Origin of the sequence: Aquabacterium humicola (genome assembly GCF_030167915.1) — a bacterium.
GTDB lineage: Bacteria > Pseudomonadota > Gammaproteobacteria > Burkholderiales > Burkholderiaceae_C > Pseudaquabacterium > Pseudaquabacterium humicola.
Genome location: NZ_JARGNB010000008.1, coordinates 277,504 through 326,433, shown reverse-complemented (window position 1 = coordinate 326,433; position 48,930 = coordinate 277,504). Strand labels below are relative to the sequence as shown.

47 protein-coding genes and 1 riboswitch (1 of these 48 only partly in view) are annotated in these 48,930 nt (G+C 70.9%); of the genes, 22 read left to right on the top strand and 25 right to left on the bottom strand.

Going from position 1 to position 48,930, the window contains the following annotated elements; all coding sequences use genetic code 11:
• Positions 1–287: 287 nt before the first annotated feature.
• On the bottom strand, positions 288–1,070 hold the full coding sequence (locus P1K89_RS28430; RefSeq protein WP_284619908.1) for a response regulator: 783 nt from the start codon (positions 1,068–1,070) through the stop codon (positions 288–290).
• 71 nt (positions 1,071–1,141) lie between these two features.
• Positions 1,142–2,185 carry a LysR family transcriptional regulator gene (locus tag P1K89_RS28425; RefSeq protein ID WP_284619907.1) on the bottom strand — a complete coding sequence of 348 codons (1,044 nt, stop codon included), beginning with the start codon at positions 2,183–2,185 and terminating at the stop codon, positions 1,142–1,144.
• Between the two features lie 64 nt (positions 2,186–2,249).
• On the opposite strand from P1K89_RS28425, the gene P1K89_RS28420 reads away from it, so the two are divergent.
• Positions 2,250–3,317, top strand: a complete 1,068-nt coding sequence (locus P1K89_RS28420; protein WP_284619906.1) for an alpha/beta hydrolase family protein — start codon at positions 2,250–2,252, stop codon at positions 3,315–3,317.
• A gap of 4 nt (positions 3,318–3,321) precedes the next feature.
• On the opposite strand, the gene P1K89_RS28415 is transcribed toward P1K89_RS28420, so the two are convergent.
• The gene (locus P1K89_RS28415; RefSeq protein WP_284619905.1) at positions 3,322–4,275 is read right to left on the bottom strand and encodes a LysR family transcriptional regulator; all 954 of its coding nucleotides are present in this window, start codon (positions 4,273–4,275) and stop codon (positions 3,322–3,324) included.
• A gap of 103 nt (positions 4,276–4,378) precedes the next feature.
• Here P1K89_RS28415 and P1K89_RS28410 point away from each other — a divergent pair, with 103 nt between their 5' ends.
• The gene (locus P1K89_RS28410; RefSeq protein WP_284619904.1) at positions 4,379–5,143 is read left to right on the top strand and encodes an SDR family NAD(P)-dependent oxidoreductase; all 765 of its coding nucleotides are present in this window, start codon (positions 4,379–4,381) and stop codon (positions 5,141–5,143) included.
• Positions 5,144–5,170: 27 nt separating this feature from the next.
• Here P1K89_RS28410 and gshA read toward each other — a convergent pair whose 3' ends face one another.
• From gshA to P1K89_RS28385, 5 genes are all read right to left on the bottom strand, one after another.
• Complete coding sequence (gene gshA, locus P1K89_RS28405) at positions 5,171–6,715, bottom strand: glutamate--cysteine ligase (RefSeq protein WP_284619903.1); 1,545 nt, start codon at positions 6,713–6,715, stop codon at positions 5,171–5,173.
• Between the two features lie 137 nt (positions 6,716–6,852).
• Complete coding sequence (locus tag P1K89_RS28400; protein ID WP_284619902.1) at positions 6,853–8,187, bottom strand: HD-GYP domain-containing protein; 1,335 nt, start codon at positions 8,185–8,187, stop codon at positions 6,853–6,855.
• Positions 8,188–8,305: 118 nt separating this feature from the next.
• The gene (locus P1K89_RS28395) at positions 8,306–8,512 is read right to left on the bottom strand and encodes an oxidoreductase-like domain-containing protein (RefSeq protein WP_284619901.1); all 207 of its coding nucleotides are present in this window, start codon (positions 8,510–8,512) and stop codon (positions 8,306–8,308) included.
• A gap of 29 nt (positions 8,513–8,541) precedes the next feature.
• The gene (locus P1K89_RS28390; protein ID WP_284619900.1) at positions 8,542–10,800 is read right to left on the bottom strand and encodes a xanthine dehydrogenase family protein molybdopterin-binding subunit; all 2,259 of its coding nucleotides are present in this window, start codon (positions 10,798–10,800) and stop codon (positions 8,542–8,544) included.
• Positions 10,797–11,261, bottom strand: coding sequence for a (2Fe-2S)-binding protein (locus P1K89_RS28385; RefSeq protein WP_284619921.1), 465 nt, complete (start codon positions 11,259–11,261; stop codon positions 10,797–10,799). The genes P1K89_RS28390 and P1K89_RS28385 overlap by 4 nt, the downstream gene beginning before the upstream one ends.
• Before the next feature lie 162 nt (positions 11,262–11,423).
• Here P1K89_RS28385 and P1K89_RS28380 point away from each other — a divergent pair, with 162 nt between their 5' ends.
• From P1K89_RS28380 to P1K89_RS28360, 5 genes are all read left to right on the top strand, one after another.
• Entirely contained in the window at positions 11,424–11,834 is a 411-nt protein-coding gene (locus P1K89_RS28380) for a hypothetical protein (protein ID WP_284619899.1), read from the top strand.
• Between the two features lie 6 nt (positions 11,835–11,840).
• The gene (locus tag P1K89_RS28375) at positions 11,841–12,842 is read left to right on the top strand and encodes a helix-turn-helix transcriptional regulator (protein WP_284619898.1); all 1,002 of its coding nucleotides are present in this window, start codon (positions 11,841–11,843) and stop codon (positions 12,840–12,842) included.
• Positions 12,843–12,876: 34 nt separating this feature from the next.
• Positions 12,877–13,281: a GFA family protein gene (locus tag P1K89_RS28370; protein ID WP_284619897.1), complete on the top strand. Its 405-nt coding sequence runs from the start codon at positions 12,877–12,879 to the stop codon at positions 13,279–13,281.
• A 178-nt stretch (positions 13,282–13,459) separates the two neighbouring features.
• Complete coding sequence (locus P1K89_RS28365) at positions 13,460–14,674, top strand: efflux RND transporter periplasmic adaptor subunit (RefSeq protein WP_284619896.1); 1,215 nt, start codon at positions 13,460–13,462, stop codon at positions 14,672–14,674.
• 3 nt (positions 14,675–14,677) lie between these two features.
• The gene (locus tag P1K89_RS28360; protein ID WP_284619895.1) at positions 14,678–17,896 is read left to right on the top strand and encodes an efflux RND transporter permease subunit; all 3,219 of its coding nucleotides are present in this window, start codon (positions 14,678–14,680) and stop codon (positions 17,894–17,896) included.
• Positions 17,897–17,940: 44 nt separating this feature from the next.
• On the opposite strand, the gene P1K89_RS28355 is transcribed toward P1K89_RS28360, so the two are convergent.
• The 3 genes from P1K89_RS28355 to P1K89_RS28345 all read right to left on the bottom strand — a co-directional run bounded on the left by P1K89_RS28355 (position 17,941) and on the right by P1K89_RS28345 (position 20,887).
• Entirely contained in the window at positions 17,941–18,363 is a 423-nt protein-coding gene (locus tag P1K89_RS28355; protein WP_284619894.1) for a type II toxin-antitoxin system VapC family toxin, read from the bottom strand.
• Positions 18,360–18,659, bottom strand: coding sequence for a FitA-like ribbon-helix-helix domain-containing protein (locus P1K89_RS28350; RefSeq protein ID WP_284619893.1), 300 nt, complete (start codon positions 18,657–18,659; stop codon positions 18,360–18,362). Before P1K89_RS28350 ends, P1K89_RS28355 begins: the two co-directional genes overlap by 4 nt.
• 80 nt (positions 18,660–18,739) lie before the next feature.
• A complete protein-coding gene (locus P1K89_RS28345; protein ID WP_284619892.1) occupies positions 18,740–20,887 on the bottom strand; it encodes an alpha-amylase family glycosyl hydrolase in 2,148 nt (715 codons plus the stop codon).
• 279 nt (positions 20,888–21,166) lie between these two features.
• On the opposite strand from P1K89_RS28345, the gene P1K89_RS28340 reads away from it, so the two are divergent.
• Both P1K89_RS28340 and P1K89_RS28335 read left to right on the top strand, forming a co-directional pair.
• The gene (locus tag P1K89_RS28340) at positions 21,167–22,048 is read left to right on the top strand and encodes a peptidylprolyl isomerase (RefSeq protein WP_284619891.1); all 882 of its coding nucleotides are present in this window, start codon (positions 21,167–21,169) and stop codon (positions 22,046–22,048) included.
• A gap of 119 nt (positions 22,049–22,167) precedes the next feature.
• On the top strand, positions 22,168–23,046 hold the full coding sequence (locus P1K89_RS28335; RefSeq protein WP_284619890.1) for a hypothetical protein: 879 nt from the start codon (positions 22,168–22,170) through the stop codon (positions 23,044–23,046).
• Positions 23,047–23,095: 49 nt separating this feature from the next.
• Here P1K89_RS28335 and P1K89_RS28330 read toward each other — a convergent pair whose 3' ends face one another.
• On the bottom strand, positions 23,096–23,692 hold the full coding sequence (locus tag P1K89_RS28330) for an ATP-dependent Clp protease proteolytic subunit (protein WP_284619889.1): 597 nt from the start codon (positions 23,690–23,692) through the stop codon (positions 23,096–23,098).
• 103 nt (positions 23,693–23,795) lie between these two features.
• Here P1K89_RS28330 and P1K89_RS28325 point away from each other — a divergent pair, with 103 nt between their 5' ends.
• Entirely contained in the window at positions 23,796–24,953 is a 1,158-nt protein-coding gene (locus P1K89_RS28325; RefSeq protein WP_284619888.1) for an aminotransferase class V-fold PLP-dependent enzyme, read from the top strand.
• Positions 24,954–25,037: 84 nt separating this feature from the next.
• Here P1K89_RS28325 and P1K89_RS28320 read toward each other — a convergent pair whose 3' ends face one another.
• Positions 25,038–26,258 carry an RtcB family protein gene (locus tag P1K89_RS28320; RefSeq protein WP_284619887.1) on the bottom strand — a complete coding sequence of 407 codons (1,221 nt, stop codon included), beginning with the start codon at positions 26,256–26,258 and terminating at the stop codon, positions 25,038–25,040.
• A 667-nt stretch (positions 26,259–26,925) separates the two neighbouring features.
• Between P1K89_RS28320 and P1K89_RS28315 the strand changes: the two genes are divergently transcribed.
• Complete coding sequence (locus P1K89_RS28315; RefSeq protein WP_284619886.1) at positions 26,926–27,294, top strand: hypothetical protein; 369 nt, start codon at positions 26,926–26,928, stop codon at positions 27,292–27,294.
• A 148-nt stretch (positions 27,295–27,442) separates the two neighbouring features.
• On the top strand, positions 27,443–27,829 hold the full coding sequence (locus P1K89_RS28310; protein ID WP_284619885.1) for a DUF427 domain-containing protein: 387 nt from the start codon (positions 27,443–27,445) through the stop codon (positions 27,827–27,829).
• A gap of 28 nt (positions 27,830–27,857) precedes the next feature.
• Here P1K89_RS28310 and infA read toward each other — a convergent pair whose 3' ends face one another.
• The 3 genes from infA to P1K89_RS28295 all read right to left on the bottom strand — a co-directional run bounded on the left by infA (position 27,858) and on the right by P1K89_RS28295 (position 29,856).
• Positions 27,858–28,115, bottom strand: coding sequence for a translation initiation factor IF-1 (gene infA / locus P1K89_RS28305; protein ID WP_284619884.1), 258 nt, complete (start codon positions 28,113–28,115; stop codon positions 27,858–27,860).
• Positions 28,116–28,450: 335 nt separating this feature from the next.
• Positions 28,451–28,633, bottom strand: coding sequence for a CsbD family protein (locus P1K89_RS28300; protein ID WP_284619883.1), 183 nt, complete (start codon positions 28,631–28,633; stop codon positions 28,451–28,453).
• Positions 28,634–28,794: 161 nt separating this feature from the next.
• A complete protein-coding gene (locus P1K89_RS28295) occupies positions 28,795–29,856 on the bottom strand; it encodes a YihY/virulence factor BrkB family protein (RefSeq protein ID WP_284619882.1) in 1,062 nt (353 codons plus the stop codon).
• 99 nt (positions 29,857–29,955) lie between these two features.
• Here P1K89_RS28295 and P1K89_RS28290 point away from each other — a divergent pair, with 99 nt between their 5' ends.
• The 3 genes from P1K89_RS28290 to P1K89_RS28280 are packed head-to-tail and all read left to right on the top strand — an operon-like array spanning position 29,956 to position 32,470.
• Complete coding sequence (locus tag P1K89_RS28290) at positions 29,956–30,603, top strand: FMN-binding negative transcriptional regulator (protein WP_284619881.1); 648 nt, start codon at positions 29,956–29,958, stop codon at positions 30,601–30,603.
• A 7-nt stretch (positions 30,604–30,610) separates the two neighbouring features.
• Positions 30,611–31,264, top strand: coding sequence for an AraC family transcriptional regulator (locus P1K89_RS28285; RefSeq protein ID WP_284619880.1), 654 nt, complete (start codon positions 30,611–30,613; stop codon positions 31,262–31,264).
• Positions 31,265–31,306: 42 nt separating this feature from the next.
• Positions 31,307–32,470 (top strand): hypothetical protein, encoded by a 1,164-nt coding sequence (locus P1K89_RS28280; RefSeq protein ID WP_284619879.1) that lies wholly within the window; start codon positions 31,307–31,309, stop codon positions 32,468–32,470.
• A 55-nt stretch (positions 32,471–32,525) separates the two neighbouring features.
• Here P1K89_RS28280 and glmS read toward each other — a convergent pair whose 3' ends face one another.
• Positions 32,526–34,370: a glutamine--fructose-6-phosphate transaminase (isomerizing) gene (gene glmS, locus P1K89_RS28275; RefSeq protein WP_284619878.1), complete on the bottom strand. Its 1,845-nt coding sequence runs from the start codon at positions 34,368–34,370 to the stop codon at positions 32,526–32,528.
• A gap of 160 nt (positions 34,371–34,530) precedes the next feature.
• On the opposite strand from glmS, the gene P1K89_RS28270 reads away from it, so the two are divergent.
• Positions 34,531–35,001 carry an Lrp/AsnC family transcriptional regulator gene (locus P1K89_RS28270; protein ID WP_284619877.1) on the top strand — a complete coding sequence of 157 codons (471 nt, stop codon included), beginning with the start codon at positions 34,531–34,533 and terminating at the stop codon, positions 34,999–35,001.
• Between the two features lie 88 nt (positions 35,002–35,089).
• On the opposite strand, the gene P1K89_RS28265 is transcribed toward P1K89_RS28270, so the two are convergent.
• The 6 genes from P1K89_RS28265 to P1K89_RS28240 all read right to left on the bottom strand — a co-directional run bounded on the left by P1K89_RS28265 (position 35,090) and on the right by P1K89_RS28240 (position 40,801).
• The gene (locus P1K89_RS28265; RefSeq protein ID WP_284619876.1) at positions 35,090–36,277 is read right to left on the bottom strand and encodes a class I SAM-dependent rRNA methyltransferase; all 1,188 of its coding nucleotides are present in this window, start codon (positions 36,275–36,277) and stop codon (positions 35,090–35,092) included.
• A gap of 118 nt (positions 36,278–36,395) precedes the next feature.
• The gene (locus tag P1K89_RS28260; protein WP_284619875.1) at positions 36,396–37,337 is read right to left on the bottom strand and encodes a tyrosine recombinase XerC; all 942 of its coding nucleotides are present in this window, start codon (positions 37,335–37,337) and stop codon (positions 36,396–36,398) included.
• Positions 37,338–37,351: 14 nt separating this feature from the next.
• A complete protein-coding gene (locus P1K89_RS28255; protein ID WP_284619874.1) occupies positions 37,352–38,026 on the bottom strand; it encodes a DUF484 family protein in 675 nt (224 codons plus the stop codon).
• A gap of 106 nt (positions 38,027–38,132) precedes the next feature.
• Positions 38,133–38,987: a diaminopimelate epimerase gene (gene dapF / locus P1K89_RS28250; RefSeq protein ID WP_284619873.1), complete on the bottom strand. Its 855-nt coding sequence runs from the start codon at positions 38,985–38,987 to the stop codon at positions 38,133–38,135.
• Positions 38,988–39,014: 27 nt separating this feature from the next.
• Complete coding sequence (locus tag P1K89_RS28245) at positions 39,015–39,914, bottom strand: lysophospholipid acyltransferase family protein (protein ID WP_284619872.1); 900 nt, start codon at positions 39,912–39,914, stop codon at positions 39,015–39,017.
• The gene (locus P1K89_RS28240; protein ID WP_284619871.1) at positions 39,911–40,801 is read right to left on the bottom strand and encodes a lysophospholipid acyltransferase family protein; all 891 of its coding nucleotides are present in this window, start codon (positions 40,799–40,801) and stop codon (positions 39,911–39,913) included. Before P1K89_RS28240 ends, P1K89_RS28245 begins: the two co-directional genes overlap by 4 nt.
• Positions 40,802–40,984: 183 nt before the next feature.
• Between P1K89_RS28240 and metK the strand changes: the two genes are divergently transcribed.
• From metK to P1K89_RS28225, 3 genes are all read left to right on the top strand, one after another.
• Positions 40,985–42,172 carry a methionine adenosyltransferase gene (gene metK / locus P1K89_RS28235; protein WP_284619870.1) on the top strand — a complete coding sequence of 396 codons (1,188 nt, stop codon included), beginning with the start codon at positions 40,985–40,987 and terminating at the stop codon, positions 42,170–42,172.
• A 160-nt stretch (positions 42,173–42,332) separates the two neighbouring features.
• Positions 42,333–43,232, top strand: coding sequence for a DUF2167 domain-containing protein (locus P1K89_RS28230; RefSeq protein ID WP_284619869.1), 900 nt, complete (start codon positions 42,333–42,335; stop codon positions 43,230–43,232).
• A 10-nt stretch (positions 43,233–43,242) separates the two neighbouring features.
• A complete protein-coding gene (locus P1K89_RS28225; RefSeq protein WP_284619868.1) occupies positions 43,243–43,974 on the top strand; it encodes a site-2 protease family protein in 732 nt (243 codons plus the stop codon).
• Between the two features lie 164 nt (positions 43,975–44,138).
• Here P1K89_RS28225 and P1K89_RS28220 read toward each other — a convergent pair whose 3' ends face one another.
• Complete coding sequence (locus tag P1K89_RS28220) at positions 44,139–45,689, bottom strand: methyl-accepting chemotaxis protein (protein ID WP_284619867.1); 1,551 nt, start codon at positions 45,687–45,689, stop codon at positions 44,139–44,141.
• 113 nt (positions 45,690–45,802) lie between these two features.
• Between P1K89_RS28220 and P1K89_RS28215 the strand changes: the two genes are divergently transcribed.
• Entirely contained in the window at positions 45,803–46,897 is a 1,095-nt protein-coding gene (locus P1K89_RS28215; protein WP_284619866.1) for a DNA glycosylase AlkZ-like family protein, read from the top strand.
• Between the two features lies 1 nt (position 46,898).
• Here the strand turns inward: P1K89_RS28215 and P1K89_RS28210 are convergent, their stop codons facing one another.
• On the bottom strand, positions 46,899–47,687 hold the full coding sequence (locus P1K89_RS28210) for an HAD-IIB family hydrolase (RefSeq protein ID WP_284619865.1): 789 nt from the start codon (positions 47,685–47,687) through the stop codon (positions 46,899–46,901).
• Between the two features lie 159 nt (positions 47,688–47,846).
• Between P1K89_RS28210 and P1K89_RS28205 the strand changes: the two genes are divergently transcribed.
• A complete protein-coding gene (locus P1K89_RS28205) occupies positions 47,847–48,062 on the top strand; it encodes a hypothetical protein (protein WP_284619864.1) in 216 nt (71 codons plus the stop codon).
• Positions 48,063–48,078: 16 nt separating this feature from the next.
• A riboswitch (S-adenosyl-L-homocysteine riboswitch) is annotated at positions 48,079–48,164 on the top strand.
• Between the two features lie 77 nt (positions 48,165–48,241).
• On the top strand, positions 48,242–48,930 hold the beginning of the coding sequence (gene ahcY / locus P1K89_RS28200) for an adenosylhomocysteinase (RefSeq protein ID WP_284619863.1). The gene runs 763 nt beyond the window's last position; the window shows 689 of its 1,452 coding nt (coding positions 1–689); the start codon lies at positions 48,242–48,244; its stop codon lies beyond the right edge, outside the window.

The window sequence follows — 48,930 nt, the reverse complement described above, 5'->3', positions numbered from 1 at the left end:
CGCCGGCGCTGTGCGAAACGAGCGCAGCGAGTGAAGCTAAATGGACGGCGCGCCCCCGAGCCGCTCGAGCCCGGGAAGTCGGCCCCCCCGGGGCCGACCGCCGGAGTCGCGCGGTGCGGGCTGCCCGACCGCGCCTTTGTCGCTCCACAAATCGCCAGTCCTTCGATTACGCACGCGAACGACCGCAACGGGCCGCAAGCGGCTGGTGAGCCGCCGACAGCCTTCGGCGTGGGAGCAACCTGGCTAGCCACCCTGCATGACGCGAGTCGGGGCGCCGTGTCCATGCCCTAGGCCGGATGGCGGGTCACGTCCGCCGCGAACACATAGCCCAGCCCACGCTCGGTGCAGATGAACTGCGGATGTTTCGGGTTCGGCTCGATCTTGCGGCGCAGGCGCAGGATCAGCACGTCGATCGTGCGGTCGAAGACTTCGGTCTCCAGGCTGCGGGTGCGTTCGAGCAGCTGGTCGCGGGTCCAGATGCGCCGCGGCTGCTCGACGAAGGCCTCGAGCAGCCGGTACTCGGCCTGCGTCAGCGCGCACAGCGTGCCGGCGGTGGTGCGCAGCTCGCGCTCGTCGGTGTCGAGCACCCAGTCGCCGAAGCGCAGGCCCTGGCCGGCCCAGGGGCTCGCCGGCGACGGCGCGCCGGGCGAGGCCGCGGTTGCGGACGGCAGCGCCGGCGCCGGCGTTGTCGTCGCGTAGCGGCGCAGCACGGCGCGCACGCGCGCGACCAGCTCGCGCGGGCTGAAGGGTTTCACGAGGAAGTCGTCGGCCGCCAGCTCCAGCAGCAGCACGCGGTCGGTCTCGTCGCTGGAGCCGCTGATCATGATGATCGGGATCGGCGAGCCCTGGCGCAGCTGGCGCGCCAGGGTCAGCCCGTCCTCGCTCTTGAGCCGCAGGTCCAGCAGCAGCAGCTCGTAGGCGCGCGCGGCCAGGGCGCGCCGGGCTTCGTCGCCGTTCGACGCGCCATCGGCCTCGAAGCCGGCGCGGCGCAGCAGGTCCTGCAGCAGCGCCACCATGTCCGACTCGTCGTCGACGACGAGGATGTGCGGCTTCGGGGTGTCGGTGTCCATCATCAGCATCGTGGACGGAGAAATAGCAGACGCATCGCAGCGCCGGATTTCAAATCTTTCGGAGTGACAGGCTACGCGGCGGCGGCCCCGCGCGAATCGGGGATCGCCCCGCAGGCCGCGCGCACGAACTTCACCAGTTCACGCGCGGTCTCGCCGGCACTGGCCGGCGGCAGCGTCAGCGCCTGGATGCTGGCGCCGTCGCCGCCGACCGGGAACTGCCAGCCGGGCAGCACGTCGAGCAGCCGCCCCGCCTGCAGGTCGTGCTGCACACAGTAGTCGGGCGCCAGCACGACGCCGGCGCCGCAGCGGGCCATCGCGATCAGGCTGTCGATGTCGTCGCCGCAGCAGGCGGGCACCACCGCCACCTCGACCGGCGCGCCGCCCTCGTCGTGGCGCCAGCGCAGCATCACTTCGTCGCTGCCGGTCATCGGCACGAGGCAGCGCTGCCGCGCCAGCGCGGCCGGATCGTCCAGGCCGCCGGGCAACAGGCCGGGCGCCGCATACGCGCCGATGCGCAGGGGCATCACCGGCTGGGCGACCCAGTCCGGCGGCGGCTTGCGGGTGACGCGGAACGCGACGTCGATGCCTTCGCGCAGCAGGTCGATGCGGCGGTCGGTGATCAGCAGCTCGTAGCGCACATCGGGGTGCAGCTGCTGGAAGCGTGCGAGCAGCGGCATCAGCACGATGCGGCCGAAGGTGGCCACCGCGGTGATGCGCAGCACGCCTTCGAGCGCCGAACGGCCCGAGCGCACGCTGCGCCGCGCCGCGTCGGCCGCCTCGAGCACACCACGCGCCGAGGCCGACAGCCGCCGCCCGGCTTCGGTGAGCCCGAGCGAGCGCGTGGTGCGCGCGATCAGCGGCACGCCGGCCTCGGCCTCGATCGAGGCGATGCGCCGGCTGACCGCCGCGCGGGTGAGCCCGAGCTGGCGCGCGGCTTCGGCGAAGCTGCCGGCGGCGACGACGCGCGCGAAGAGCTCCAGCGCGTTCGCGTCGAGCGCCGGCAGCGGGGCGCGGCGGCGCGGCACGGCTTCGCGGGAGAGGTCTCGCGGGGCCGGTCGCAGGCGGGGCGCTTCGTCGGCCTGGCCGGTCGGCAGGGGTCGCTTTGTCAAGCTCATGGAAGCAATGTGTCAACTCGGCGTCGTCTAGTCAACGATGGATTGACGACCTAGAGTTTTCCCCATGCTGCCTCCCAACGCCTCCCCCGACCTCGCCGCGCTCGAAGCGGCCTTTGAAGATCCGGCTGAACGCCGGGCCGAGCTCGCCGCGCAGGCAGGCACCGCGGACGCGGGCCTCGACGCGCTGCAAGCCGCCAACGACAACGGCTTCGCGGCGCACCGTGGCCCGGAGCCGGCGCCGCACTGCCTGCACGCGGCCGACGGTGTCGCGCTGGCCGCGCGCTGGTACGAGCCGAGCGGGCCGGCGCGCGCGGTCGCGCTGATCAGCCCGGCCACCGGCGTGCCGCAGCGCTACTACCGGCACTTCGCCGCGTGGCTGACCGCACGCGGCTACGCGGTGCTGAGCTACGACTACCGCGGCATCGGCGAATCGCGGCGCGGCGCGCTGCGCGCGGACCGCAGCCGCATGCGCGACTGGGCGCTGAAGGACATGCCGGCGGCATTGGCTGCCGCCAACGCGCGCTGCGAACGCGACGGCCTGCCGCTGCTGCTGGTCGGCCATTCGTTCGGCGGCAACGCGATCGGGCTGGCGCCGGGCGTCGAACGCGCCGATGCGCTGCTGGGCATCGCCGCGCAGTCGGGCGACTGGCGGCGCTGGCCGCTGTCGCACCGCTGGCAGACGCACCTGTTCTTCCACCTGATGCTGCCGGCCGCGGCGCACCTGTTCGGCAAGGTGCCGGGCTGGGTGATGGGCGGCAGCGGCGCCGGGCTGCCCAAGGGCGTCGCGCTCGACTGGGCGCGCTGGGGCCGCCGCCGCGGCTACCTGTTCGACGACCCGGCGCTGGCCGCCCATGTCGAAGGTTATCGCGCCTTCGCCGGCACCGCACACCTGTGGAGCATCAGCGACGACCTGACCTACGGCCCGGCGACTGCGGTCGATGCGCTGGCCGAGCGCTTCACGCGCGCCCGCGTTCTGCGGCCGACGCTGGACGCGACGACGGTCGGCGCCGGCCGCATCGGCCACTTCGGCGCCTTCCGCCCGGCGCTGGGCGCGCGCATCTGGCCGCAGTGGCTGGAGCGCATCGAGGCGGCGACGCCGTCGCTGCGGCGCGCCGGGCTCGTCGCCGCCTGACAGCTCACTCGACCAGCAGGTCGAGCCGCGGCGCCAGCAACTCGGCGATCCAGTCCATCACCGCGCGCACGCGCTGCGGCAGCTGGCGGCGCTGCAGGTAGACGAAGTTCACCGGCAGCGGCGGCGCGGTGTGTTCGGGCAGCAGTTCGATCAGCCGGCCGGCGTCGACATGCGGCTGCAGGCCGAGCGCCGGCGCCTGCACGATGCCGAGCCCGGCGAGCGCGGCCGCTTCGTAGGCCGGGCTGTTGTTGACGGTGAGGCTGCCGCCCAAAGTGAGCGTCTGCAGATCGCTGCCACGACCGTGCTCGAAGCCGGTGGGCCGTGCGCCGAGCGCCGGCACGTAGTGCACCAGCCGGTGGCCCTGCGCGACCAAGTCGTCCAGTGACTGCGGCATGCCGTGCCGCGCGACATACGCCGGGCTCGCCGCGTTGATCTGCCGCACCGCGCCCAGCGGCCGCGCGACCAACCCCGAATCACCGAGCGCGCCGATGCGCAGCACGCAGTCGAAGCCTTCGCGCACGAGGTCGACGCGGCGGTCGGTGCTGCTCAGCTCGATCTCCAGCTGCGGATGGCGCGCGAGGAAGTCCGGCAGCGCCGGGATCACCTGGTGGCGCGCGATGCCCAGCGGCAGGTCGATGCGCAGCCGGCCGCGCAGCGCCTGCGGCGCGCGCTGGAACAGCGCCTGCAACTCGTCGGCATCGGCCAGCAGGTCGCGGCAACGCTCGTAGACCAGCTGGCCGTCCTGCGACAGCTGCACGCGCCGCGTCGTGCGGTGCAGCAGCTGCGTGCCCAGCCGCGCCTCGAGCCGTCGCACGGCGCCGGAGATGCTGGCTTTCGGCAGCCCCAGGTCCTCGGCGGCGCGGGTGAAGCTGGCGAGCTCGGCGACACGCACGAAGACCTGCAGGGTGTCGAGCGACGGCAGCGGGCTGGCGTGCTTGTCGGGTCCAGGAGTGGCCATTGTTCTTTCAAGCCGAACAAACAAATCGGATTTAGCCAATTTATCGCCGATCGAGTGATCAATAAAGTCCTTTCCATCGCCCAACCCACCGATGGAGCCCTCGATGAGTACTCAATCCCGCATCGTCCTGATCACCGGCGCCAACCGCGGCCTCGGCCGCAACGCGGCGCTGAAGCTCGCCGCCAGCGGCCACGACCTCGTGCTGACCTACCGCAACCATGCCGACGAGGCCGCCGAGGTCGTCGCGCAGATCGAATCGCTCGGCCGCCGCGCCGTCGCGATGCCGCTGGACGTCGCCGACAGCGCGTCCTTCCCCGCGTTCGCCGCCCGGCTGCGCGACGTGCTGGCCGCGCGCTGGCAGCGCGACCGCTTCGACGCGCTGGTCAACAACGCCGGCCACGGCGTGCATGCGCCGCTGGCCGATACGACGGCCGCGCAGCTCGACGCGCTGTACGCGGTGCACTTCAAGGGCGTGTTCCTGCTGACGCAGGCGCTGCTGCCGCTGCTGGCCGACGGCGGCCGCATCCTCAACGTGTCGTCGGGCCTCGCGCGCTTCGCGATCCCCGGCTACGCCGCCTATGCGGCGATGAAGGGTGCGGTCGAGGTGCTGACGCGCTACCTCGCGAAGGAGCTGGGCGCGCGCGGCATCGCGGTGAACACCATCGCCCCGGGCGCGATCGAGACCGACTTCGGCGGCGGCGTGGTGCGCGACAACGCCGAGGTCAACCGCTTCATCGCCTCGAACACCGCGCTCGGCCGCGTCGGCCGGCCGGACGACATCGGCGACGCGATCGCCGGGCTGCTGACAGAAGGTCAGCGCTGGGTCAACGCCCAGCGCATCGAGGTATCGGGTGGCATGTTCGTCTGATGACGAACCACGCGCACGGCTGCCCGCTCAGGCCGCCAGCGGCGTGACGCCCAGCTGTTCCGGCGACAGATAGCGCTGCCGGAATTCCTCGAACGGCAGCGTATCGGCGGCTTCCATCGCCTTCTGCGCATCGATCGATTCGGCGGCCAGGCGCTCGAAGCGCTGCTCGACCACGCTGCTGTAGGGCAGCGCGAGGATGTGCTCGCGGATCGCGCGCGAACGGGCGATGACGAAGCCGTTGTGCGAACAACCGCCGGTGGCCGAGCGCATCGCCGCCAGCACGCGCGCCGACGGCGTGCTGTCAGGCGCGTCCAGGCGGGCGCGGGCGGCGGCCAGGGCCTCGGCATGCGCGCGGCCGCCGATCGCCGCATCGATCGCCGCGGCGATCGGTGCGCACTCGTCGAGCAGCTGCCGGCCCCAGTCCATCAGCGAGACATCCCGGCCCTGGCGCTCGAGCATCAGCCCGGGCTGGCGACCGTTCTCGGCCGCGCGGTGCTGGTTGCGCGCCAGCGCGGCGATCTCGTCGGGGCTGTCGGGCGGGCTGTCCGACAGCAGGCAGTGCAGCAGGAAGACGTCGAGGAAATGGCCGGTCGTCGCGGCGATGCCCACCGGCTCGAACGGGTCGAGGTCCATGCAGCGCACCTCGACGTACTCGACACCGCGCTCGCGCAGCGCATGCAGCGGGCGCTCGCCGGTCTCTATCACCCGCTTCGGGCGGATCGTGCCGTAGAACTCGTTCTCGATCTGCAGCAGGCTGGTGGCCAGCTGGTTGTATTCGCCGCCGGGGTTGCGCACGCCCAGCGCCTCGTAGGCCGGGTAGGGCCGCGTCATCGCGTCGTGCAGCGACGCGGCGTAGCTCTCGAGGCTGTTGTAGCTGACCGAGAGCGAGGCCTGCGCGTCGCTCTGGTAGCCCAGCCGCCCCATGCGCAGCGACGTGGCGAACGGTCGGTGCAGCGTGTGGGCCTGGTCGGCGCTCAGCGGCTGCAGCGTGTGCGGGCGGCCGTCGACGAAGCTCGAACACACCGCCGGGGACGCGCCGAACAGGTACAGCAGCAGGAACGAGTGGCGGCGGAAGTTGCGGATCAGCGCGAAGTACTGTTCGCTGGACACGCCGGGCAGCGACCAGTTGTAGTGGATGCCGGAGATGGTCTGCATGCGCCGGCCGTAGCGGTGGCCAAGGCCCATGCGGTAGACGCTCTTCGCACGGCCGACATTGGAGGTGCCGTAGCGCCCGATCGGGATCGTCTCGTCGGTCGGCAGGCCGCAGGGCATGCTGGCCACCCACAGCAGCTCGTCGCCGATCGCGCGGTAGGTGAACTGGTGGATCTGCGTCAGCTCGGCGATGCAGGCTTCGATGTCCGCATGCACGCCGGTGATGAATTCGAGCTGCGACTCGCTGAAATCGGTGGTGATGTGCGGATGGGTCAGCGCCGAGCCCAGCGGCAGCGGGTGCGGCGTGGCCGCCAGCTCACCCTGCGCATCGGCGCGCAGGCTTTCCTTCTCGACGCCGCGGCGCATGCCGCGCAGCCGCTCCCCGGTCAAGCCGCGCAGGCGTTCCTGCAGTCTGCTCATGGCTTGATCTCCTTGATTGTTCGGCTCGCAAGGGGGCGAACGGTAGCACGCCCATCGTGACCATCCGGTGCCCGGGCGCAAGCCCCCAATGCCGCGGGGTGCTCGGCACCCGGCCTGACGGGGATCGTCGTTTTCGGCTACGCCGGCCGGGACGTCGGTGCCGCGGCCGGCGGCCGCAGCCGGTTCACCAGCTCGACCATCACCGCATCGTCGGACGGGTCGCCGAGGCTGCCGCGCAGCAGCGATTCACGCTCCAGCTCGCGCAGCCGCCATTCGAGCTCGCCGATCACCGTCATGACCTCGACGTGCACCTGCGGGTCGCCCATCGCCGACAGCTCGCGCAGCAGCAGTTCGGGGTCGCCGCTGTCCAGGCCGGTGCTGGAGAACGCGGTCTGGATGCGCAGCATGCGCTGCAGGCCGGACTGAAGCACCTGCCGCAGCGGACCCCGGGCAGCGGCGATGCGCGCGTCGATCCAGGCGCGCTGCTGCACGAAGCGCTTGATCGTGCTGGCGATGCGCATCACGCGCGGCACGGCGGCTTCCAGCGGCGTCGGCGCATCGACGCCCGGCGCCCCGGCATCGAGCGCCCGGGCGGCCTCATCGATGGTCTCGACGATAGCGCCGGCGAAGTCGCCCGGAATCAGCCGGCAGGCGACGCTCGCGCGCGCCAGCGGCGTCAGGCCGGACTCGATCAGCGCCATCAGCCACTCGGCCACGCCGAGCACCTGTCCGTCGAGCTGCACCGCGGCGCCGCCGATGCCGCGCGGGTAGCCGAAGCCGTTGAGCCGCTCGTGGTGCAGCAGCACCGCCTGCGCGACCTGCGGCCCGGCGCCTTCCATGTCCTTCAGCACGCGGTGGCCGATCACCGGATGGCTGACGATGTGCCGCCACTGTTCCGGCTGCAGCCGGGTGCCGCGCTGCAGGTGCGCCGGGTCGATGTAGAGCTCGCCGACATCGTGCACCAGGCCGGCCAGCGCGAGGCGGCGGTGGCGATCGATGTCGCCGGGAAAGAGCCGCCGGCCCAGCGCGAGCGCGAGCATCGCGACGCCCACCGTGTGGCGCAGGCGGTCGCCCTGGTAGTCGCAGTAGACGGTCAGCAGCGACTGCACCGGCAGCGCCAGCGGCAGCTGGGTCAGGGACGCCGGCACGGCGAGCGCGCGCCCGCTGTCGCACAGGGACGCCAGCAGGGCGTGCTGCGCCAGCAGCTCGTCGGCGATCGGCCCGAAGCAGGCCGGCACGACCCCGCCCACCACCTGCACGCAGTCTTCCAGCGGTTTCTGCAGCTTGTGCTGCAGCAGGCGGTCGCGCATCGAGTGGTCGATGCGTGCGCCCTTGGCGAGCAGCTTCACGCCGCTGCCGGACACGATGTCCTCGGTGGTGCGCACCTCGTGCGCCGCCGAGGTGGCGACGACGTGGTTCAGGTAGTGCGGATTGACGCCGCCGGCATCCGCCGTGTCCGCTGCAACGTCCATGAAGAACCCTTGCCTTGAGCCGGTTCACTTTTATCGGATCAATGGCGTTGCAGATTGAGGGCCGGCCGCGGAATTTGTTGCCGCCTTGCGCCGGATCAAGCCGGGCTCAGTCACGGGCTCAGGCCGACGCCGACGCCGACGCCGGCGGCACGGCGGGCGCGGCCTGCCGCTGCTGCCAGGCCTTCATGTCCTCGCGCCAGCGGCGGCGGGCTTCCGCGTACAGGTCGAAGACGCAGGGCTCGCAGCCGTTGCCGCAGCAGGCCTGCTCGTCCGGGCGCTCGGGCTCGGGCGGCGGCAGGTCGGGCGGCGGGCCGGCGGCAGTCATCGGCCGAGCATAGCCCGGCCCCGGGGTCCTCAGGCGGCGCGGGATCGCGCGGCCAGGGCCTGCGCCAGCTGCTCGCCGATCGGCAGCCGGCGCAGGCGCACGCCGCAGGCATCGTCGATCGCATTGGCCAGCGCCGGCGCCAGCGTCGGGATGCCCATCTCGCCGCAGCCCTTGGGGTCGGCGTCGGAGTCGATGAGGTGCACGTCCAGCCGGCGCGGCGCCTGCTTCAGCGCCAGCAGCGGGTAGTCATGGAAGTTGCTCTGCTGCACCCGGCCGCCCTGCACGGTGATCTGCTGCTGCAGCGCCGCGGCCAGGCCGTCGAGCGTGCCGCCTTCCATCTGCGCGCGCACGCCCAGCGGGTTGATGACGCGGCCGACGTCGACCGCACAGACGATGCGCTCGATGCCGAGCGCGCCCTGCGCACCCACCGTCACCTCGACCGCATGCGCCGCGTAGCCGCCGAAGGTGAAGTGGCAGGCCAGGCCGATGCCGCGGCCGGTCGGCGTGGTGCGGCCGGCGCGCGGCTGCCAGCCGATCTCGGCCGCCACCTTGTCGAGCACGCGGCGCAGGCGCCCGGTGTCGAAGCCCGGACCGCCGTGCTGCCGGTATTCCAGCGTCTGCGGGCCACCGATCAACTGGTGCCGCAGGGCCAGCGGATCCTGGCCGCCGGCGTGCGCGATCTCGTCGATGAAGCTCTGCACGGCGAACGCGTTCGCGTAGTGCGCGGGCGCGCGCCACGAGCCGCGCGGCAGCGGGGACGGCGCGTCGAACCATTCGAGTCGCAGGTTGGCGATCAGCCGCGCCGGGAAGTCGTCGGGGTAGAGCTCCGAGGTCCAGCGCTCCTCGGGCTTGACGCCGGGCCGGCGCCCGACCTTGCTGGCGCTGGCCAGGCGCTGCGACCAGCCGGTCACGCGGCCGCGCGCATCGAGCGCGGCGGTCAGCCGGTGATGGCCGCCGGGCCGGAAGAAGTCCAGCGCCATGTCGTCCTCGCGCGTCCACACCACCTGCACCGCCCGGCCGCTGGCCTTGGCGACGAGCACGGCTTCGGCGACGTAGTCGTTCGTCAGCCGGCGGCCGAAGCCGCCGCCGATGCGCGGCACCTCGACGCGCACCTTGTCGCGCGCCAGCCCGGTCAGGTTCATCACCAGCCGCGGGATGCCGCCAGGCTGCTGCGTCGGCGCGATGACCAGCGCGCGGTCCGGCTCGAGCTGCACGTAGGCGTTCTGCGGCTCCATCGGCGCGTGCGCGGCGAAAGGCAGCTGGTAGGTCGCCTCGACCACGCGCGCCGCGCTGCGGCGCGCGGCGGAGAAGTCGCCGTGGTCGAGCACGACCTGGCCCGCGCCCTCGAGCAGCGCAGCGCAGCGGCGGTCGAAGGCCTCGCTGCTGTCGTCCGCCAGCACCGGGCCCGGTGCCCACTGCACGCGCAGCGCCGCGCGGCCCTGCAGCGCCGACCAGGTGTCGCGCGCGATCACCGCGACCGCCGGCGCCAGGTTCATCGGAATCGGCTCGTCGCCCTTCGGGCCGGGGATCGCGACCACGTCCAGCACACCCGGCACGCGGCGCGCGGCGCTGTCGTCGAACGACAGCAGCGTGCCGCCGAGCAGCGGGCAGCGCTGCAGCACCGCCACCGCCGCGCCGGCCGGCCGCGCATCGAGGCCGAAGCGGGCGCGGCCGGTGGCGATGTCGCGCGCGGCCACGTTGCCGCGCGGCGTGCCGACGATGCGGTAGTCGCGCGGCGACTTCAAGGGCGGCGGCTCGGCGGACGGGCTGATGGCGGCGGCGGCCGCGGCGACGTCGGCATAACGCATCAAACGACCGTCCGGATGCAGCACCTGGCCGGCGCGCGTGCGCAGCGTCGACGCCTCGGCCTGCCAGCGCTGCGCGGCCGCCAGCACCAGCAGCCGGCGCACCTCGGCGCCGAAGCGCCGGTGGTCAGCCCAGGCTTCGGGCACGGTGTCGCTGCCGCCGGCGCCCTGCGGTCCGAACTTCCAGTCGATGCCGCCGGTGGCCGTCACCACCAGCCCGAGCGGCATCGCCTCGACCGACACGTCGTCCCAGCGCAGGTCCAGCTCCTCGGCGATCAACATCGGCAGCGCGGTCATCACGCCCTGGCCGATCTCGGGGCTGCGGCAGCCGATGGTCACGCGGTTGTCGGCTGCGATGCGCACGAACTGCCCGAGTGCGACAGCGGTGCCGGCCGCCGCGGCCTGCGCCTGCGCCGGCAGCCCGAACACGACCCCCGCCGTGCCGCCGGCGCTGGCGACCAGCCACGTGCGCCGCGTGATCATGCGCGGCCTCCCGCGGCCAGCGCCGCCGCGCGGTGGATCGCGCGCCGCACCCGCATCTGCGTGCCGCAGCGGCAGAGGTTGCCGATCGCCGCGTCGATCTGCGCATCGCTGGGCCGCGGCTCGCGCGCCAGCAAGTCGGCGGCGGCCATGATCATGCCGGCCTGGCAGTAGCCGCACTGCGCGACGTCCTCGTCGATCCAGGCCTGCTGCACCACATGCAGCTTCTCGCCGGTCGCCAGGCCTTCGATCGTCGTGACGTTCATGCCGGCGAGCGAGCCCACCGGCAGCGCGCAGGCGCGCGCCGCCCGGCCGTCGACATGCACCGTGCAGGCACCGCACAGCGCGATGCCGCAGCCGTACTTGGTACCCGGCAGGCCCAGGGTTTCGCGCAGCACCCACAGCAGCGGCTGCGCGGGGTCGGCGTCGACCTCGGTCGCGCGGCCGTTGACGGTCAGTCGGATCATCGCCATCGGAGCTCCTCGAGGCTGGGCCGGCGCCAGCGTCGCGCCCCGGCCCGCCCGATGCCATCGCCTTGCGACGGACCACGGCTTCGGCGGCCCGAAACGCGGTCGGCGACACTCGCCGGCGCGCAAGTCGCGCACTCGATCAGGGAAGACACCAAGATGAACGGCATCAACCTCGCCACCTGGCCCTGGACCTGGCCGGCCGGCCTCAAGCTCGCGCCGGACTGGCTCGGGCAGACGATCAACCCGGGCTGGACGCTCGCCGGCGTCGTCGTCAATCCACAGAACTCGTCGGCGCCGGCGGTCGAGCAGAGCGTGTTGAGCCACCACAGCTATGGCCGCCAGCTCGGCCGGCTGATGGACGCGGTGGAAGCGCTGCTCGATGCCGCGCCGGCGAAGGTGGCGAACGACCCGCGCGCGGCCGACCTGCGCACTTTGGCGCGCGAGATCGAGCGCATCAAGGCCGAAGCCGCGAGCGACCGCATCGACCGACTGACGGGCGAGCTGGCGCTGGTGCGCAAGACCGATCCCGACGGCTGGAAGCGCCTGCAGGCGGCGCTCGCCCGCTGACGAGCCATGACACCTCCGGCCCGGCTGCTGCGGCTGCTGGCCCTGCTGCAGGCGCAGCCGAACTGGACGGGTCCGGCACTGGCGCAGCGGCTGGACATCACCGAGCGCACGCTGCGCCGCGACATCGACAAGCTGCGCGGCCTGGGCTACGCGGTCGAGGCCTCGTCGGGGGTTGCCGGCGGCTACCGGCTGGCCCCGGGCACGAAGCTGCCGCCGCTGGCGATCGAAGAGGACGAGGCGCTGGCGATCGTGCTGGGGCTCGCCAGCCTTGGCGGCGGCACGCTGGCCAGCGTGGCCGATGCCGGCCAGCGCGCGCTGGCCAAGATCGACCAGGTGCTGCCGGCGCCGCTGCGCCAGCGCCTGGCACGGGTACGGCGCGCGCTGGTGGTGCGCGGGCCCCACGCCGCGGCCGCTGGCGCGCAGGTCGGCGCCGAGCGCATCGCTGCGCTGGCCGATGCCTGCGCCGAGCGCCGCACACTGCAGGTGCGCTACGCCGACCATGCGCAGCACGCCAGCGAGCGCCGTATCGAACCGCAGCAGCTGGTGTTCGGCGACGGTCGCTGGTACCTGGTGGCCTGGGACCTCGGGCGCGACGACTGGCGCACCTTTCGAGTCGACCGGCTGGAGGTGCTGGCGACCGGCGCTGTCTTTGCCGCCCGGCGACCGCCGGCCGAGGACATGGGGCGTTACGTCGCGCAGGGCGTCGCGTCGGCGGCGCACCGCTTCGCCGCCGTCGTGCGCTTCGACGCCGCGGCCGAGCAGTTGGCGCCGAGCCTGGAATGGGTGCCGGCGGTGGTCGAGGCGCTGCCCGGCGGCGGCACGCGCGTGCACGTGGGGTCGCAATCCCTCGACGCGCTGGCGGTGTGGCTGGCCTGCACCGGGCTGGCGTTCACCGTCGAGTCGCCGCCGGCGCTGGTGAAGCACCTCGCGACGCTGTCGTCGCGGCTGGCCGAGGCCGCGGCACGCTCGTCACGATTGAGGACGGCTTCTGTCCGCAAGGCTCGTTAGGCTGCCGCCTTCGCCAATCACCCGGGGAACCCCGATGAAGAAGACCTACCAAGGCGGATGCCACTGCGGCGCGGTGCGCTTCCAGGCGCTGATCGACCTCGACGCCGGCACCTCGCGCTGCAACTGCTCGTTCTGCTCGAAGGCGCGCTGGTGGGGCACCCGCGTCACGCCCGAGGACTTCACGCTGCTGGCCGGCGGCGACGCGCTCTCGACCTACACCTTCGGCTCCCACAGCATGCAGCACCAGTTCTGCCGCCATTGCGGCGTGCGACCGTTCGGCCACGGCAGCGGGGAATGGGCCGGCGGGGCATTCGTCGCGCTCAACGTCGCCGCGCTCGACGGCATCGGGGACGATGAACTCGCCGCGCTGCCGATCACGTATTGCGACGGCCGCGCCAACAACTGGTGGGAGAAGCCGCGGGTCACCGCGCACCTGTAATCGGGCCGTACCCGCTCGGCCGGCGACGAAACGCCGATCGGGTGGCATGAAGCGCGCATCGGTCGGACGAATCCGGGTTGTATCGAGATTAAGCTAACGGCCCCTCGACGGCCCATCGCAAGGCCGCTCGCCAGGAAGGGCCAAGAGCCCGCTTCAATAGAACCAGGAGATCTGCCCGATGTCGCGCCGTCGTCTGCCCGCCCTTCCCTGCGCCGTTGCGCTCGCCGCCATCCTGATGGTGGCCGGCTGCGGCAAACCCGGTGGCGGTGCCGCCGCACCGGACAAGAAGGCCTCGGCCGCCCAGGCCGCGCTGCTGCTGGCGCCGGAAGACCTGCGCACCGTCGGCCAGGGCACGATCGCCCAGGGGCCGGTGATCACCGGCTCGATCCAGCCGGAACGCCGCGCCGACCTTCGCGCCGAGGTGTCGGGCATCGTCACGCAGGTGCTGAAGGACAACGGCGAGGTCGTCAAGCGCGGCGACCTGCTGGTGCGCCTGGACGACACCGCGATCCGCGACACGCTGACCTCCGCCGAAGAAGCGCTGCGCGCGTCGACGCAAGGGCTGGAGCAGGCCGAGCGCCAGTACCAGCGGCTGAAGACGCTGCAGGCGCAGGGCATGAGCTCGATCCAGGCGATGGAAGACGCCGAGATGCGGCGCAACAACGTGCAGAGCGACCAGGTCGCCGCGAAGGCGCGGGTGGCCACTGCGCGCCAGCAGCTGACGCGCACCGAAGTGCGTGCGCCCTTCGACGGCGTGGTCTCCGACCGCAAGGTCTCGGCCGGCGACACCGCGCAGGTCGGCAAGGAACTGGTCAAGGTGATCGACCCCTCCAGCATGCGCTTCGAGGGCCTGGTGTCGGCCGACCGCATGCACGAGATCAAGCTCGGCCAGCCGGTGAGCTTCCGCGTCAACGGCTACCCGCAGACCGACTTCCGCGGCCAGATCAAGCGCATCGACGCGTCGGCCAATGCCACCACGCGCCAGATCGAGGTGCTGGTGGCGTTCGCGGAGGGCCCGCCGCCGCCGCGCACGTCCGGGCTCTTCGGCGAGGGCCGCATCGAGGCCGGCTCGACGACCGCGCTGATGCTGCCCGAGGCCTCGGTGGTGCGCGAGGGCGACCAGACCTTCGCCTGGCGGGTGCAGGGCAACGTGCTGAAGAAGGTGGCCGTCAAGCTCGGCGAGCGCGACGCGCGCCGTGGAGAGTACCCGGTGCTCGACGGCCTGGCCGCCGGCGACCGCGTCCTGCGCAACCCGGGCTCCAGCGTCGCCGACGGCCAGCGCGTGGAGTTCGCGACGGCCGCGAAGTCGTCGTCCGCCCCGGCCGCGGCCGCCGTGTCGACGCCCGCCGCGTCGGCCGCGCCGGTCTCGTCTTCCGCGCCTGCGAGGAGCTGAGCCATGTTCCTGTCGGACTTCAGCATCAAGCGCCCGATCGCGATGGTGATGATCATCATCGCGCTGATGAGCGTGGGCCTGCTCGCGCTGTCGAAGCTGCGGGTGAACCAGATCCCGGACGTCGAGCAGCCGGTGCTCGTCGTCAACATCGCCTACCCCGGCGCCTCGCCCGACACCGTCGAGCGCGAGATCATCAACCGCGTCGAGAAGTCGCTGCAGAGCATCTCGGGCATGGACGACGTGCGCTCGACCGCCAGCGAAGGCAATGCGCGCGTCGTGATGATCTTCAAGTTCGGCAAGGACATGATCGAGGCGGCCGACGAGGTGCGCAACGCGATCGGCACCGTGCGCCACAAGCTGCCGGTGGAAATGCGCGAGCCGGTGCTGCAGCGCCTGGACCCGGCGGCGCAGCCGATCATGCAGCTGGCGCTGTCGTCGACCGCGCTGTCGCATGCGGAGATCTCGCGGCTGGCGGAAGACCACCTCGCCGACCGCTTCCGGGCGATCGCTGGGGTCGCGACGGTCAACGTCAACGGCGCGCTGCGGCGCGAGCTGTCGGTGCTGCTGCGCGCGGAGAAGCTGCGCGAGTTCGGCGTGTCGGTCAGCGAGGTGGTCAACGCGGTGCGCACGCAGAACGCCACCGCGCCGGTCGGCAAGGTGCGCGGCACGCTGGAGGACCAGAGCATCCGCCTGGTCGGCCGCATCGAATCGCCGGCGCAGTTCGAGCAGATCGTGATCCGCCGCCGCGGCGACGAGATCGTGCGCCTGGGCCAGGTGGCACAGGTGCGCGACGGCTTCGCCGAGCTGACGGGCTTCTCGGTGCGCAACGGCCATCCGAACGTCGGGCTGTCGATCACGCGCACGCGCGATGCCAGCACCGTCGGTGTCGCCGACCAGATCCGCAAGGAGATCGCCGACATCAACAAGACGCTGCCCAAGGGCACCAAGCTCGAGGTCACGCAGGACGGCGGCGAAAGCGCGCAGAACAGCCTGAACAACGTGGTGCATGCGCTGGTCTTCGGCGCCGGCCTGACGATCTTCGTCGTCTACGTGTTCCTGAACTCGTGGCGCTCGACCTTGATCACGGCCTTGAGTCTGCCCACCTCGGTGATCGCCGCGTTCATCGCGGTGTGGCTGTGCGGGTTCTCGCTGAACTTCATGAGCCTCTTGGGCCTGTCGCTGGCGATCGGGGTGCTGATCGACGATGCGATCGTGGTGCGCGAGAACATCGTGCGCCACATGGAAATGGGCGAGGACCGGCGCAGCGCGGCGCTCAACGGCACCGCCGAGATCGGCCTGGCGGTGGCGGCGACGACCTTCTCGATCGTCGCGGTCTTCGTGCCGGTGGCCTTCATGCCTGGTGTGTCGGGCGAATGGTTCCGGCCCTTCGGGCTGACCGTCGTCGCCTCGGTGCTGGTGAGCCTGTTCATCAGCTTCACGCTCGATCCGATGCTGTCGGCCTACTGGGGCGACCCGCCGGGGCACCATGAAACGCAGAAGGCCGGCATCAGCCGGCTGCTGCAGCGCTTCAACCAGTGGTTCGACCATCAGGCCGACCGCTACGGCCGGGTCATCGAGTGGGCGTTGCACCACCGTGCATGGATGTTCTTCTTCTCGATCGCCAGCCTGATCGGCGCCTTCGCGCTGCACGGCGCCTACGGCGGCTCGAGCTTCCTGCCGTCGTCCGACTTCGGCACCATCGCCATCGAGGTGCGCACGCCGTCGTCGGGCAGCCTGGAGTACGTGCGGCTGAAGATGGAAAGCGCCGCGGCGCTGGCGCGCGAGTTGCCGGAGACCCGGGCCACCAACAGCGTCGTCGGCACCGGCGGCGGCCGCATCTACGTCGACATCGGCAAGAGCACGCAGCGCAAGCGCACGGCGATCGCCGTGGCGCAGGAGCTGCGCGAGAAGGTCAAGCGCCTGGTCGGCGCCGAGTACGTGGTGCTGGACGATCTGAACAACGGCGCGCAGAAGCCGGTGCAGATCCGCTTCTCGGGCACCGATTCGCGCCGGCTGCTGGAGATCACCAACGAATTCATGGAGCAGTTGCGCAAGGTGCCGGGCGCGGTGGACGTCGGCCTGTCGGAGCTGGAGCCGCAGAACGAGCTGAAGATCGAGCTCGACCGCGGCCTGGCGAACAACATGGGCATCTCGGTGAACGACGCGGCGCAGGCGCTGCGCGTGGCCTTCGCCGGCGTCGAGGTCGGCGACTGGGTCGACCCCGCCGGCGAGACGCGCGACGTCGCGGTGCGCCTGCACCCGGCCGACCGCGTCGACGCCAGCAACATCGAGCGCCTGCCGATCGCGGTGTCGGGCTCGAACGGCATGATGGTGCCGCTGGAGCAGATCGCCACGGTGACGATGGGCAAGGGGCCGTCGCAGATCCAGCATGCCGACGGCAAGCGCATGATCGCCGTGTCGGCCAACGCGCAGGGCCGCTCGGCCGGCAACGTGACGCAGGACGCGCTGGCGCTGGCGAAGAAGATGAGCTTCCCGCCCGGCTACGGCCTGGAGCTGGCCGGCGCGTCGAAGGACCAGCAGGAGGTGTTCCGCGAGATGGGCATCGCGCTGCTGAGCGGCATCGTGCTGATGTACATGATCCTGGTCGTGCAGTTCGGCTCGTTCACCGCGCCGCTGCCGGTGATGATCTCGCTGCTGTTCACGCCGATCGGCGTCGTGCTGGCGCTGCTGGCGACCGGCAATACGCTGAACCTGATGAGCTTCATCGGCATCATCATGCTGGTCGGCCTGGTGGCGAAGAACGCCATCCTGCTGCTCGACGCGGCGCGCGTGCGCGAGGCCCAGGGCATGGACCGCGAGGAGGCGCTGGTGGCGGCCGGCCAGCGCCGGCTGCGCCCGATCCTGATGACCACCTTCGCGCTGATCGCCGGCATGCTGCCGGTGGCCATCGGCATCGGCGAAGGCGGCGAGTTCTACCGCCCGATGGCCGTGGCCATCATCGGCGGAACGATCACGTCGACCTTCCTGACGCTGCTGGTGATCCCGAGCTTCTACGACTCGATCGAGATCAAGCGCGACAGCCTGGTGGCCAAGTTCCACGCGCGCATGCACCGCTGGAACGCCTTCGCCGCGTTCGTGGTCACCTTCGTCGAGGTGCTGCTGTTCCTGACCTTCGTGCGCTTCGTTTACCGCGTAGTGGTCCGCACCGGGCGTTGGATCTGGCAGCGCACCGCCGGTGGCAAGCCGGCGCCGGTGGCCTGAGGTTCCCGACGAGCCGACAGAAACGGGCCCCGCGGGGCCCGTTTTCATTCACGCCACGGATCGACCAGCCCGACGCCGCATCCTTCGAAGTCAGCGGTGTTGCGCGTCGCGAGCCGCAAGCCGCGGCTGGTCGCGATGGCCGCGATCTGGGCGTCGAACTGCGAGATCGGCCGGCCCATGGCGCGCCGGGTGGCGACGATCGGCGCGAAGGCGATGGCGGCGGCGCTGTCGAACGGCAGCAGGCGCGCGCCGAAGTCCTCGCTGAACATCGCGTCGAGCGCCTGTTCCAGCTGTGCCCGTCGTTTGCCCGCCGGCAGCAGCCGGGCGCCGAGCAGCATCTCGGCCTGCGTGACCGCGCTGACATGCAGCGAGTCGGCTGCCTGCTGTGCAAACCAAGCCAGGACCGTGCCGTCCGGCCGGGCGCGCAGCAGCTCGGACAGCACGTTGGTGTCGAGCAGCGTCGTCACTTGCGGCGACGCGCCGCGGACGGCCCGGAACGGGTGGTGCGGGGCGGGACGGGCGCCTCCAGCTCGGGGGGCGGCCGCACCGCCTCGCGCGGCGCGATCGGCAGCTGGACGTCGCCGAGCCCTGAGAAACGCGCGCGGATGCGCTGTGCCAGGTCGCCGGACGGCGGCGGCTCTTGCAGCGCACTGCGCAGGATCTGGCGCGCTTCTTCCTCCATCGACCGATTGCGATGGGCCGCCCGGATGCGCAGTCGCTGCTTGAGCGCTTCGTCGAGGTCGCGAATGGTGAGCGTGGCCATGCTGCAGCTCCGAAAACACCGGAATGCATTGTAGGCAGTGCTGTCACTGACAGCACTGCTCGCTCACGCGGGCCGTGCCTTCAGGGCTGCCAGTTCACGATCACCGTGCCGGTGCCGCTGGCCGGCGTCGTGTAGGTGTGGTTGCTGCCGCCTTCCCACACCGTGCCGCCCGAGCCCTTCTTCAGGAACTTGAACTGGATCGCGGTCGACGCCGGCAGGCTGACGTCGGTGTACCAGCTCGGGTAGGCGTGCATCACCTGGTTGAACAGTGCGCCCAGCGGCGCGGTGCTGCTCCAGTTCGTCAGCTCGAACTGGTTGCCGGTGAGGAAGATGTTCTCGCCCGGCGCGGTGAACGCGTTGTTGACGACGAAGCGCACCGTGACCTGCGGACCGCCGAGCACCTGCATCCCGTTGTAGGTGTTGCTGGTGACGTTGCTCGCGGTCTTGATGCTGACGCCGTAGGTCCCCGGCGCCACGGACGGCACCTTGACCTTGATCTGCGTCGCTTCCCAGGACGTGATGTTGGTGCCGGTGACCGCGGTGGTGCCGAAGTAGACCGTGCCCTTGGTCGCGCCGAAGGCGCGGCCGTCGATGGTCACCGTGTTGCCGGCCTTGCCGAGCACGGGCCCGACATGCCCGACCAGCGGCGTGCTGATCGCCGGGGTTGCGCTCCACACCGCGACCGCGCCGGCCGCGAGCGAGAAGGTCGGCACCGCGCCGCCCGCGCCGACGGTAATGCCGTTCCCGTTCAGCGTGCCGGTGAGCTTGTCGGTGTAGCTGCCGGCCGGCAGCGCGGTGACCAGCCCGCCGATGTTCACGGCGTTCGCCAGGTCGCGGTTGATCGCCACCAGCGCGACGTTGTTGCCGAACTGGCGCTCGTAGATGTAGACGTTGCCGTTGAGCCAGCGCTGCTGCGTCGTGCCGTAGGCGAGCGCCGGGTTCTGCTTGCGCAGCGGCGCGAGCTTCGAGATGACCTGGTAGGCGGTGGTGCCGGTGCCGAGCGAGGTGATCCGCGCGCGGTTGGCCGGGTCGCCGGTGCCGGTCATGTAGTGCTCGCTGCCGTAGTAGATCGCCGGCACGCCGCGCGAGGTCAGCGTGAAGGCCAGCGCCTGCTCCAGCTTGCGCGGGTTCGCGCCGGTCGTGTGGAAGCGCGGCATGTCGTGGTTGTCGATGAAGGTCACCTGGTCGTGCACCTGCGCGTACTGCGCCGCGGTGTCGGTGATCATCTGGTGCAGGCTCACCATGTCGTGCGTGCCGTCCTTGAAGACCTGCCGCACCTTCTGGCCGAACTGGAAGTCGAGCAGGCTCATGCCGCTCTTGTTGGCGAAGTAGTGGTTCGCGGGGTCGACCTCGTTGGCGCTCAGGAACCACTCGCCGAAGGTGAACACCGGCTTGTAGCCGTGGATCCACGACATCAGGTTCTGCTGCCAGCCGAAGGGCATGTGCTTGACCGCATCCATGCGGATGCCGTCGACGCCCAGGTCCAGCCACAGCTTGATCGCGTCCTTGAAGTAGGTGTCGATCGGCGCCTTGTTGTGGTCGAGGTCGGCCAGGTCGAACAGGTTGCGGTAGATGCCGTCCTCGAGGTTCGAGAAGCTGGTGCCGCCGTTGTGGTGGAAGTAGCCGCTGGGGTCGCTGGCGTAGCTGGCGACCAGCGCGCCGTTGTCGTAGAGACGGCCGTTCTCGCCGAAACCCGCGTTCGCCGCATCGGCCGGCGAGGTGTGGTTCGGCGCGAAATCGATGATGACCTTGATGTTCGCGGCATGCGCCGCGGTGATCATGTTGCTGAAGTCGGTGAAGTTGCCGAAGGCGGCGTTGGTGCGCTTGAAGTCGCGCGCCCAGTAGCCGTGGTAGGCGGTGCTGTTGGTGCCGGAATAGTTCAGCACCGCGGTGATGTTCTCGACCGGCTGCGAGATCCAGATCGCGGTGATGCCCATGCCGGTGAGGTAGCCGTCCTCGATCTTGTTCTGCAGCCCGCGCCAGTCGCCGCCGCAGTACAGCTTCAGCTGCGTGCAGCCGGCGCTGAAGGCGGCACCGCTCGGGTTGTTCGCCGCATTGCCGTCGACGAAGCGGTCGGTGACGACCTGGTAGATGACGTCGGTGTTGAACCCCTGCTTGTTCGAGACGTGGGTGTCGGGCGCGGCCGTGGCGCTCCATGCGGCCGCCGCCAGCACCAGTGCAGCGGCCAGCCGGCCGCGCATCAGCGCAGCCTGCATGCTTCGAATCATCGTCAGCTCCTCTGGAGGCCCGTTCGCAGCCGGGCCATGTTGGTTGGAACAGTTCGAGACGTGCACCGCGGTGATGTAGTTGTACTACTTGTCACGGCCTGTCTGCAAGCACGTCAACCCAGATTTCTTGCTGCTCACCCCTGGAAATGAGTGAAGGAATGAAACGCCGCCAGTCTGCAAGTATGTATTTTGACTACACGATGGGGCTGTGAAGGCCTCCGGCAGAATCGACGCCCTCGCCGCCATCCGGCGGCCCCTTCCGTGTCTGGAGACTGCCCGGTGTCCCTGTTCAAGCTACTGCCGCGGCTGGCCGCCGCCGGCTTCCTCGCTGCTTCCACCCTGCTCGTGCCCGCCCAGGCGACGATGGTGCGGTTCCACACCGCCTACGGTCCGATCGACATCGACCTCTATGACAACACCGCGGCCGGCACGGTGCAGAACTTCCTGAGCTATGTGCGCCAGGACGCGTACATGCAGTCGTTCATCCACCGCCACGAGGCCAACTTCGTGATCCAGGGCGGCGGCTACAACTGGCCGGTCGGCAACGTGGCGGGCTACGTGCCCACCGGCGCGCCGATCGTTAACGAGTACAGCGCCGACCGTCCGAACGTGCGCGGCACGATCGCGATGGCCAAGCAGGGCGGCAACCCGGACAGCGCGACCAGCCAGTGGTTCTTCAACCTGAAGGACAACACGACGACGCTGGGCCCGTCGAACAACGGCGGCTTCACGGTGTTCGGCCAGGTCACGGCGCCGGGCATGGCGGTGGTCGACAGGATCGCCGCGCTGACGGTGGTCAACGCCGGTGGCCTGTTCCCGCAGCTGCCGGTGCGCAAGCCCTGGGCCACCGGGCAGACGATGACGCGCGAACACCTGGTGTTCATCGACAAGGCCTCCGAGCTGCCCGCGAAGGCCAGCCTCTCGCCGTCCGATCGCATCTTCAACTACCTCGAGGCGGCCTACCCGCAGTACGCCGCGCCGGCCAGCCCCGCATCGGCGACCACGGACGGGTACTATTTCCGTTATTACTCGGCCACCAACGCCTACGTCGGCACCAAGGACGGCCAGGTGTGGTACCTGGTGCCCGCGCTGGGCAGCCAGATCACCCGGCTCGGCTCGATCGACGAGCTGCTGGCCACCGCGCAGGCCAACGGCTACTGAACGGCCCCTCCCCTGGAAACGGGGGGTCGGGCGGCGGCCGAGTGAACTAGTGCCCAGCCCGGATGACAGCCGGGCCCGGAAGACGGACAGTAGCGGCTGTCGCCACGCAGGAGGCTCGAATGCCCGCCGCCCTTCGCCCCGACCCCGCCGCCGCCTCGGCCGCCGCGCCTGCCAAGTCCACCAGCGCGCCTGCCACGCCATCCCCCGCGCGCCTGGCCCTCGAACGGGCCCTGCCCGACGCGCTGCCCAGCTTCGCCGCCCAGCCGCAACCCTTGCCGGTGACGGTCGACCGCCCGGCGCAGATCGACGGCGGCTGGCCGCAGCCGGAGGCCACCGGCGTGCTCACCGGCCGCTGCGCGCTCGGCGAACCGCCTCAGGGCTGGCAGCGCGCCGACATCGTCGGCGCGGTGCTGAAGGTCGCGTTCGATGACTGGCAGGGCGGCATGCCGCTGGCCACCAGCCGCCAGGTCGGCGAGTACAAGCGCCTGACCAGCGGCCCGGCCGGCGACGACGGCCTGCACACCGCCGTCGTCTACCAGCGCGACGAGATCGACTGCCTGACCGGCAAGGCGCACAGCGCCAGCCTGGCCGTGGGCGGCCAGCGCGCCGGCGGCATCGCGCCGCGGCTGGCCTCGCTGCAGACCCAGGGCATCGTGGTCGACCGCAACGAGTCGGTCGACGCCGGTGACGGCACACTGCGCTACGAAACCTGGCAGACCCGCCGCCTGGTGCGCCGCGAATACCACGCCGGCGTGTTCGAGCTGCTGCTGGCGCTGAACGCCGAGACGCTGCAGCGCCTGCGCGATGACGGCGAGGTGGTGTTTTTCACCGGCGCCGAGGACGTCGACTACCCGCTGGCGCTGCGCCGCGCGAGCTTGTCGGTCACCTACGGCCAGCGCCGCGCGTCGGAGATCCACGAGGGCGACACCGCGATCCAGGGCGGCGTCGCCAGCGTCGCCGGCAACTGGCGCCGGCCGGACGATACGCGGGTCGGCTAGGCTAGCAGTCTGGGCGGGAGACGGCCCGCGCTCAGCCGGCCGTCGGCGCTCAGGCCAGTTCCTTCTGCTGCTCGATGACCCGCGAGACGATGCCGTAGGCCACCGCCTCGTCGGCATTCATCCAGAAGTCGCGCTCCATGTCGGCCAGCACGGCTTCATAGGTCTTCCCGGTCTGGCGCGCGATCACGCGGGCGATACGCTCGCGCGTGCGCAGGATCTCCCTGGCCTGGATCGCGATGTCGGTGGCCTGGCCGCCGGCGCCGCCGGCCGGCTGATGGATCATGAAGCGCGTGTTCGGCAGGCAGACCCGGCGCTCCTTCGGCGGCGCCAGGAAGATGTGCGCGCCGGCACTGGCGACCCAGCCCGTGCCGACGGTGGTCACCGGCGCGCGCACGAAGCGGATCATGTCGTGGATCGCGTCGCCCGACTCGACATGGCCGCCCGGCGAAGACACCAGCATCGTGATCGGCGCATCGGATTCCTCCGACAGCGCGAGCAGGCGGCGGCAGGTGGCATGCGCGAGCTTGTCGTCGACCTCGCCGAACACCAGCACGTAGCGCGAGCGGAACGAGAGCTGGTCCTCGATGCGGTCGGGGGCGGCGGTGGTTGGCGCGGCGGGCTTGTCGTCGGCGAGTCGAATCGTCATGAGGGTCCCCTCTGAATGAGTGCTGCGGCGCATTGTTGCGCAGCCGGCGACGGCGCTTCGGATGGTAGGCTCGGCGGCCCGTTCCCGATCCAGGAGATCCGCCATGCCCGGCCTGCTGCCCGACGTCGATCCCGATGGCCTGCTCGAGTACTCGGTGGTCTATACCGACCGCGCGGTCAACCACATGTCGCGCAAGTTCCAGCAGGCCGTGCGCGACATCGTCGGCGTGCTGAAGGAGGCCTACCACGCGCCGACGGCCATCATCGTGCCGGGCAGCGGCACCTTCGGCATGGAAGCGGTCGCGCGCCAGTTCGCCACCGACAAGGCCGTGCTGGTGCTGCGCAACGGCTGGTTCAGCTTCCGCTGGACGCAGATCCTCGAGATGGGCCGCATTCCGAAGGACCAGCAGGTGCTGAAGGCACGGCCCGTCGCCGCCGGCCGCCAGCAGCCCTTCGCGCCGGCGCCGCTGGACGAGGTGATCGCGGCGATCCGCGCGCAGCGCCCGGCCGTCGTCTTCGCACCGCATGTCGAGACCGCCTCGGGCATCGTGCTGCCCGATGCCTACCTGCATGCGGTGGCCGATGCGGTGCACGAGGTCGGGGGCCTGTTCGTGCTGGATTGCATCGCGTCCGGCGCGCTGTGGGTCGACATGCAGGCCACCGGCGTCGACGTGCTGGTCAGCGCGCCGCAGAAGGGCTGGAGCGGCTCGCCGTGCTGCGCCTTCGTGATGTTGAGCGAGCGTGCGCGCACCGCGATCGACGGCACCACCAGCACCAGCTTCGCCGCGGACCTGAAGAAGTGGCTGCAGATCGTCGAGGCCTACGAGAAGGGCGGCTTCGCGTACCACGCGACCATGCCCACCGATGCACTGCTGCGCACGCGCGACGCGATGCTGCAGACCCGCGCCTGCGGCTTCGAGAAGCTGCGCGCCGAGCAGTGGGCGCTGGGCCGCCGCGTGCGCGCGTTGCTGGCCGCGCGCGGGCTGCCCAGCGTCGCCGCCGAGGGCTTCGAGGCGCCGGGCGTCGTCGTGGCCTACACCGACGACGACGGCCTGCACACCGGCAAGGCCTTCGCCGCGCAAGGCCTGCAGACCGCTGCCGGCGTGCCGCTGCAATGCGACGAACCGGCCGACTTCAAGACCTTCCGCATGGGCCTGTTCGGCATCGAGAAGCTGCAGCACCCGGACCGCACCGTGCACAGCCTGGAGACCGCCCTGAATGCGATCCTCGGCCCGGCGCCGGCGCAGCGCGCCGCTGCCTGACGCCTGAAGTGAGCGGCCTTCCGAGCGGAGGCCGTCAGCTGCGACGCGCGACCCCGTACGCTGGCAGCGCCCTTCGCGCCGGCCTCAGCCCTTCACGCACACCACCTGCTTCAGCGTGTGCATCACCTCGACGAGGTCGCGCTGCGCCTCCATCACCGCGTCGATGTCCTTGTAGGCCATCGGGATCTCGTCGATGACGTCCTTGTCCTTGCGGCACTCGACACCTTCGGTCGCGGCGCGATGGTCGGCCAGCGTGAAGCGGCGCCTGGCTTCGCCGCGGCTCATCGCGCGGCCCGCGCCGTGGCTGCAGCTGTCGAACGACTCGGGGTGGCCCTTGCCGCGCACGATGTAGCTGCGCGCGCCCATGCTGCCCGGGATGATGCCGAGCTCGCCCCGCTTCGCGCTGACCGCGCCCTTGCGGGTGACGTAGACGTCCTCGCCGAAGTGGCGCTCCTGCTGCACGTAGTTGTGGTGGCAGTTCACCGCCTCGATGTGGGCCTGGAAGCTCTTGCGGATCACCGTTTTCGCGGCCTCGATCACGCGGCGCATCATCACCTCGCGGTTCAGCCTCGCGAAGGTCTGCGCCCAGCCGACCGCCCGCACGTAGTCGCCGAAGTACCGCGAGCCTTCCTCGAAGTACGCCAGGTCGCGGTCCGGCAGGTTCGCGTTGTTGCGTAGCGCGTCCTGCTTCGCGAGCTCGATGAACATCGTGCCGATCGCGTTGCCGACGCCGCGCGAACCCGAGTGCAGCATGAACCACACGCAGCCCTGCTCGTCGAGGCAGACCTCGATGAAGTGGTTGCCGGTGCCCAGCGTGCCGAGGTGGTTCCGGTTGTTGGTCTTTTCGAGCTTCGGGTAGTCGCGGCAGAGCTCGGTGAATGCCGGCTCCAGCTGCGCCCACGCGGTGTCCACGGCGCCGGGCACCTTGTTCCAGGCGCCCGGATCACGCGCGCCCGGCGCCCGGCCGTGCGGCACCGCACGCTCGATCGCCGAGCGCAGCGGCCCCAGGTTGTCCGGCAGGTCCGCCGCGGTCAGCGTGGTCTTGCAGGCCATCATGCCGCAGCCGATGTCGACGCCGACGGCCGCCGGAATGATCGCCTTCAGGGTCGGGATCACCGAGCCGACGGTCGCGCCGATGCCCAGGTGCACGTCCGGCATCGCCGCGATGTGCCTGAACACGATGGGCAGGCGCGCGGCATTCGCCAGCTGGCGCTTCGCCTCGTCCTCGACCGGCACGCCCTGCGTCCACATCTTCACCGGCACGCCGCCGGGGACCTGCTCTTCGTTGTAGTTGGTGGCAGTCATCTTGGTTTCCTTCGAAGCGGCGCGCCTCATGGCACTTCGAGCACGCCGTGTCGATCTCGTTCACCCCGCAGGGCACCGATCGAAGGTTCCGGTGACGGGTTCCGGAGCCGCCCTATCGTTGCGGCCGATTTCCACCCCTGGAGCGTGAGCGTCTACAGGGGCTTGAAGTTGATCTCATCGCGGTTGTGCTCCAGCGCGAGGGCGGCTAATCCGCTCAGCGCTGTCTCGCTGCACGACGCGGGCGTCCCCGCGGCGCACATCCGGGCCACCCCTGCGCTGTGGGGTGAAACATTCGGCCGTTGTGCCGAAGCACACCCGCCATGAGATCGAACAGTTCGAAAACAGGATCGGAAAGCAGCGAGGCCCGGATCCTTTCGGAATCCGGGCCTCGATGAAGATCGAGTGGAAGGCGTGTGCGCTATGCGCTGCCTTCGCCCGGAGGGCCTTGATCGAACGAACCTGCGGCCCGTGCGCCCATGCATGCGCCGGCCTTCGGCGACATGAGGGTGGCGGGGCGGCGGTTCAGCACGGTCGGGACTCCTTGCGGTTCGGTGTCTGGGGGCTGCAGCCCGAAGGCCGCAGCAGCGAAGTCGCGCACTGTAAAGAGTCTTCACCGCGTCGTCAAGCGGGTGCGACAATCTTTCTTCCCCAGGTTGCAAGCCCCCTCGTGCCCGATCAGACGCCCGTCCACCGCCGCCAGAACGTGCTGAGCCTGTTCCAGCACTACGCCGAAGAACAGATGCGCGCGGGCACGCCGCCGAAGGGCCTGGAGCAGGCTTTCGCCGCCCGGCTGCAGATCAGCCCCAGCATGTGGAGCCAGATCAAGAGCAGCCGGCCGATCGGCGACAAGCTGGCGCGTCAGATCGAGGCGGCCTGCGGCCAGCCCGCCGGCTGGCTCGACGAAGCGCGTGCGGTGTCGGGGCCGACGGCTGCGGAACTGCAGTTCCTGGCGCTGGCATCGAAGGCCTGGCGCGCGACCAATGCCGACGGGCGCAAGCGCATGAAGCTGTTGCTGAAGGAACTGGCCTCGGGTTGAGCTCCGGCGGCATCGTGCCGGCGTTGTGCGGCGACCGAGCGGTTCGCGACCGCCTCTCACTGACCGATGATGCGGCCGAGGATCACCGCTTCCGACAAAGTCACAGGCTCAGCGCTTGCCGCGCGCGCCTCACACCAAGGAGCAGACCATGACCAGCCCCGCACCTGGACACCGGGCGCATCCGGCGCATCGCGTGCTCGAATCGCGCGTCGACGGGCGCATGGCGGTCGACCTGGCGGGCCAGGCCGTCGCCGACTCGCGCAACGTCGTGCGGGTCGACGAGGACGGTCATCCGCCGCGCTTCTACTTCCCGCGAGGCGACGTGCAGATGCAGCACCTGACGCGCTCGGCGAAGTTGACCTACTGCCCGTTCAAGGGGCAGGCGAGCTACTTCAACCTGCAGCTCGGGGGCCGGCAAGTGCCGGATGCGGCGTGGTCGTACGAGGACCCGTATGCGGAGCACATCGGGTTGACGGGCCGGCTGGCGTTCGACGAGAGAACGTCAGCCGAGCTGCAGTTGCGCAGCCTGCCCTGAGGGCGGCGTCGGGCGACGCCGGCGAGCGTCAGCGCCGATGCGGCGGGCGCGGGCCCCCGGCCGGGCGGTCGAGATGGCGGAAGGTGATCCGGCCCTTCGTGAGATCGTAGGGCGACAGTTCCAGCGACACGCTGTCGCCGGCCAGGATGCGGATGTGGTTCTTGCGCACCTTGCCGGCGGTGTAGGCGACCAGCGAATGGCCGTTGTCCAGCGTGACGCGGTAACGGGAGTCCGGCAGCACTTCCTGGACCTTGCCGTGCATCTCGATCAGTTCTTCCTTGGCCAATGACTTTCCTTGCAGTGGTCGCGGCACGCAGGCCGCGACGCCACGCCACCAGCAGGCGACGGGGCGTCATTCGGAAGGCGCGCGACGGAGGGCTCGCGCGCCGCTCGGGCTGGACCGACGATGAGGGAGCCGTGTGAAAGGCCGCGCCGGTCGAGAAGGGCCGGCATCACGCCCTGGGGGGCAGTCCGCGATGCCGGGGAGGTTGACGCACGGGCTGCGTGCGACGGACCGGATTGTACGCGGCGACCGATACCCCCTGGGGCGGGTGGGTCGCCGCGGGCCGGACGGTGGCGATGACGCGTACTTCAGACGTCATCACCGGTCGACCGCATCGCTCAGGCCTTGCCGGCGTCCTTCAGCACTTCCTTGGCATCGCCGACGCTCTTGCGCGCCTGCCCCTTGATCTGCTTGCCGATGCCCTTGGCTTCCTGGGTCGGGCTGTCGATGGCGCGGCCGAGTTTTTCCTGGGCCTTGCCGACGGCTTTCTCCACGGCGCCCTTGACCTGTTGCTTGTTCATCGTGCACTCCTTCGTCGTTGGCAGCGGTGGCGCTGCAGTTGAACGGATCGCCGCGGCGTGCGGCGGCATATCGCCCAGTGTGCGCAGCCAGGTGACGGCGCGGCATCGGCGCCGGTCGCGCGCGCCGGTAGGCCCGCACGCCACGCCCACGTAGGAGCGGGTCAGGTCGAGGCGAGGCGGCGATGGCGCACGGCGAGCCGCCGGCCCAGCATCACCGCACCCGCCCCGGCGGCGGCGGCCGCGCCGAGCACGGACAGCGGGTGCGTGGCGACGAAGCCGCCGCCGCGGGCCGGTGACGTGGCCGCAGCCGGCGCCAGCGGCCGCTCCTCGACATCCACCCGCGCATCGCCCTCGGGCAGCGCCTTGCCCTCGGCCACGGGCGCGGCCCGGCGCTCGCCGGCCCAGATCCAGGTGAACTCCGCGCCGAGCAGGAAGATCTGTGCCGAGTAGTAGACCCACACGAGCAGCACCGCCAGCGAGCCCGCGGCACCGAAACCGGTGGCCACCGAGCTCTTGCCGAGGTAAAGCCCGATCAGGTGCTTGCCGATCGTGAACAGCAGCGAGGTCACCGCGGCGCCGATCCACACGTCGCGCCAGTGCACGTCGACATGCGGCATGAAGCGGTAGATTGCCGCGAACATCACGGTGATGAGGCCAAAGCTCAGCGCGAGGTTGAGCGCCTGGGCCAGCCACTGCCAGCCCGACAGCGACTCGCCGAGCCAGTCGCCCACCCCCGCGATCGCGGTGCTCGCCAGCAGCGACACCATCAGCAGGAAGCCGATCGTCAGCACCATGCCGAAGGACAGCAGGCGCGAGCGCACCCAGCCCCACACGCCGCTCGGCTTGTTGCGCTCGGGCGCACGCCAGATGCGGTCGAGGTCGTCCTGCAGTTCGGCGAACGCGGTGGTCGCGCCGATGAACAGCACCACCGAGCCGATCGCGGCAGCCAGCACCCCTTCGCCCGGCTGCGAGACGTTCCTCAGCAGCGCTTCGATGGCCTCCGCCACCTGTTCGCCGAGCAGGCCCTGCAGTTGCGTGACGACCGCCGCGCGCACTTCGTCGGCGCCGAAGACGGCGCCGGCGACCCCGATGACGATCAGCAGCAGCGGCGCGATCGAGAACACGGTGTAGTACGACAGCGCCGCCCCCATGCTCGCCGCCCGATCGTCGATCCAGGCCTGGACGGTCTTCTTCAGCAGGTCGAAGGCGCGGCGTGCGGGCATGGTGGGGCGGCGAATCGTCGAGGGGTCGAGGCAAGCGACATGCCCAGCGCTCCTTATGATCGCGCTCCTTCGATTCCCTGTCGAACCCAGAACCGAGCCATGAACACACCGGAAGTCTTCCGTCCCACCGACGAGCGCGAGATCGACCGGCTGGTCGCGGCCTATCCGCTGGCGCTGGTGATCAGCGCCGTGGACGGCGACCTGCAGGCCTCGCCGCTGCCGCTGGTGCTGCAGCGGGACACCGGCGGCCGGGGCGTGCTGATCGGCCACTTCTCGCGCTTCAACCCGCAGCTGGCGCTCGTGCGGCGCGAACGCCGCGCGCTGGTGGCCTTCTCGGGCGCCCAGGGCTACATCTCGTCGTCGTGGCTGCGCGAGCGCCGCTACGCGCCGACCTGGAACTACCAGGCGGTGCACTTCAAGGTCGAGATCGAGCTGGACGACCGCGCCGGCGCTGCGCGCGAAGCGCTGGAGACCTTGATCGCCCATGCGGACAGCGCCTACCCGAACCCCTGGCGCATCGACGAGATGGGGCCGCGCTTCGACCACATGGTCACCGCCATCGTGCCCTTCCGCGCGACGATCCTCGATACGCAGGTGCAGTTCAAGCTCGGACAGGGCGACCCGCCGAGCGTGCTCGAGGACGGCATCGCCGGGCTGGTGCGCTACGGTCGGCTCGAACTGGCCCATGCGATGCTGCGGCACCACGCGTCGACGCCGACCTTCGAGACCGGACCGACGCAGACTTGAGCGATCGATGACGACGGCGATCTCCCTTCACGGCGCCTTCGATCGCCTGCCGCGGCACCGCCACCGCCAGGCTTATGTCGCGCTCGTGCTGGCCGGGGGCTACCTGGAGGCCGGCGACCGGGGCCGCATGTGCGTCGGCCCCGGCCAGGTGGTGTTCCATGGGGCGCATGAGTCGCACCAGAACCACTTCCTGGCCCGCGGGGCGCGCGTGCTCAACCTGCCGGCCCGCGGTGCGTTGCCGGCCGACGGCCTGGGACAGGTCGACGATGCCGACGCGATCGCCCGGCTCGCCGAACGCGACGTGAACGAGGCGGCCGACCTGCTGCGGCGCAGCGTGCGCCCGTCGGCCGCCCGGCTCGAAGACTGGCCGGACCTGCTGGCCGCGGCGCTCGCTGCCGACCCGGGCTTGAGCCTCGCCGGGTGGGCCGATGCGATGGGCATCGCGCCGCAGTCGCTGAGCCGGGGCTTCCACCGCGCCTACGGCACCAGCCCGAAGCGCTATCGGCTGGAGATGCGGGCCCTGCAGGCGCTGCGCCGCCTGCCGGCCTGGCCGGGCTCGCTGGCGACGCTGGCCGCCGAGACCGGCTTCGCCGACCAGGCGCACCTGACGCGCAGCCTCGTCGCGCTGACCGGACAGACCCCGACGCAACTGGTGGGTTAAGTCCGTTCAAGACGCCGTGCGGGTGCCTGCCTAGCATCGGGCATGCATCGCCGATCGCTTCTGTCCGGGGCCCTGGTGGCCTTGTCGACCTTCCCGCTGACCCGCGGGCCCGCCGCCGCGCAGACCAGGACCCGGCGCACCCGATGGCAGGTCCGTGCCTCCGAGGGCTTCGATGCGATCGCCTTCCTCGGGCCCTTGTCGGGCACGCCGCTGTACCTCGACTTCTACGCGGCCGATGCCGCCGCCTTCGCGCCTCGCCTGCCCGAGTCGGTTCGCGATGACATCGCGCGGCTGTGGAAGGACGCGGGCCAGGACGGCTTCGGCCTGCTCGGCCCCAACCTGCAGCTGCTGTTCTCGTCCGATGGTCACGACACCTCGATCGACACGCTGCTGGCGGCGTTGCGATCGCGGCACACGTCGATCCTGCCGCCCTACCGGGCGAGCAGCTACTGGAGCGCCGAGGACTGGGCCTGGTTCGATCGCGCGGCGCCCCGGCTCGAAACGATCTTCAGCGCGCTGCAGCACGCCGGCTTCGCGGCCTTTCGCCAGGAGCGGGTCGGCAGCGGCCTGGACCAGCGCATCGGCGAGGTGCAGCGCGCGCTGGCCGGTTTCGACGTGGTGTCCTGGCAGGAGAAGCTGACCGGCCGGACCTTCGATCCGCAGATCCGGATCGTGCTGCTGCAGTTTTCCAAGCCGCATGGCATCAAGGTGCAGGGCCAGACCTTCCTGCAGGCGGCCGACTACGACACCGCCACCACCGTGCGCATCGCGGCGCACGAGATGCTGCATCCGCCGGTGCCGATGGACGGGGCGGCCGCCACCGCCGCGCTGGCCGCCTTCGGGCGCGATCCGTTGATCGCGAAGATCGTGCGCGAGCACGATCCGCGCTGGGGCTACACGACGCTGAAGGGCCTGGTCGACGAAGACCTGGCGCAGGCGCTGGACCAGCTGATCAGCGAGGCGCTGGGCGTCGCCCGCAACCCCGCCGACCGCTGGCGCCAGTCCGACGACGGCATGCACGTGATCGCCGCCGGCCTCTACGGACTGCTGCGGCAGGATCGCTGGGTCGACCAGGGCGGCTCGATCGAACGCTGGCTGGCCGACGCCGCGGCTGCGGGCCGGCTGGATGCGCCCGCGTTCCATCCGGTCGCCGCGCGGGTGCTCGAACGGCCGGTGAATGCGCTGTGGCCCTTGCCGCCGCGCTGACAGAGAAGGGGCCCGCGGGCCCCTTCTGACGCAGTATCGACGCGAGTACCGCGCGTCACTCCACCGTCACGCTCTTCGCCAGGTTGCGCGGCTTGTCCACGTCGGTGCCGCGCGCGCAGGCCGTGTGGTACGCCAGCAGCTGCAGCGGCACCACGTGCAGGATCGGCGACAGCGCGCCGTAGTGCTCGGGCATGCGGATCACGTGCACGCCGGGGGCGGAGGTGATCTGGGTATCCGAGTCGGCGAAGACGAAGAGCTCGCCGCCGCGCGCGCGCACTTCCTGCAGGTTGCTCTTGAGCTTTTCCAGCAGCGCGTCGTTCGGCGCCACGGTGACCACCGGCATCGCCGAGGTCACCAGCGCCAGCGGGCCGTGCTTGAGCTCGCCTGCGGGATAGGCCTCGGCGTGGATGTAGCTGATCTCCTTGAGCTTCAGCGCACCTTCCAGTGCCACCGGGTAGTGCAGGCCGCGGCCCAGGAACAGCGCGTTCTCCTTGCGCGCGAATTCCTCGGCCCAGGCGATCACTTGCGGCTCCAGCGCCAGCACCGCCTGCACCGCCGACGGCAGGTGGCGCAGGTCCTTCAGGTGCTTGGCCTCTTCGGCGTCGGTGAGGCGGCCGCGCACCTGGGCGAGCGACAAGGTCATCAGGAACAGCGCGACCAGCTGCGTCGTGAAGGCCTTGGTCGACGCCACGCCGATCTCGACGCCGGCCCGCGTGACGAAGGCATGCGCGCACTCGCGCACCATCGCGCTGGTCGAGACGTTGCAGATGGTCAGCGTGTGCGCCATGCCCTGCGCGCGTGCGTGCTTCAGCGCGGCGATGGTGTCGGCCGTTTCGCCGCTCTGGCTGATCGTGACGACCAGCGTCTTGGGGTTCGGCACGCTGTCGCGGTAGCGGTATTCGCTCGCGATCTCCACCTGCGTCGGGATGCGCGCAATCGACTCCAGCCAATACTTGGCCACCGAGCCCGAGTAGTAGCTGGTGCCGCAGGCGAGGATCAGCACCTGCTCGGCGTCCTTGAAGGCGGCGAAGGCCTTGTCGCCGAAGAGCTCGGGCGCGATGTTCGAGACGCCGTCCAGCGTGTCGGCGATCGCCCGCGGCTGCTCGAAGATCTCCTTCTGCATGTAGTGGCGATACGGGCCCAGCTCGGCGGCACCGGAGTGCGCATGCACCGTGCGCACTTCGCGCTGCACGCTCTTGTGCGTGCCGTCGGCCTGGCGGCCGACGATCCAGTGCTTGCCCAGCTGCAGGTCGACGATGTCGCCTTCCTCGAGGTAGACGATCTGGTCGGTGACGCCGGCCAGCGCCATCGCATCGGAGGCGAGGAAGGTTTCGCCCTGGCCGACGCCCAGCACCAGCGGCGAGCCCTCGCGGGCACCGACCACGCGCTGCGGCTCGTCGCGGCAGAACACGGCGATCGCGTACGCGCCTTTCAGGCGTTGGGTGGCACGCTGCACGGCGTCGAACAGGTCGCCGTCATAGAGGTGGTTGACGAGGTGGGCGATGACCTCGGTGTCGGTCTGGCTCTCGAACACGAAGCCCTTGGCCTGCAGCTCGGCGCGCAGCTCGTCGTGGTTCTCGATGATGCCGTTGTGGACCAGCGCGATGCGCGCGGCGCCGTTCGGGCCGGTGGAGAAGTGCGGGTGCGCGTTGTGCACCGCCGGCGCGCCGTGCGTGGCCCAGCGCGTGTGCGCGATGCCGGTGCCCGACTGCACGGCTTCGTTGGCCACCTGCGCGTCGAGCTCGGCCACGCGCGAGGTGCTGCGCGTGCGGCGCAACAGTCCGTCCTGGTGCACCGCGACGCCGCAGCTGTCGTAGCCGCGGTACTCCAGCCGCTTCAGGCCCTGGACCAGGATCGGGACGATGTTGCGCTGGCTGACTGCGCCGACGATGCCACACATGTTGAAACACTCCCCGTTGGGTGATCGATGGGGCGGGATGCTAGGCAGGCCGTTGAGAAACAGGCGTGCAAAATTCCTGCTTGAATGAAATTCTCGAACACAGCAACGAGATCGTGGTTGAAAATTGCATCAGCTCAGCGTCTATGAAACGGATCGCCACATGATCGAGCTCGACGCACTGGACCTGCGCCTGCTGGAGCTGCTGCAGCAGGACAGCGCGCGCGCGAACCAGGCGCTGGCCGAGGCGGCCCATGCCTCGCCGGCGACAACCTTGCGCCGCGTGCGGCGGCTGGTCGAGGCCGGCGTCATCGAGCGCCAGGTGGCGATCGTCTCGCCGCAGCAGGTGGCCGGGCTCACGGCGCTGGTCGAGGTGTCGCTCGACGCGCAGGGCGCCGAGCACCTGGCCGCCTTCGAGGCCCGCGCCGTCGCAGAGGACGGCGTGCAGCAGTGCTACCGCGTCTCCCCCGGCCCGGACTTCATGCTGGTGATCTGGGCGCCGGACATGGCGGCCTACCACGCGCTGGTACAGCGCCTGTTCACGCAGGACGCCAACGTGCGCAACGTGAAGGCCTTCTTCAGCGTGCACCGGGCGAAGTTCGAGCCGCGCGTGCGGCTGGCGCCTTCGGGCTGACGCGTCAGCGCTTCCTGTCGTTCGGGTTCGGACTCTCCTGCGGCGGCGGCCGGCGACAGCGGCCGGCGAACCTCGTTCCCAAACCCCTTCAGGCGCGCACGATGATCGCCAGCCCCTTCAGGTACTCGCCTTCCGGGAAGCACAGCGTGGTCGGATGGTCCGGCGACGCTTCCAGCCGCTCCACCAGGTAGCCGTCGACACCCGCGTCGTGGCCGGCGCCGGCGACGATCTTGTGGAACAGCTCGGCGCCGATGCCGCCGGAGCAGGAGTACGTCATCAGCAGGCCGCCGGGCTCGAGCAGCTTCAGCGCCAGCCGGTTGATGTCCTTGTAGGCGCGCGACGCCCGGTCGGCATGCGCGGCGCTGGGCGCGAACTTCGGCGGGTCGAGCACGATCGCGTCGTAGCGGTCGCCGCGCTTCAAGGCCTCGCGCAGGAAGCCGTTGACGTCGGCATCGGCGAAGGTGCACGACGCCGCATCGTCGAAGCCGTTGCGCCGCACGTTCTCGCGCGCCTGCTCGAGCGCCGGGCCGGACGAATCGACGCTGGTGACATGCCCGGCGCCGCCCTTCAGCGCCGCGACGCTGAAGCCGCCGGTGTAGCTGTAGCAGTTCAGCACGCGCTGGCAGCCGAGCTGGCGCACCAGTTGCGCGAAGCGGTGGCGGTTGTCGCGCTGGTCGAGGTAGTAGCCGGTCTTGTGGCCGAGCGCGACGTCGAGGCCGAGCGCCATGTCGTGTTCGGTGATCGTCAATGCCGTCGCGCCGTCGCCGCGCAGCCAGCCGCTGCGCGGCTCCAGGCCTTCGAGGCCGCGCACGCCGGAGTCCGATCGTTCGTACAGGCGCTGCAGGCCGGTGATCGCCAGCAGCTGCGACGCGATGGCCTCGCGCCAGCGCTCGACGCCGGCGGCGAGGAACTGCGCCGACAGCGTATCGCCGTAGCGGTCGACGATCAGCCCGGGCAGGCCGTCGGCCTCGCCGTGCACCAGGCGCTGGCCGTCGCTGGCTAGCCCCAAGCGCGCGCGCAGTGCGATCGCGCGGCGCAACCGGCGCTCGAAGAAGGCCTCGTCGATGCGCTCGGCCTCGTCGAAGCTCCAGGCCCGCACGCGGATCTGCGAGCTCGGGCTGATCGCGCCCCAGCCCAGGAACTTGCCGTCGTGCGCCTCGATGCGCACGGTCTCGCCGGCATCACCGCCGCCCTTGGCGATCGAGCCCTGGAACACCCAGGGGTGGCCGCGCAGCAGGGAGCGCTCCTTGCCGTCGCGCAGTCGAATGCTTTTCATCGGTGCCCGCCCGGCCGCCCGAAGGGCACTGAGCGCCCCTCGGGGGCCGCGAACGAAGTGAGCTTGGGGTCGTCCATCACCGGATTGTCGCGCGGGGGTCCGGCGCGACGCCGGAGGGCTACTTCTTCTTCGCGCGCGGATGCGCCGCGTCGTAGACCTTCGCGAGGTGCTGGAAGTCGAGCTTGGTGTAGATCTGCGTCGTCGAGATGTTCGCGTGGCCCAGCAGCTCCTGCACCGCACGCAGGTCGCCGCTGGACTGCAGCAGGTGCGACGCGTAGCTGTGGCGCAGCATGTGCGGGTGCACGTCGGTCGGCAGCCCGGCCTGCAGCGCCAGCATCTTCAGCCGGGTGCGCAGCTGCGGGGCCGACAGCCGCGCGCCGCGCTGGCTGACGAAGAGCGCCGGCTCGTCGGCGCGCGCGAATTCGCCGCGCTGCGCAAGCCAGGCCGCCAGCGCCTGCAGCGCCGGCCCGCCGACCGGCACGCTGCGCCGCTTGCTGCCCTTGCCCAGCACGTGCGCAGTGCCGTCGGCGGCATCGATCCAGCCCAGCGCGTGCGGCCCGGGCGCCACGTCCAGCGCCACCAGCTCGCCGATGCGCAGCCCGCAGCCGTACAGCAGCTCGGCGATGCAGTGGTCGCGCGCGCGCAGCACCGGCGATTCGCTCGCCGATTCGGCCTCGGCGAGTGCCACCGCCTGCTCGACCGGCAGCGCCTTCGGCAAGGTCTGCGGCGGCTTCGGCGGCCGGATGCCGTCGACCGGGTTGTGCGTGACGAGGCGCTCGCGGCCCCAGTAGGCATAGAGGCCGCGCCACGCCGCCAGCGTGATGGCGATGGTGCGCGAGCCGAGGCCGCGTTCGCGCAGCTTCGCGGTCCAGCGGCGCAGGTGATGGGCTTGCGCCTCGCGCAGCGCCACGTGGTCGCCGGCCGCATGGGCCTGCAGCTCGCGCAGCGCCGGCTCGTACAGCGCCAGCGTGCGCGGCGCGAGGCGGCGTTCGACGCGCAGGTGCTCGACGAAGCGCGCGATCGCCGCCTCCAGCGGCGGTGGCTCGGCCGCGTCCGCCACGGCGTTCCCGCCGATCAGGGCAGCAGTCGCGCGAGGCCCGCGCTGGCGATCTCGCCGATGCGCATCAGGAACTCGGTGCCCATCTCGGCGCTGTAGCGCGCGGGGTCGGGCGACGCGAGCACCAGCAGGCCGAAGGCGTCCTCGTCGCGGCCGGCGCGCAGCGGCACCAGCGCCAGCGACAGCACGCTGCCCGGATCGGGCAGCCAGTTCACCGCCTCGAAGCCGGAGTTGAGCCCGCAGTACGGCAAGGTCAGGCTCGACGCGAAGCTGCGCACGTCGTCGCTCGCGCCGCGCGCGAACGGCAGCTCGGCATGCGCGGGCGCGAGGTTCCACAGCTTGACCGCGGCCTGCGGCACCAGGAACTCGTGGCGCAAGGTCGCGACCATCGCCTCGGGCAGCGTGGCCGGATCGTGCGACAGCAGGATCGCCCGGGTGAAGCGGTGCAGCCGATCGGCGATCGCCACGTTCTCCTGCCCGTGGCGGATCATCTCCATGATCTTCTGCTCGAGGCCCTTGATCTTCTCGCGCAGCATTTCCATCTGCCGCTCCTGCAGCGAGACGGCGCGCTGGCCATGCGGGCTGGTCAGCTGGATCGAGGCCAGCAGCTCGGCATGGCGTTCGAAGAACCCGGGCGTGTTCGCCAGGTAATTGGCGATGTCGCCCTCGGTGATCGCACCCTGGATCGTCATGTCTGCCCCCCGCTCGACGAGTACGTCGATCGGCCCCCCGAGGGGGCGCGGGCCGGCTTGGGAGCGGCCCGGCGCTCGGCCCGCTCGAAGAGTGCCTTCGGACTCATCACAACTCGATCTCCCCTTCAAAGACAAACTCGGCCGGGCCGGTCATGCGCACGGTGTCATCGTCGGACGGCCAGTCGACCGTCAGCAGCCCGCCGCGCGCCTGCACGTCGACGCGGCGATCGAGCCAGCCCAGGCGGATGCCCGCCACCACCGCGGCGCAGGCGCCGGTGCCGCAGGCCAGCGTCTCGCCGGCATCGCGCTCGAAGACGCGCAGCGCGACATGGTCGCGCGACTGCACCTGCAGGAAGCCGGCGTTGACCTTGCGCGGGAAGCGCGCGTGGGCCTCGATGCGTGCGCCCAGCGCCAGCACCGGCGCCTCGCGCACGTCGGACACGCGCTGCACCGCATGCGGGTTGCCCATCGACAGCACCGCGACCTCGACCTTGCGGCCCTCGCCGATGTCCAGCGGCCAGAGGTCGAAGTCGCCTTCGTGGCGCGCGGTCAGGCCGCTCGCATCGAAGGGGATCCGCGCGAGGTCGAAGATCGGCTTGTTCATGTCGACGGTCACGCGACCGTCGTCTTCGAGCTGCAGCTCCAGCAGGTTGTTGACGGTCTCGACCTTGATGCGCTTGCGCTGGGTGAGCCCGCGCTGGTGCACGAAGCGCACGAAGCAGCGCGCGCCGTTGCCGCAGTGCTCGACCTCGTCGCCGGTGTTGTTGAAGATGCGGTAGCGGAAGTCGACGCCTTCTGTGCGGCTGGGCTCGACGAAGAGGATCTGGTCCGCGCCGACGCCGAAACGCCGGTCGCCCAGCCGGCGCAGCTGCTCGGGCGACAACGCGATCGGCGCACGCGTCGCGTCGAGCACGACGAAGTCGTTGCCGGCGCCGTGCATCTTGGTGAAACGAAGGTTCATCGGCCGATTATCAGCGTCGGACCGAAGTCAGCTGTACAGCGAGGGCTCACCCTGCGGCCGTGTCTTGAAGCGCCGGTGCACCCACAGGTATTGCGCCGGGTTGCGGCGGATCTCCTCTTCGATCCAGCGGTTCATGCGCGTCGCGGCGGCGATGTCGTCGTCGCCGGGGAAGTCGTCCCACGGCGGCAGGTAGCGCACGCGCCAGCCCCGGCCGCCCGGCAGGATCTCGGCCAGCACCGGCTGCACGCGCATCTTCAGCGAGCGCGCCATGCGCGCCGGCGCCAGCAGCGTGGCCGCGGGCACGCCGAAGAAGGGCACGAAGGCGGCGTCCTTGAGGCCGAAGTCCATGTCCGGCAGGTTGAAGAAGGCGTGGTCGCGGCGGATCGCGCGCACCAGCGGCAGAGCCGTCTCATGGCGGGAGAAGACCTGGCCCTGGCCATAGCGCAGCCGGCCGCGCCGCATCGCCTTGTCGAACACCGGATTGCTCTGCGCCTGGTAGATCGACGCCACCTGCTTGGTCTGGAACAGCTGCGTCGACGCGCCCGCGACATCCAGCGCGACGAAGTGCGGCACCAGCCACATCACCGGCTTGTCGCTGCGCTCGGCCAGGTGCACGTCGCCCTCGATGTGGATCAGCTTCTTCAGGCGCTCGGGGCTCGCGTACCACAGCATGCCGCGCTCGAGCAGGCTGCGCGCCATCCAGCCGAAGTGCTCGCGCAGCAGCGCCTCGCGCTGCGCGGCGTCGAGCTCGGGCAGGCACAGCTCGAGGTTGCGCAGGCCGACCTTGCGGCGCGAGCCGGCCAGGCGGTACAGCACGCGGCCGAGGCCGCGCCCGATCGCCGCCTGCGCGCCCAGCGGCAGCCAGTGCAGCGCCCACAGGCCGCCCAGCAGCGCATGCGACAGCGCGGCCTGCAGGGCGCGCTTCACTTCGCGGCGCCTTCGGCCGGCGCGGCGTCCAGCGGCCGCGGCTGCTTGTAGCGGTGATAGCCCCACAGGTACTGCTGCGGCTTCTGGCGGATCAGCGTTTCCATGTCGCGGTTGACCTGCGTCGCGCAGGCCACCTGCAGTGCGTCGTCGCTGGCGGCCATCGTCGGCAGCGCGGCCTGCGGCCGCATCACCCGCAGCACGAAGCCGGCGCCGCGCGGCAGGCGCTCGGTCCAGATCAGCAGCAGCGCGGCGCCGGTCTGCTGCACCAGGCGCGTGGCGAGCGTCATCGTGTACGCCGGCTTGCCGAAGAACGGCGCCCACACGCCCATGCCCGCGGGCGGCACCTGGTCGGGCAGCAGGCCGACCGATTCGCCGCGCCGCAGCGCGCGGATCATCTGCCGCACGCCGGCCAGCGCGGCCGGCGCGGTCTCCAGGCCCGGTCGGCGCCGGGCACCCTCTTCCAGCTCGCGCAGCCAGGCCTGGCGGGCCGGCCGGTACATCGCCGTCAGCTTCGTGCGGTGGCCCCAGCGCTCGGCGATGGCCTGGGCACAGACCTCGAAGCAGCCCAGGTGCGGCGTCAGCAGCACCAGGCCCTTGCCGGCATCCAGCGCCTCGTCGATCAGCTCGGCGCCCTGCCACTGCAGCAGCGGGCCCAGCGGGCGGTCATGCGGACGCAGCCACAACCACGGCAACTCGGCCACCATGCGGCCGGCTTCGGCCACCGAGGCGCGGCGTTCGGCATCGCCCAGACCGGCCAGCGCGGCGTTGTCGCGCAGGCGGCCGCGGTAGGTCGGCGACAGCGCATAGGCCAGCCATCCGATGCAGGCACCCGTTGCGTGCAAACTGGGCAGGGATCGCCCCGCTAACCATCGCATCAGTGCCAGCATGCCGTTCGTATAATTTGGCGGTCGCCGAGTTAAAGGACAACTTGCGGGGCGACGCGGCAGGTGCTGCACCGATGCCGCCGGACCGGTTCGCCGGCCCGCCAAATGCCGCTAAAGCGTTCGCCTTCCCAAGCACCCTGACGGAACCGGCGACGCAGTACCCCAACTGCTCAGGAGTGTATTGAAGTGGCGAACGACTTTCTCTTCACCTCGGAATCGGTCTCGGAGGGTCATCCCGACAAGGTGGCCGACCAGATCTCCGACGCGATCCTCGACGCGATCTTCGCGCAGGACCCGCGCAGCCGGGTCGCGGCCGAGACGCTGTGCAACACCGGCCTCGTGGTGCTGGCCGGCGAGATCACGACCAACGCGCATGTCGACTACATCCAGGTCGCGCGCGACACGATCAAGCGCATCGGCTACGACAACACCGACTACGGCATCGACTACAAGGGCTGCGCGGTGCTGGTGGCCTACGACAAGCAGAGCAACGACATCGCGCAGGGCGTCAACCACGCCAGCGACGACCACCTGAACACCGGCGCCGGCGACCAGGGCCTGATGTTCGGCTACGCCTGCGACGAGACGCCCGAGCTGATGCCCGCGCCGATCTACTACGCGCACCGCCTGGTCGAGCGCCAGGCGCAGCTGCGCAAGGACGGCCGCCTGCCGTTCCTGCGTCCGGACGCGAAGAGCCAGGTGACGATGCGCTACGTGGATGGGAAACCCCATTCGATCGACACGGTCGTGCTGTCGAGTCAGCACAGCCCCGAGATGAGCCTGGGCGACAAGATGAAGCCCGAGTTCTACGAGGCGGTGATCGAGGAGATCATCAAGCCGGTGCTGCCGGCCGAGTGGCTGAAGGAGACGCGCTACCTCGTCAACCCGACCGGCCGCTTCGTCATCGGCGGCCCGCAGGGCGACTGCGGCCTGACCGGCCGCAAGATCATCGTCGACACCTACGGCGGTGCCTGCCCGCACGGCGGCGGCGCCTTCAGCGGCAAGGACCCGACGAAGGTCGACCGCTCGGCCGCGTACGCCGCGCGTTATGTCGCGAAGAACGTCGTTGCCGCCGGCCTGGCGCGCCAGTGCCAGATCCAGGTCGCCTACGCGATCGGCGTCGCGCGGCCGATGAACGTCACCGTCTACACCGAGGGCACCGGCGTGATCCCCGACGAGCGCATCGCCGAGATCGTCAACGAGGTCTTCGACCTGCGTCCGAAGGGCATCATCCAGATGCTCGACCTGCTGCGCCCGATCTACGGCAAGACCGCGGCCTATGGCCATTTCGGCCGCGACGAACCCGAGTTCAGCTGGGAGCGCGCGGACAAGGTCCAGGTGCTGCGCGACCTGGCGGGCCGCAGCGCGCGCTGAGCCCGCGACGGCGCGGCGGCGCCATCGCAACGACCACGACGGCCGGTGTCCAACCGGCCGTTTGTCTTTCCCCCGGCCGGAGGACCACCCCCTCGTTCGCGGCGCGAAGCGGGTGCGGCGCCCGCACACAATGGCGCGCACCACACGAGGGAGGAACCCGATGATCTTCAGCACCCTGCGCGCCACCGCCGGCGCGCTGCTGCTCGCGCTGGCCGGCGCCGCGCTCGCGGCACCGCCTTCCGCCGAAGAACGCGAACGCCAGGCCACGCAGGCCCAGGCCGCCGCGCGCCAAGCGGCCAGGCCCGGCCCGGTCGACATCCCGCTGGCCGGCCAGGCCGTGCTGCACCTGCCCGCCGGCCATGTCTTCATTCCGCAGCCGCAGGCGCAGCAGCTGCTGAACGCGATGGGCAACCCCGGCCAGGACGCGCGCCTGCAGGGCCTGGTGTTTCCGGACAGCGACGCCCACTGGTTCATGACCGTGCGCTACGAAGCCTCCGGCCATGTCAAGGACGACGACGCGCGCGACTGGAACGCCGACGAGCTGCTGAAGAGCTACCGCGACGGCACCGACGCGGCGAACGAGGAGCGCATCAAGATGGGCGTCACGCCGATGGAGATCATCGGCTGGGCCGAGAAGCCCGCCTACGACGCCGGCACGCACCGCCTGGTGTGGGCGATGTCCTCGCGCGACAAGGGCGCCGCGGCCGACGCGCCGCAGGGCGTCAACTACAACACCTACGCGCTCGGCCGCGAGGGCTACTTCAGCCTGAACCTGGTCACCGACCTGAAGGCGCTGCCGACGCACAAGCCGGCCGCGCACGCGATGCTCGGCGCGCTGGAGTTCAACAGCGGCCGGCGTTATGCCGACTTCGACGAGAAGACCGATCACGTGGCCGAGTACGGCCTGGCGGCGCTGGTCGTCGGCGTGGCCGCCAAGAAGCTCGGCTTCCTCGCGCTGGCCGCGGCCTTCTTCGCCAAGTTCGCGAAGCTGATCATCATCGGCCTGGCTTTCGTCGGCGGCGCGGTCTTCAAGTTCTTGAAACGCGGCAAGACGGCCTGATCTGTCGCAGATGCTGAAGCTGCTTGCACTGCTGCTGTCGGGCGCGAAGTTCGGCAAGCTGCTGACCTCCGGCGGCACGATGCTGCTGTCGCTGGTGGTCTACGCGTTCATCTTCGGCTGGCGCTACGCGGCCGGCTTCATCGCGCTGCTGTTCATCCACGAGATGGGCCACTACATCGCGGCGCGCCAGCGCGGGCTGCCGGTCGGCCTGCCGACCTTCATCCCCTTCGTCGGCGCGTGGATCGAAATGAAGCAGATGCCGCACGATGCCGAAACCGAGGCCTTCGTCGGCCTCGGCGGCCCGCTGCTCGGCGCGGTGGGTGCGCTCGGCGCCTGGTGGCTCGGCAATGCCTGGGACGCCCCGTGGCTGATGGCCGCCGCCTACGCCGGCTTCTTCCTGAACCTGTTCAACCTGATCCCGCTGTCGCCCTTCGACGGCGGCCGCATCACCGCGGTGCTGAGCCCGCGCATCTGGCTGCTGGGCGTGCCGATCCTCGGCGCGCTGTTCCTCTGGCGGCCGAGCCCGATGCTGCTGCTGATGGCGCTGATCGCCGCGCCGCAGGTATGGAAGGCGCTGAAGTACCGCTCGGACAGCGAGGAGGCGAAGACCTACTACGCGGTGCCGACCGCGAAGAAGTGGGAGTACGCGCTCATCTACCTGGTGCTCGCCGGCTTCCTGGCGATGATGATGGGCGAGGCCCACGACAAGCTGCAGGCGATCCGGGCGACCATGGGTCGCTAGCACGCCGGCCGCAGGCCGCTCGTCAGACTGACTGGAGCCTCCCTCCTGGAGGGAGGCTGGAGGGAGCGGTCCTTCGAGCTGGAGCCCCTTCATGGAGGGGGCTCGGGGGAGCGGAACGGTGAACCCGCAGGGTTAGGAGTCGGGCGGCGAAGCCGACCAGACTCCTAACCGACGCGGAACACGTGCACCTTGTCCGACAGCTCCTTCGCGCGCTCGCTCATCGTGCGCGCGGCGGCGCTCGATTCCTCGACCAGCGCGGCGTTCTGCTGCGTTACGTCGTCGAGCTGGTGCACGGCGTCGTTGACCTGGCCCAGGCCGTCGCGCTGGCTGGCGGTGGAGCTGGTGATGCGCGCCATCGTGTCGTTGACACGCGCGATCGACGCGACGATCTCGTTCATGCTGCTGCCGGCGGCTTCGACGAGCTTGGTGCCCGACTCCACCGTGTCCAGCGATGCGCCGATCAGCGCCTTGATCTCGCGCGCGGCCTTGGCGCTGTTCTGCGCCAGCGAGCGCACCTCGCCGGCCACCACCGCGAACCCGCGGCCCTGCTCGCCGGCGCGAGCGGCTTCGACCGCGGCGTTCAGCGCCAGGATGTTGGTCTGGAACGAGATGCCGTCGATCACGCCGATGATGGTCGAGATCTGGCGCGCGGTCGCGGCGATCTGGTTCATGTTCGACACCACGTCGCCGACCACCCGGCCGCCGCGCTGCGCGGCGGCGGTGGCCTCGCGCGTCAGCTCGTCGGCGCTGCGCGCGGCCTCGGCCGACTGCTGCACCGTGCCGGTCAGTTCCTCCATCGCGCCCGCGGTGCGCTGCAGCCACGCCGCGGCCCGCTCGGTGCGGTCCGACAGGTCCTGGCTGCCGCTGGCGATCTGCAGCGACGCGGCGGCGACGCCGTCGGTGGTGTCGCGCACCTGGCCGACCAGCGTGGCCAGCGCCGCCGACATCTCGCCGAGCGAGCGCTGCAGGTCGCCGAACTCGTCGCCGCGGTCGACCTCGACCGCCGCCGTCAGGTCGCCGCCGGCGATGCGCCGCGCGACCGACACCGCCTGGTGCAGCGGCTTGTGGATCGAGCGGATCAGCTGCCGCGCGCCGAAGGCGATCACCAGCATCACCACGGCCAGCCCGATGCCGGTGGCCTTCAGCGCAGCGTCGCGTTCAGCCGCGAAACGTTCGGACAGCTGTTTCGCCTCGGCCTGCTGCATCGCCGCGTAGGCCTGCACCGACTTCAGGTACGCCTGCGCGGCCGGGTTGAAGCGCTTGTCGAACTCGGCCTTGGCCATCTGCATGTCGCCCGACTCGGCGAAGCGCATCGCCTCGGCCTGCGCGGCCACCAGCGCGGTGCGTTCGGCGTCGAGCTGCGCGATGTGCTTCTTCTCCTGCGCGTTCTGCGGCATCTTGCCGATGGCCTCGCGGATCTTGTCGATGCGCGCGAACGAGCTCGCGATCGGCGCCTTGAAGGCTTCGATCAGCTCGGGGTTGTAGCCCAGCGTCGAGCCGGTCATGCGCGCGACGTTGGTATCGGTGAGGCTGGCCCACTCGGTCGCGCCGCGCACCTTGGCGTCGGCCAGGCCCAGCTCGGCCGTGCTGCGCTGCTGCACGTCGGTGATGCGCCACGCGGCGGCGCCGAACAGCGCGGCCAGCACCAGCATGCCAATGCCGACGGCGCACCACAGGCGGGCGCCGAGACCGAAGGAAGAACGAGCAGGAACCATCGCGGCACACTCCGGGGCAGATGGATCGGACTATCGGCCGGCCGGCCTCCGGCCTTGAGCCGATCAAGTCCTGATTCCCGCCGCACTTCCGCACTTCGCCACGACCGTTACCGATGCCTGCCCTGACCCTGGATGCCTTGCGCCGCCACGCCGTCGCCCGCACGCTGTTCAAGCCCACCACCCTGCCGCGCGCGATCGAGCGCCTGGGTTTCGTGCAGGCCGACCCGATCCGCGCGCCGGCCCGCGCGCAGGACCTGACCCTGCGCCACCGCGTCGCCGACTACCGCGCCGGCGAGCTCGAGCGCCGCTACCCGCGGCTGCGCATCGAGGAGGACTTCTTCGTCAACTACGGCTTCCTGCCGCGCGCGATCCACGCGCTGATGCATCCGCGCACGCCGCGCCAGCCATGGCCTGCGCAGCGCGAGCGCCAGGCGGCGGAGGTGCTGGCCTTCGTGCGCGAGCGCGGCATCGTGCACCCGCGCGACGTCGATGCGCACTTCGCGCACGGCAAGGTCAAGAACTGGTTCGGCGGCTCCAGCAACGCCAGCACGCAGCTGCTGGACGCGATGCACTACCGCGGCCTGCTGCGGGTCGCGCGGCGCGATGGCGGCGTGCGGCTGTATGCCGCGCGGCCGGCGGACGAGACGACGGTGGAGCGCGACGCCGCGCTCGACGCGCTGGCCGACGTCATCGTCGGCAAGTACGCGCCGCTGCCGGCGGCGACGCTCGGCCAGCTGATGAGCCACCTGGGCAGCGGCGCGCCGCAGTGGCGCGACCAGCGTGCGGCAGTGCTGAGGCGCCTGCGCGACCGGCTGGCCTCGGCCACCGTCGACGGCACCACCTGGTACTGGCCGGCCGACGAGAACCCGGCGTCGAAGCGCCACGCGCCCGATGACGAGGTGCGGCTGCTGGCGCCCTTCGACCCGATCGTCTGGGACCGCCGCCGCTTCGAGCTGCTGTGGGGCTGGGCCTACCGCTTCGAGGCCTACACGCCGGCGCCGAAGCGGGTGCGCGGCTACTACGCGCTGCCGCTGCTGTGGCACGACCGGGTGATCGGCTGGGGCAACCTGGCGCTGCGCGAGGGGCGGCTGCACCGCGAGCTCGGCTACGTCGACGGCCGTGCGCCGCGCGATGCGGCGTTCCGGCGCGCGCTCGACGACGAGCTGCAGCGCATGGAAGCCTTCCTGGCGCTCGGCGACGACGCGTGATTCAGCGGCCGCAGGCCGCCAGCAGCGCCGCCGCCACCTCCGCGAAACCTTCGCCGCGCTCGGCCAGGGTCACGTAGGCGGGCCGCACCTGCAGCTGCGGCAGGAAGCGCGCGATGTTCGCGACGCCCACCGTCAGCGGCAGGCGCTCGAACATCAGCTGGTCGTTGGTCGAGTCGCCGACAAAGAGCCATTCGGCCGGATCGAAGGGGCGCCCCAGCGCGGTTTCGACGGCCCAATGCGCCGCGGTCCACTTGCTGTGGTCGCCGATCCAGCCGTTGACGTGGATCGAGCTGACGGTGGCCGTCAGGCCGTGGCGGCGCATGATCTCGACGACGCGCGCGATCGTCGGATCGTCGAGGGTCGTGAACTCGCTGTGGTCGATCGCAATGTCGGTCAGGCGGCCGGCACTGTCCTGCGCCAGCTGGGTGCCGGGCAGCTCGGCCAGCACCGCGGCGGCGCACGCGGCCAGGCGCCGGGCCTGCTGCTCGCGGGTCGGCTCGTCGGTGGTGAAGTCGCGGCGCAGCGTGCCGTCGGCTTCGCGGCGCAGCATCACGCCGCCGTTCTCGGCGACGATCGCCGCCACCGGCCAGGCCAGCGCGAAGGGCTCGCTCCAGCCGGCGGGGCGTCCGGTGATCGCGATCACGGGCAGGCCGGCGTCGTGCAGCGCCTGCAGCGCGGCGAGCGCTGCCGGCTCGATCGCGCCGTCGCGCGTCAGCGTGTCGTCGACATCCGTCAGCACGCCGCGCACGCGGTGCAGCGACGCCGCGTCGAGCCCGGCGAGCGGCTGCATGTCCCGGCGCGCGGAGGGAGGGTTTGGAGCACTCATCGGCGTGCAGTCTCCCACGCTGATTGACACCGCCTTCACAAACCCGCGACACCGATGCAACATTACTATCGATAAAATTGATAAATTGCAACATCTGCCGGACGCACTCGTGAGGTTGCCGAGATGCACATTCCCCCGTTGACCGATGCCTGCTGGATGCGCCTGGCCGCCAGCCGGCAGGTGCCGTTGTCGACCGGCCACCTGCCGACCCGTCTGCTGATCGAGCGGGTGCGGGCCAGCGACGACGAGGTCGCCATCAAGGCGGCGGAGTTGTTCGCGTATTTCGTCCGCTGGTCCGATTCGCTGCCGTCCGAACTGGCGCAGATCCGCCAGCTGTAGTCGTAGAATCCGCCTCCGTTTCGAGGAGCGTTGCAAGGCCGACCGACCCGGCGTCGGCCCCAGGCTCGAAACCACGTTCACGTGCAACGGCGCTCACCCCGCAACGGCCGTGGGTGGGTGAAATTTCAGAACCCCTTGCCATCAGGTCGCTGCGGCTTTCAACCGCTGGAGTTAGACCCATGAATGCTGCCGTCCTGAAGCCGTTGCACACCGACCAGTACGCGATCGCCGACCTCTCGCTCGCCGACTGGGGCCGCAAGGAAATCAACATCGCCGAGAGCGAGATGCCCGCGCTGATGGCCATCCGCTCGGAATACGCCGCCGCGCAGCCGCTGAAAGGCGCGCGCATCACCGGCAGCCTGCACATGACGATCCAGACCGCCGTGCTGGTCGAGACGCTGCAGGCGCTGGGCGCCGAGGTGCGCTGGGCCTCGTGCAACATCTTCTCGACGCAGGACCACGCCGCCGCGGCGCTGGTCGCCAAGGGCACCCCGGTGTTCGCGTACAAGGGCGAGAGCCTGAAGGACTACTGGGACTACACGCACCGCATCTTCGACTTCGCCTCGAAGGGCGAGGCGGGCGAAGGCCCGAACATGATCCTCGACGACGGCGGCGACGCGACGCTGCTGATGCACCTGGGCCAGCGCGCCGAGAAGGATGCGTCGCTGCTGGCCAACCCCGGCAGCGAGGAAGAGCGCGAGCTGTTCGCCGCGATCAAGGCCAAGCTGGCCGTCGACGCCACCTGGTACAGCCGCAAGAGCGCGCAGATCATCGGCGTGACCGAGGAGACGACCACCGGCGTGCACCGCCTGAAGGAGATGTCGGCCAAGGGCACGCTGAAGTTCCGCGCGATCAACGTCAACGACTC

What these genes read in the sequence shown, in the direction of transcription:
- P1K89_RS28345 (WP_284619892.1), bottom strand. Translation starts at nt 20,887, where the DNA reads ATGATTCGAAGCATGCAGGCTGCGCTGATGCGCGGCCGGCTGGCCGCT.
- gshA (WP_284619903.1), bottom strand. Translation starts at nt 6,715, where the DNA reads ATGAGCAGACTGCAGGAACGCCTGCGCGGCTTGACCGGGGAGCGGCTG.
- P1K89_RS28330 (WP_284619889.1), bottom strand. Translation starts at nt 23,692, where the DNA reads ATGACGATTCGACTCGCCGACGACAAGCCCGCCGCGCCAACCACCGCC.
- P1K89_RS28400 (WP_284619902.1), bottom strand. Translation starts at nt 8,187, where the DNA reads ATGGACGTTGCAGCGGACACGGCGGATGCCGGCGGCGTCAATCCGCAC.
- P1K89_RS28265 (WP_284619876.1), bottom strand. Translation starts at nt 36,277, where the DNA reads ATGAAAAGCATTCGACTGCGCGACGGCAAGGAGCGCTCCCTGCTGCGC.
- P1K89_RS28240 (WP_284619871.1), bottom strand. Translation starts at nt 40,801, where the DNA reads ATGCTGGCACTGATGCGATGGTTAGCGGGGCGATCCCTGCCCAGTTTG.
- P1K89_RS28230 (WP_284619869.1), top strand. Translation starts at nt 42,333, where the DNA reads ATGATCTTCAGCACCCTGCGCGCCACCGCCGGCGCGCTGCTGCTCGCG.
- P1K89_RS28360 (WP_284619895.1), top strand. Translation starts at nt 14,678, where the DNA reads ATGTTCCTGTCGGACTTCAGCATCAAGCGCCCGATCGCGATGGTGATG.
- P1K89_RS28370 (WP_284619897.1), top strand. Translation starts at nt 12,877, where the DNA reads ATGAAGAAGACCTACCAAGGCGGATGCCACTGCGGCGCGGTGCGCTTC.
- P1K89_RS28280 (WP_284619879.1), top strand. Translation starts at nt 31,307, where the DNA reads ATGCATCGCCGATCGCTTCTGTCCGGGGCCCTGGTGGCCTTGTCGACC.
- P1K89_RS28290 (WP_284619881.1), top strand. Translation starts at nt 29,956, where the DNA reads ATGAACACACCGGAAGTCTTCCGTCCCACCGACGAGCGCGAGATCGAC.
- P1K89_RS28220 (WP_284619867.1), bottom strand. Translation starts at nt 45,689, where the DNA reads ATGGTTCCTGCTCGTTCTTCCTTCGGTCTCGGCGCCCGCCTGTGGTGC.
- P1K89_RS28375 (WP_284619898.1), top strand. Translation starts at nt 11,841, where the DNA reads ATGACACCTCCGGCCCGGCTGCTGCGGCTGCTGGCCCTGCTGCAGGCG.
- P1K89_RS28310 (WP_284619885.1), top strand. Translation starts at nt 27,443, where the DNA reads ATGACCAGCCCCGCACCTGGACACCGGGCGCATCCGGCGCATCGCGTG.
- P1K89_RS28335 (WP_284619890.1), top strand. Translation starts at nt 22,168, where the DNA reads ATGCCCGCCGCCCTTCGCCCCGACCCCGCCGCCGCCTCGGCCGCCGCG.
- P1K89_RS28295 (WP_284619882.1), bottom strand. Translation starts at nt 29,856, where the DNA reads ATGCCCGCACGCCGCGCCTTCGACCTGCTGAAGAAGACCGTCCAGGCC.
- P1K89_RS28205 (WP_284619864.1), top strand. Translation starts at nt 47,847, where the DNA reads ATGCACATTCCCCCGTTGACCGATGCCTGCTGGATGCGCCTGGCCGCC.
- P1K89_RS28300 (WP_284619883.1), bottom strand. Translation starts at nt 28,633, where the DNA reads ATGAACAAGCAACAGGTCAAGGGCGCCGTGGAGAAAGCCGTCGGCAAG.
- P1K89_RS28390 (WP_284619900.1), bottom strand. Translation starts at nt 10,800, where the DNA reads ATGATCACGCGGCGCACGTGGCTGGTCGCCAGCGCCGGCGGCACGGCG.
- dapF (WP_284619873.1), bottom strand. Translation starts at nt 38,987, where the DNA reads ATGAACCTTCGTTTCACCAAGATGCACGGCGCCGGCAACGACTTCGTC.
- P1K89_RS28215 (WP_284619866.1), top strand. Translation starts at nt 45,803, where the DNA reads ATGCCTGCCCTGACCCTGGATGCCTTGCGCCGCCACGCCGTCGCCCGC.
- P1K89_RS28270 (WP_284619877.1), top strand. Translation starts at nt 34,531, where the DNA reads ATGATCGAGCTCGACGCACTGGACCTGCGCCTGCTGGAGCTGCTGCAG.
- glmS (WP_284619878.1), bottom strand. Translation starts at nt 34,370, where the DNA reads ATGTGTGGCATCGTCGGCGCAGTCAGCCAGCGCAACATCGTCCCGATC.
- P1K89_RS28225 (WP_284619868.1), top strand. Translation starts at nt 43,243, where the DNA reads ATGCTGAAGCTGCTTGCACTGCTGCTGTCGGGCGCGAAGTTCGGCAAG.
- P1K89_RS28365 (WP_284619896.1), top strand. Translation starts at nt 13,460, where the DNA reads ATGTCGCGCCGTCGTCTGCCCGCCCTTCCCTGCGCCGTTGCGCTCGCC.
- P1K89_RS28430 (WP_284619908.1), bottom strand. Translation starts at nt 1,070, where the DNA reads ATGGACACCGACACCCCGAAGCCGCACATCCTCGTCGTCGACGACGAG.
- P1K89_RS28420 (WP_284619906.1), top strand. Translation starts at nt 2,250, where the DNA reads ATGCTGCCTCCCAACGCCTCCCCCGACCTCGCCGCGCTCGAAGCGGCC.
- P1K89_RS28415 (WP_284619905.1), bottom strand. Translation starts at nt 4,275, where the DNA reads ATGGCCACTCCTGGACCCGACAAGCACGCCAGCCCGCTGCCGTCGCTC.
- P1K89_RS28380 (WP_284619899.1), top strand. Translation starts at nt 11,424, where the DNA reads ATGAACGGCATCAACCTCGCCACCTGGCCCTGGACCTGGCCGGCCGGC.
- P1K89_RS28395 (WP_284619901.1), bottom strand. Translation starts at nt 8,512, where the DNA reads ATGACTGCCGCCGGCCCGCCGCCCGACCTGCCGCCGCCCGAGCCCGAG.
- P1K89_RS28285 (WP_284619880.1), top strand. Translation starts at nt 30,611, where the DNA reads ATGACGACGGCGATCTCCCTTCACGGCGCCTTCGATCGCCTGCCGCGG.
- P1K89_RS28425 (WP_284619907.1), bottom strand. Translation starts at nt 2,185, where the DNA reads ATGAGCTTGACAAAGCGACCCCTGCCGACCGGCCAGGCCGACGAAGCG.
- P1K89_RS28410 (WP_284619904.1), top strand. Translation starts at nt 4,379, where the DNA reads ATGAGTACTCAATCCCGCATCGTCCTGATCACCGGCGCCAACCGCGGC.
- P1K89_RS28255 (WP_284619874.1), bottom strand. Translation starts at nt 38,026, where the DNA reads ATGACGATCCAGGGTGCGATCACCGAGGGCGACATCGCCAATTACCTG.
- P1K89_RS28210 (WP_284619865.1), bottom strand. Translation starts at nt 47,687, where the DNA reads ATGCAGCCGCTCGCCGGGCTCGACGCGGCGTCGCTGCACCGCGTGCGC.
- P1K89_RS28320 (WP_284619887.1), bottom strand. Translation starts at nt 26,258, where the DNA reads ATGACTGCCACCAACTACAACGAAGAGCAGGTCCCCGGCGGCGTGCCG.
- P1K89_RS28350 (WP_284619893.1), bottom strand. Translation starts at nt 18,659, where the DNA reads ATGGCCACGCTCACCATTCGCGACCTCGACGAAGCGCTCAAGCAGCGA.
- P1K89_RS28325 (WP_284619888.1), top strand. Translation starts at nt 23,796, where the DNA reads ATGCCCGGCCTGCTGCCCGACGTCGATCCCGATGGCCTGCTCGAGTAC.